49 protein-coding genes and 3 pseudogenes (2 of these 52 running past the window's edge) are annotated in these 56,801 nt (G+C 73.7%); 35 read left to right on the top strand and 17 right to left on the bottom strand.

Going from position 1 to position 56,801, the window contains the following annotated elements; genetic code table 11:
- On the bottom strand, positions 1 to 453 hold the 5' portion of the coding sequence (locus tag AB0947_RS10210) for a GNAT family N-acetyltransferase (RefSeq protein ID WP_366749853.1). The gene continues 93 nt to the left of window position 1, outside the view; the window shows 453 of its 546 coding nt (coding positions 1-453); it begins with the start codon at positions 451 to 453; its stop codon lies off the left edge, out of view.
- A 40-nt stretch (positions 454 to 493) separates the two neighbouring features.
- Between AB0947_RS10210 and thpR the strand changes: the two genes are divergently transcribed.
- Positions 494 to 1,066, top strand: coding sequence for an RNA 2',3'-cyclic phosphodiesterase (thpR, locus tag AB0947_RS10205; protein WP_366749852.1), 573 nt, complete (start codon positions 494 to 496; stop codon positions 1,064 to 1,066).
- Positions 1,067 to 1,290: 224 nt separating this feature from the next.
- On the opposite strand, the gene AB0947_RS10200 is transcribed toward thpR, so the two are convergent.
- The 3 genes from AB0947_RS10200 to AB0947_RS10190 all read right to left on the bottom strand — a co-directional run bounded on the left by AB0947_RS10200 (position 1,291) and on the right by AB0947_RS10190 (position 3,712).
- Positions 1,291 to 2,286 carry an aldo/keto reductase gene (locus tag AB0947_RS10200; protein WP_366749851.1) on the bottom strand — a complete coding sequence of 332 codons (996 nt, stop codon included), beginning with the start codon at positions 2,284 to 2,286 and terminating at the stop codon, positions 1,291 to 1,293.
- 56 nt (positions 2,287 to 2,342) lie between these two features.
- Complete coding sequence (locus AB0947_RS10195; protein WP_366749850.1) at positions 2,343 to 2,939, bottom strand: Uma2 family endonuclease; 597 nt, start codon at positions 2,937 to 2,939, stop codon at positions 2,343 to 2,345.
- Between the two features lie 98 nt (positions 2,940 to 3,037).
- Positions 3,038 to 3,712 carry a GDSL-type esterase/lipase family protein gene (locus AB0947_RS10190; protein ID WP_366749848.1) on the bottom strand — a complete coding sequence of 225 codons (675 nt, stop codon included), beginning with the start codon at positions 3,710 to 3,712 and terminating at the stop codon, positions 3,038 to 3,040.
- Between the two features lie 120 nt (positions 3,713 to 3,832).
- On the opposite strand from AB0947_RS10190, the gene AB0947_RS10185 reads away from it, so the two are divergent.
- Positions 3,833 to 4,810, top strand: a complete 978-nt coding sequence (locus tag AB0947_RS10185; RefSeq protein ID WP_366749847.1) for a WD40 repeat domain-containing protein — start codon at positions 3,833 to 3,835, stop codon at positions 4,808 to 4,810.
- 102 nt (positions 4,811 to 4,912) lie between these two features.
- On the opposite strand, the gene serC is transcribed toward AB0947_RS10185, so the two are convergent.
- Positions 4,913 to 6,031: a phosphoserine transaminase gene (serC, locus tag AB0947_RS10180; RefSeq protein WP_366749846.1), complete on the bottom strand. Its 1,119-nt coding sequence runs from the start codon at positions 6,029 to 6,031 to the stop codon at positions 4,913 to 4,915.
- A 384-nt stretch (positions 6,032 to 6,415) separates the two neighbouring features.
- Between serC and AB0947_RS10175 the strand changes: the two genes are divergently transcribed.
- The 16 genes and pseudogenes from AB0947_RS10175 to AB0947_RS10100 all read left to right on the top strand — a co-directional run bounded on the left by AB0947_RS10175 (position 6,416) and on the right by AB0947_RS10100 (position 28,271).
- A complete protein-coding gene (locus AB0947_RS10175) occupies positions 6,416 to 9,424 on the top strand; it encodes an FAD-binding and (Fe-S)-binding domain-containing protein (protein ID WP_366749956.1) in 3,009 nt (1,002 codons plus the stop codon).
- A pseudogene (locus AB0947_RS10170) lies at positions 9,421 to 10,195 on the top strand (metallophosphoesterase family protein). The gene AB0947_RS10175 and the pseudogene AB0947_RS10170 overlap by 4 nt, the downstream one beginning before the upstream one ends.
- A gap of 143 nt (positions 10,196 to 10,338) precedes the next feature.
- Complete coding sequence (locus AB0947_RS10165; RefSeq protein WP_366749845.1) at positions 10,339 to 11,472, top strand: peptidoglycan bridge formation glycyltransferase FemA/FemB family protein; 1,134 nt, start codon at positions 10,339 to 10,341, stop codon at positions 11,470 to 11,472.
- 167 nt (positions 11,473 to 11,639) lie between these two features.
- Positions 11,640 to 11,768 carry a hypothetical protein gene (locus tag AB0947_RS10160; protein WP_366749844.1) on the top strand — a complete coding sequence of 43 codons (129 nt, stop codon included), beginning with the start codon at positions 11,640 to 11,642 and terminating at the stop codon, positions 11,766 to 11,768.
- A gap of 86 nt (positions 11,769 to 11,854) precedes the next feature.
- On the top strand, positions 11,855 to 13,873 hold the full coding sequence (locus AB0947_RS10155) for an ABC transporter ATP-binding protein (RefSeq protein WP_366749843.1): 2,019 nt from the start codon (positions 11,855 to 11,857) through the stop codon (positions 13,871 to 13,873).
- A gap of 111 nt (positions 13,874 to 13,984) precedes the next feature.
- Positions 13,985 to 14,932 (top strand): EamA family transporter, encoded by a 948-nt coding sequence (locus tag AB0947_RS10150; RefSeq protein WP_366749842.1) that lies wholly within the window; start codon positions 13,985 to 13,987, stop codon positions 14,930 to 14,932.
- Between the two features lie 153 nt (positions 14,933 to 15,085).
- On the top strand, positions 15,086 to 16,798 hold the full coding sequence (locus AB0947_RS10145; protein WP_366749841.1) for an NAD-dependent malic enzyme: 1,713 nt from the start codon (positions 15,086 to 15,088) through the stop codon (positions 16,796 to 16,798).
- 126 nt (positions 16,799 to 16,924) lie between these two features.
- Complete coding sequence (locus tag AB0947_RS10140; protein WP_366749840.1) at positions 16,925 to 17,719, top strand: TIGR03084 family metal-binding protein; 795 nt, start codon at positions 16,925 to 16,927, stop codon at positions 17,717 to 17,719.
- A complete protein-coding gene (locus AB0947_RS10135) occupies positions 17,716 to 19,392 on the top strand; it encodes an acyclic terpene utilization AtuA family protein (RefSeq protein WP_366749839.1) in 1,677 nt (558 codons plus the stop codon). The genes AB0947_RS10140 and AB0947_RS10135 overlap by 4 nt, the downstream gene beginning before the upstream one ends.
- Positions 19,389 to 20,987 (top strand): carboxyl transferase domain-containing protein, encoded by a 1,599-nt coding sequence (locus AB0947_RS10130; RefSeq protein ID WP_366749837.1) that lies wholly within the window; start codon positions 19,389 to 19,391, stop codon positions 20,985 to 20,987. The genes AB0947_RS10135 and AB0947_RS10130 overlap by 4 nt, the downstream gene beginning before the upstream one ends.
- Positions 20,988 to 20,995: 8 nt before the next feature.
- Positions 20,996 to 22,837 carry a biotin carboxylase N-terminal domain-containing protein gene (locus AB0947_RS10125; RefSeq protein ID WP_366749835.1) on the top strand — a complete coding sequence of 614 codons (1,842 nt, stop codon included), beginning with the start codon at positions 20,996 to 20,998 and terminating at the stop codon, positions 22,835 to 22,837.
- Between the two features lie 54 nt (positions 22,838 to 22,891).
- Entirely contained in the window at positions 22,892 to 24,052 is a 1,161-nt protein-coding gene (locus AB0947_RS10120) for an acyl-CoA dehydrogenase family protein (protein WP_366749834.1), read from the top strand.
- 22 nt (positions 24,053 to 24,074) lie between these two features.
- Complete coding sequence (locus AB0947_RS10115; protein WP_366749833.1) at positions 24,075 to 25,643, top strand: 4-coumarate--CoA ligase family protein; 1,569 nt, start codon at positions 24,075 to 24,077, stop codon at positions 25,641 to 25,643.
- Entirely contained in the window at positions 25,640 to 26,386 is a 747-nt protein-coding gene (locus AB0947_RS10110) for an enoyl-CoA hydratase family protein (protein ID WP_366749832.1), read from the top strand. The genes AB0947_RS10115 and AB0947_RS10110 overlap by 4 nt, the downstream gene beginning before the upstream one ends.
- Complete coding sequence (locus AB0947_RS10105) at positions 26,374 to 26,979, top strand: TetR/AcrR family transcriptional regulator (protein ID WP_030642938.1); 606 nt, start codon at positions 26,374 to 26,376, stop codon at positions 26,977 to 26,979. Before AB0947_RS10110 ends, AB0947_RS10105 begins: the two co-directional genes overlap by 13 nt.
- A gap of 266 nt (positions 26,980 to 27,245) precedes the next feature.
- Positions 27,246 to 28,271 (top strand): 2-oxoglutarate and iron-dependent oxygenase domain-containing protein, encoded by a 1,026-nt coding sequence (locus tag AB0947_RS10100; protein WP_366749831.1) that lies wholly within the window; start codon positions 27,246 to 27,248, stop codon positions 28,269 to 28,271.
- 103 nt (positions 28,272 to 28,374) lie between these two features.
- On the opposite strand, the gene AB0947_RS10095 is transcribed toward AB0947_RS10100, so the two are convergent.
- On the bottom strand, positions 28,375 to 29,475 hold the full coding sequence (locus AB0947_RS10095; protein WP_366749830.1) for a citrate synthase 2: 1,101 nt from the start codon (positions 29,473 to 29,475) through the stop codon (positions 28,375 to 28,377).
- 176 nt (positions 29,476 to 29,651) lie between these two features.
- Between AB0947_RS10095 and pdxH the strand changes: the two genes are divergently transcribed.
- Positions 29,652 to 30,338, top strand: coding sequence for a pyridoxamine 5'-phosphate oxidase (gene pdxH, locus AB0947_RS10090; protein ID WP_366749829.1), 687 nt, complete (start codon positions 29,652 to 29,654; stop codon positions 30,336 to 30,338).
- A gap of 528 nt (positions 30,339 to 30,866) precedes the next feature.
- Positions 30,867 to 32,279 (top strand): PAS domain-containing protein, encoded by a 1,413-nt coding sequence (locus AB0947_RS10085; protein ID WP_366749828.1) that lies wholly within the window; start codon positions 30,867 to 30,869, stop codon positions 32,277 to 32,279.
- 16 nt (positions 32,280 to 32,295) lie between these two features.
- Here the strand turns inward: AB0947_RS10085 and AB0947_RS10080 are convergent, their stop codons facing one another.
- Positions 32,296 to 33,051 carry an SIS domain-containing protein gene (locus AB0947_RS10080; RefSeq protein ID WP_366749827.1) on the bottom strand — a complete coding sequence of 252 codons (756 nt, stop codon included), beginning with the start codon at positions 33,049 to 33,051 and terminating at the stop codon, positions 32,296 to 32,298.
- Positions 33,052 to 33,301: 250 nt separating this feature from the next.
- Here AB0947_RS10080 and AB0947_RS10075 point away from each other — a divergent pair, with 250 nt between their 5' ends.
- Together AB0947_RS10075 and AB0947_RS10070 are read left to right on the top strand one after the other, a co-directional pair.
- Entirely contained in the window at positions 33,302 to 33,994 is a 693-nt protein-coding gene (locus tag AB0947_RS10075) for a metal-dependent transcriptional regulator (RefSeq protein WP_014673345.1), read from the top strand.
- Positions 33,995 to 34,262: 268 nt separating this feature from the next.
- Complete coding sequence (locus tag AB0947_RS10070; protein WP_366749826.1) at positions 34,263 to 35,162, top strand: alpha/beta hydrolase; 900 nt, start codon at positions 34,263 to 34,265, stop codon at positions 35,160 to 35,162.
- Between the two features lie 111 nt (positions 35,163 to 35,273).
- On the opposite strand, the gene AB0947_RS10065 is transcribed toward AB0947_RS10070, so the two are convergent.
- Complete coding sequence (locus AB0947_RS10065; protein WP_366749825.1) at positions 35,274 to 35,939, bottom strand: bifunctional DNA primase/polymerase; 666 nt, start codon at positions 35,937 to 35,939, stop codon at positions 35,274 to 35,276.
- A gap of 282 nt (positions 35,940 to 36,221) precedes the next feature.
- Here AB0947_RS10065 and AB0947_RS10060 point away from each other — a divergent pair, with 282 nt between their 5' ends.
- Together AB0947_RS10060 and AB0947_RS10055 are read left to right on the top strand one after the other, a co-directional pair.
- Positions 36,222 to 37,607, top strand: a complete 1,386-nt coding sequence (locus AB0947_RS10060; RefSeq protein ID WP_366749824.1) for a transcriptional regulator — start codon at positions 36,222 to 36,224, stop codon at positions 37,605 to 37,607.
- A gap of 199 nt (positions 37,608 to 37,806) precedes the next feature.
- Positions 37,807 to 39,498 carry a hypothetical protein gene (locus tag AB0947_RS10055; RefSeq protein WP_366749823.1) on the top strand — a complete coding sequence of 564 codons (1,692 nt, stop codon included), beginning with the start codon at positions 37,807 to 37,809 and terminating at the stop codon, positions 39,496 to 39,498.
- 10 nt (positions 39,499 to 39,508) lie between these two features.
- Here AB0947_RS10055 and AB0947_RS10050 read toward each other — a convergent pair whose 3' ends face one another.
- On the bottom strand, positions 39,509 to 40,834 hold the full coding sequence (locus AB0947_RS10050; protein ID WP_366749822.1) for an ABC transporter substrate-binding protein: 1,326 nt from the start codon (positions 40,832 to 40,834) through the stop codon (positions 39,509 to 39,511).
- Positions 40,835 to 40,951: 117 nt separating this feature from the next.
- Between AB0947_RS10050 and AB0947_RS10045 the strand changes: the two genes are divergently transcribed.
- Positions 40,952 to 41,449, top strand: coding sequence for a hypothetical protein (locus AB0947_RS10045; RefSeq protein WP_041665290.1), 498 nt, complete (start codon positions 40,952 to 40,954; stop codon positions 41,447 to 41,449).
- A gap of 61 nt (positions 41,450 to 41,510) precedes the next feature.
- Positions 41,511 to 42,395 (top strand): formyltetrahydrofolate deformylase, encoded by an 885-nt coding sequence (purU, locus tag AB0947_RS10040; protein WP_366749821.1) that lies wholly within the window; start codon positions 41,511 to 41,513, stop codon positions 42,393 to 42,395.
- Between the two features lie 57 nt (positions 42,396 to 42,452).
- Here purU and AB0947_RS10035 read toward each other — a convergent pair whose 3' ends face one another.
- Positions 42,453 to 43,706 (bottom strand): maleylpyruvate isomerase N-terminal domain-containing protein, encoded by a 1,254-nt coding sequence (locus AB0947_RS10035; protein ID WP_366749955.1) that lies wholly within the window; start codon positions 43,704 to 43,706, stop codon positions 42,453 to 42,455.
- Positions 43,707 to 43,909: 203 nt separating this feature from the next.
- A complete protein-coding gene (locus AB0947_RS10030; RefSeq protein WP_366749820.1) occupies positions 43,910 to 44,467 on the bottom strand; it encodes a sigma-70 family RNA polymerase sigma factor in 558 nt (185 codons plus the stop codon).
- Between the two features lie 360 nt (positions 44,468 to 44,827).
- Between AB0947_RS10030 and AB0947_RS10025 the strand changes: the two genes are divergently transcribed.
- From AB0947_RS10025 to AB0947_RS10010, 4 genes and pseudogenes are all read left to right on the top strand, one after another.
- On the top strand, positions 44,828 to 45,202 hold the full coding sequence (locus AB0947_RS10025; protein WP_366749819.1) for an STAS domain-containing protein: 375 nt from the start codon (positions 44,828 to 44,830) through the stop codon (positions 45,200 to 45,202).
- Positions 45,203 to 45,381: 179 nt separating this feature from the next.
- On the top strand, positions 45,382 to 45,894 hold the full coding sequence (locus AB0947_RS10020) for an EF-hand domain-containing protein (RefSeq protein WP_366749818.1): 513 nt from the start codon (positions 45,382 to 45,384) through the stop codon (positions 45,892 to 45,894).
- Positions 45,895 to 46,026: 132 nt separating this feature from the next.
- Positions 46,027 to 46,211 (top strand): annotated as a pseudogene (locus tag AB0947_RS10015) (acyl-CoA dehydrogenase family protein); the annotation flags it as partial.
- 590 nt (positions 46,212 to 46,801) lie between these two features.
- On the top strand, positions 46,802 to 47,275 hold the full coding sequence (locus tag AB0947_RS10010) for an ATP-binding protein (RefSeq protein ID WP_366749954.1): 474 nt from the start codon (positions 46,802 to 46,804) through the stop codon (positions 47,273 to 47,275).
- A gap of 276 nt (positions 47,276 to 47,551) precedes the next feature.
- Here AB0947_RS10010 and AB0947_RS10005 read toward each other — a convergent pair.
- A pseudogene (locus AB0947_RS10005) lies at positions 47,552 to 47,662 on the bottom strand (cyclase family protein); the annotation flags it as partial.
- A gap of 150 nt (positions 47,663 to 47,812) precedes the next feature.
- Here AB0947_RS10005 and AB0947_RS10000 point away from each other — a divergent pair.
- A complete protein-coding gene (locus AB0947_RS10000; RefSeq protein ID WP_366749817.1) occupies positions 47,813 to 49,093 on the top strand; it encodes an MFS transporter in 1,281 nt (426 codons plus the stop codon).
- Here the strand turns inward: AB0947_RS10000 and AB0947_RS09995 are convergent.
- Complete coding sequence (locus AB0947_RS09995; protein ID WP_366749816.1) at positions 48,998 to 50,026, bottom strand: helix-turn-helix domain-containing protein; 1,029 nt, start codon at positions 50,024 to 50,026, stop codon at positions 48,998 to 49,000. The genes AB0947_RS10000 and AB0947_RS09995 overlap by 96 nt on opposite strands.
- 71 nt (positions 50,027 to 50,097) lie before the next feature.
- On the opposite strand from AB0947_RS09995, the gene AB0947_RS09990 reads away from it, so the two are divergent.
- Positions 50,098 to 51,405, top strand: coding sequence for an MFS transporter (locus tag AB0947_RS09990; protein WP_366749815.1), 1,308 nt, complete (start codon positions 50,098 to 50,100; stop codon positions 51,403 to 51,405).
- A 41-nt stretch (positions 51,406 to 51,446) separates the two neighbouring features.
- Here the strand turns inward: AB0947_RS09990 and AB0947_RS09985 are convergent, their stop codons facing one another.
- The 3 genes from AB0947_RS09985 to AB0947_RS09975 all read right to left on the bottom strand — a co-directional run bounded on the left by AB0947_RS09985 (position 51,447) and on the right by AB0947_RS09975 (position 54,302).
- Positions 51,447 to 52,625, bottom strand: coding sequence for an NAD(P)/FAD-dependent oxidoreductase (locus tag AB0947_RS09985; RefSeq protein ID WP_366749814.1), 1,179 nt, complete (start codon positions 52,623 to 52,625; stop codon positions 51,447 to 51,449).
- A 153-nt stretch (positions 52,626 to 52,778) separates the two neighbouring features.
- The gene (locus AB0947_RS09980; RefSeq protein WP_366749813.1) at positions 52,779 to 53,447 is read right to left on the bottom strand and encodes a pyridoxal 5'-phosphate synthase; all 669 of its coding nucleotides are present in this window, start codon (positions 53,445 to 53,447) and stop codon (positions 52,779 to 52,781) included.
- 237 nt (positions 53,448 to 53,684) lie between these two features.
- On the bottom strand, positions 53,685 to 54,302 hold the full coding sequence (locus AB0947_RS09975; protein WP_366749812.1) for a LysE family translocator: 618 nt from the start codon (positions 54,300 to 54,302) through the stop codon (positions 53,685 to 53,687).
- An 82-nt stretch (positions 54,303 to 54,384) separates the two neighbouring features.
- Between AB0947_RS09975 and AB0947_RS09970 the strand changes: the two genes are divergently transcribed.
- Positions 54,385 to 54,837, top strand: a complete 453-nt coding sequence (locus tag AB0947_RS09970) for an Lrp/AsnC family transcriptional regulator (protein ID WP_366749811.1) — start codon at positions 54,385 to 54,387, stop codon at positions 54,835 to 54,837.
- A gap of 84 nt (positions 54,838 to 54,921) precedes the next feature.
- On the opposite strand, the gene AB0947_RS09965 is transcribed toward AB0947_RS09970, so the two are convergent.
- Complete coding sequence (locus AB0947_RS09965) at positions 54,922 to 55,557, bottom strand: TetR family transcriptional regulator (protein WP_366749953.1); 636 nt, start codon at positions 55,555 to 55,557, stop codon at positions 54,922 to 54,924.
- Between the two features lie 134 nt (positions 55,558 to 55,691).
- On the opposite strand from AB0947_RS09965, the gene AB0947_RS09960 reads away from it, so the two are divergent.
- Positions 55,692 to 56,426 (top strand): VOC family protein, encoded by a 735-nt coding sequence (locus AB0947_RS09960; protein WP_366749810.1) that lies wholly within the window; start codon positions 55,692 to 55,694, stop codon positions 56,424 to 56,426.
- 178 nt (positions 56,427 to 56,604) lie between these two features.
- A protein-coding gene (locus AB0947_RS09955) for a PQQ-binding-like beta-propeller repeat protein (protein ID WP_366749809.1) crosses the window boundary here: on the top strand, positions 56,605 to 56,801 show its start. The gene runs 2,167 nt beyond the window's last position; only the first 197 of its 2,364 coding nucleotides appear in the window; it begins with the start codon at positions 56,605 to 56,607; the stop codon falls past the right edge of the window.

The raw sequence follows: 56,801 nt of genomic DNA, 5'->3' as shown, positions 1-56,801 counted from the left end.
GAATCCGTTGGCCTCGTAGTAGGCGACGAGCCGGCGGTCACCGCCCGCGTAGCAGTCCACCCGGAGCAGGCCCACACCGGCCCGCCGGGTCACCTCGGCGGCGTGCGCGAGCAGCGCGCTGCCCACGCCCCGCCCCTTGAAGCGGCGGTCGGAGGCGAGCCAGTGGATGTACCGCTCGGGCTCGCCGGGCGGCGGGAGGTGGGACAGGTAGGCGCCGGGTCCGTCGGTCAGGGTGAGCGTGGCGGCCGGAACGCCGTCCACCTCGGCGATGTACGTGGTGCCCGCGTCCAGGGCGCCCGCTACCGCCTCGACGGTCCTGGTGTGCTCCGACAGCGGCTCGGTGCCCCACTGGCCGGTCCGGCCCTGTGAGACGAGCCACTCCACACTGCTGTCGAGCATGCCCAGTATCGCGGGCAGGTCGTCCGGCCCGCCCTCTCGGATGGTGATCGTCATCGGCCCATCATGCCCGCCGGGGTCTGCGATCGTGAGAGCCATGAGACTCTTCGCCGCCGTACTGCCGCCCGGGGACGTCGTGGAGGAACTCGCCGCCGAGGTGGACCGGCTGAGGCGGCTGCCGGACGCCGGCCGGCTGCGCTGGACCGCCCGCCCCGGCTGGCACTTCACCCTCGCGTTCTACGGCGAGGTCGCCGACGATGTCGTACCCGCCCTGGCGGACCGCCTGGCCCGCGCGGCCCACCGTACGGACCCCTTCCCGCTCTCGCTCGCCGGCGGCGGCCAGTTCGGCCGGGGCCGGGCGCTGTGGACGGGCGCCCGGGGGGACGTGGAGGCGCTGCGGCTGCTGGCCGACCGGGCGGAGGCGGCGGCCCGCAAGGCCGGGGTGCCGATGGGGGAGCACCGGCGGTACAAGGCCCATCTGACGCTGGCCCGCAGCCGGGACGCGGTGGACGTGCGGCCGTATGTGACGGACCTCGCGGAGTTCGCCGGCGCGACCTGGACCGTGGCCGACCTGGCGCTGGTGCGCAGCCGGCTGCCGACGTCCGGGGTGCCTGGGGAGCAGCCGCGGTACGAGGTGGTCGAGCGGTGGGCGCTGGGCGGAGCCGGTTAGTCTCGGATGCGTGGACCCGAAAACCCGGAACCGGATCATGGCCGGTGCGCTTGTGTTGATGTTCGTGGTGGTGGCCTTGGCGTCGGCCGTCAGGTAGCGGGGCGCCCGGGCGCCCCGGGCGCGGGCACGGCGGCTGCTCAGGCGGCCGCGGGCCGTCCCCGGCCGGCCGCGCCCAGGCGGCGGGACCGCAGGTCGCATGCGGCCCCGCCACTCCTTGGGGGCGCCTACCAGGCGAACGCCTCCGGGGACGGGCCCGGGCCCGGGAAGATCTCGTCCAGGCCGGCCAGCAGGTCCTCGCCGAGCTCCAGCTCGACCGCCCGGAGGGCCGACTGGAGCTGTTCGGCGGTGCGCGGGCCGACGATCGGTCCCGTCACGCCGGGGCGGGTCAGCAACCAGGCCAGGGCCACCTCGCCGGGCTCCAGGCCGTGCTTGTCGAGCAGGTCCTCGTAGGCCTGGACCTGCGCGCGGGCCGCCGGGTCCTTGAGGGTGTCCGCGGTCCGGCCCGAGGCGCGGCGACCGCCCCGCACCTCCTTCTTGATGACCCCGCCCAGCAGACCGCCGTGCAGCGGCGACCAGGGGATCACCCCGAGGCCGTAGTCCTGCGCGGCCGGGATGACCTCCATCTCGGCGCGGCGCTCGGCCAGGTTGTACAGGCACTGCTCGCTGACCAGGCCGATGGTGCCGCCGCGCCGGGCGGCGGCCTCGTTGGCCTGGGCGATCTTGTAGCCGGGGAAGTTGCTGGAACCGACGTAGAGGATCTTGCCCTGCTGGACGAGGACGTCGATCGCCTGCCAGATCTCCTCGAACGGGGTGCTGCGGTCGATGTGGTGGAACTGGTAGAGGTCGATGTAGTCGGTCCGCAGCCGCTTCAGGCTGGCGTCCACCGCGCGCCGGATGTTCAGCGCGGAGAGCTTGTCGTGGTTGGGCCAGACGGTCGCGCCGTCCGCGTCCATGTTGCCGTACACCTTGGTGGCGATGACCGTCTTCTCGCGCCGGCCGCCGCCCTTGGCGAACCAGTTGCCGATGATGGACTCGGTCCGGCCCTTGTTCTCGCCCCAGCCGTACACGTTGGCCGTGTCGAAGAAGTTGATGCCCGCGTCCAGCGCCGCGTCCATGATCGCGTGACTGTCGGCTTCGTCGGTCTGCGGACCGAAGTTCATCGTCCCGAGGACGAGCCGGCTGACCTTGAGTCCCGTGCGTCCTAGCTGCGTGTACTCCATGGTCCACCAGCCAACGACTTCGAGTGCGCTCTATGCAAGGCCCTGCGGGAGCGGGGTCAGTCGCGGGGGAAGTCGGCGGTTCTGAGGGTGAGGCGTAGCGGGGTCGCCGTGAGGTCGACGTCGGTCCCGTAGTCGACGCGCAGCTCGCGGGCGTACTCGCCCTTCTTGGGCTCCGTGTACACATGGCACCTGCCCTGGTACGGGTCGGCGACGAGGTACACCGGGATCCCCGCGCGGGCGTACGCGGCCTTCTTGGGCCCGTAGTCGTTGTGGGCCGTCGCCTTCGCGACCACCTCGGCGACGAACTCCACGTCTTCGTGGCGCCGGCGCCCGTCGTCGTCCTTCGCCGCGCCTTCGCGGAACTTGGCGACGTCGGGGCAGAAGCCGTTCCCGTTGCCGGGGAAGTCGATGCGGACGTCCGGGAGCACGCGCGCCGAGCGCCTCCCGAAGCGGTCTTCGAGCGCCCAGAGGATCTCGCGGATGGTGTGCCAGTGGACGTCCCGCTGCGGCGTCATGAAGACATCGCCCCCCACGATCTCGACCTTGTAACCGTCGGGGACGGGCATCCGCTCCAGCCGCTCGAACCACTCGTCCAGGCGCCCGGTGCCGGCACCGGCCGTCGTGATCTCGCCCCTGTCTTCCAGGACGGTCATCGTGGTGCTCCTCCCCGGCCGCCCCCCGAGAAGAGTGCGGCCGCGCGGTACAACGACACGGGACCCGGCCGGGAAGCGCCGGAATCCGGTCGGGCCGATCAGGCCACGGACGCCCCGCCGACCCCCCACGCCTCCCGCATCGCCCCCGCGAACGCCTCCGCTATCAGGTGCTCCCCGCGCGCGTTGGGATGCGTGCCGTCGTAGGTGTCGGTGTGCACGTCGTACCCCTCGGGCGGCGAGGCGAGCAGGAGCGGCGAGCGCGGCTCGTCCAGGTCGGCCACCGCCTTGGCGAGCAGCACGTTGAACCGGTCGACCTGCTCGGCGAAGGGCGCGTCGGCCGCCGCCCGGATGTTCGGGATGACCGGCAGCAGCACCATCCGGATGCGCGGGTCCGCCGCCCGGGCGCCCGCCACGAAGGCCCGTACGTTCTCCGCCGTCTGCTCGGCGTTCGTGTAGAAGCCGAGGTCGATCAGGCCCAGGGAGACCAGGAGGACGCCGGGGCGGTGGACGCGCACCGCGTCGCCGATCAGCGGGGCCATGTGCAGCCAGCCCTCGCCCCAGCCCGCGAGGTGGGCGCGCGGGAAGGCGGGGTCGGCGTAGGCGAGGGACGTCGGGGCGTCGGCCTCCTTGTCGTACAGCGTCTCGCGCGGTCCGACGAAGGTGAACGGGCCGCCGTACGCCCCGCGCAGGTGCCGCCACAGCCGGTAACGCCATGTGTGTTCGCCCGCGCTCCCGATCGTCATGGAGTCGCCCACGGGCATGAACCTAAGCATCCGGTCATGATGGACGATCTCCCTGACGCACGGGACCGGTGGTCCCTGTGAGGCGGACCACGTCCCCGTCCACGGCGCCCGTGTGTCTCGAACCCCCGTGGGGAATGGCAGGCTTGGGGCATGCGTCGATCGTTCGCCGTCCTCGCCGGGTTGCTGCTCGCCGGTGCCTGCGCGCTGCCCGCCTCCGCCGACGGAACCGCCGACGGGGCGGGCGACCAGGGGTTCACCCTCAAGGACCCGCGGATCACCGAGTCCAGCGGGCTCGCCGCCTCCCGGCTGCACCCCGGCGTCTACTGGACGCACAACGACAGCGACGACGGGCCGTACCTCTACGCGGTGGACAGCGCGACCGGGAAGACCGTCGCCCGGATCACCCTGCGCGGGATCGGCTCACCGCGTGACGTCGAGGCCATCTCCATCGGGCCGCACAACGAGATCTACGTCGGTGACATCGGCGACAACTTCGGCGGCAGGTGGCCCTACGTGTGGATCTACCGGCTGCCCGAGCCGAAGAACCTGACGGACCAGACGGTCACGGCCACGCAGTACGTCGTGAAGTACTCCGACGGGCCGCGCGACGCCGAGTCGCTGCTGGTCCACCCGAAGACCGGGCGCGTCTACATCATCGACAAGAAGGAGGACGGCGGGCACCTGTACGAGGGCCCCGCCACCCTGTCCACCTCGGGCACGAACGTCTTCAAGCCCATCGCCGCCGTCGACCTGTGGGCCACCGACGCCGCCTTCTCCCCGGACGGCCGGGACCTCGCCGTGCGCGGCTACTTCGGCGGCATCCACTACCGCTGGAACGGCGGCCGCATCAAGCGCGAGGGGCGCCTGGACGTCCCGTTGCAGGGGCAGGGGGAGTCCGTGTCGTACTCCGTCGACGGCACCAAGCTGATGTACGGCAGCGAGGGCGCGAACAGCGCCGTCCAGGCCGTCGACGCGCCCGGCCGGCCCGACGCCGGGTCGTCCTCGGCGAAGGGGGGCTCCGGCACGTCCTCGGACGAGGGCGGCGGGGGCGGCCTGAAGGTCGGGGCCGTGATCGTCCTGGTCGGTGCGGCGGCCCTGTTCGGCCTGCGGCGGCTGCGGCGCGGCTGACCGGGGCGGCATCCGCCCGGCGGCGGCAAAGGGGCGCCGGAAGTGACGAAGGGGCGCCCGGTGGTGCCGGGCGCCCCTTCGGTGAGCCGTGTCCGGGGACGGTCAGAGCTTCTCGATCACGTAGTCGACGCACTTCGTCAGCGCCTCGACGTCCGCCGGGTCGATCGCCGGGAACATCGCGACGCGCAGCTGGTTGCGGCCGAGCTTGCGGTACGGCTCGGTGTCCACGATGCCGTTCGCGCGCAGCACCTTGGCGACGGCGGCGGCGTCGATCTCGTCGGAGAAGTCGATCGTGCCGATGACCTGCGAGCGCTTGGCCGGGTCCGAGACGAACGGGGTGGCGTACTTGGCCTCCTCCGCCCAGCCGTACAGCCGGGTCGAGGAGTCCTTCGTCCGGGCCGTGGACCAGGAGAGGCCGCCCTGGCCGTTGAGCCACTCCAGCTGCTCGTTCAGCAGGAAGAGGGTGGCGAGGGCCGGGGTGTTGTACGTCTGGTTCTTGCGCGAGTTGTCGATCGCGGTCGGCAGGCTGAAGAACTCCGGGACGTGCCGCCCGGACGCGTGGATCCGCTCGGCGCGCTCGATCGCGGCCGGGGAGAAGACACCGATCCACAGGCCGCCGTCGGAGGCGAAGGACTTCTGCGGGGCGAAGTAGTAGACGTCGGTCTCGGCGATGTCGACCGGGAGGCCGCCCGCGCCGGAGGTGGCGTCCACCAGGACGAGCGCGCCCTCGTCGGCGCCGGCCACGCGCTGGATCGGCATGGCCACACCGGTGGAGGTCTCGTTGTGGGTGAAGGCGTAGACGTCGACGCCGGCCTCGGCCCGCGGCTCCGGGTGGGTGCCGGGGTCGGAGGCGATGACGGTGGGCTCGGACAGCCAGGGCGCGAGCTTGGCCGCCTTGGCGAACTTGGAGGAGAACTCGCCGAAGTTCAGGTGCTGCGACTTGTTCTCGATCAGGCCGTGGGTGGCGATGTCCCAGAAGGCGGTGGAGCCGCCGTTGCCGAGGATCACCTCGTATCCCTCGGGGAGGGAGAACAGCTCGGAGATGCCCTCGCGGACCTTGCCGACCAGGTTCTTGACGGGAGCCTGACGGTGGGAGGTGCCGAGCAGGGAGGTTCCGGTGGCGGCGAGGGCGTCCAGCGCCTCGGTGCGCACCTTGGAGGGGCCGGCGCCGAAACGTCCGTCGGCGGGCTTGATGTCTGCGGGAATCTGGATGTCGGCCACGGCACGAGGTTAGCCCGTGGCGGAGAGCGAGGTGGAGAGGTGTCCGTCCGATGAGACGAGATCACCAGGACACGGACTTGTGAGGTTGTACGACGATACGTGCGGGCTTGTGGAAAACACGCGGTGACGGTGCGTGAGCGGATGCATCCTGGATGCATGACGGATCGAACGGGTGGTGCGGGGGCAGCGGGGGCGGCCGGGGCGGCGGGGAGCGGGTCCCGGGGTGCGTGGCGTGCCGGTGCTGGTGCCGCTGCTGTTGTCGGTGCCGGTGCCGGTGCCGGTGTCGGTGCCGGTGGCGACGGTGCCGCCGAGCTGGCCCGTGCGCTGCGCGGGGCCGTGCGCGGCGAGGTCGGGTTCGACGCCACCGCCCGGGCCCTGGTCACGATGGACGCGTCCAACTACCGGCGGGTGCCCCTCGGGGTCGTGGCCCCCAGGGACGCGGACGACGTGGCCGCCGCGCTGGAGGTGTGCCGGGCGCGCGGGGTGCCGGTGGTGGCGCGGGGCGGGGGCACGTCGATCGCCGGGCAGGCGACCGGCACCGGCGTGGTCCTGGACTTCACCCGGCACATGGCCGGCCTGCTGGAGCTGGACCCGGGCAGCCGCACGGCCGTCGTGCAGCCGGGGCTCGTGCTCGACCGGCTCCAGGAGGCCGCCGCACCGCACGGGCTGCGCTTCGGCCCCGACCCGTCCACGCACAGCAGGTGCACGCTCGGCGGGATGATCGGCAACAACTCCTGCGGTTCCCACTCGGTCGCCTGGGGCACGACCGCGGACAGCGTGCGGGAGCTGTCCGTGCTCACCGCGCGCGGGCAGCGGCTGCGGCTCGGGCCGGGCTGGGCGGGCGCCCCGGACGGGCTGCGGGAGCTGGCCGAGGGCGAACTGGCCCGGATGCGCACGGGTTTCCCGGACCTGCCCCGCCGCATCTCCGGGTACGCGATGGACGCGCTGCTGCCCGAGAAGGGCGCGGACGTCGCCCGCTCCTTCTGCGGCTCCGAGGGCACCCTGGGCATCCTCACCGAGGCCGTGGTCGGCCTGGTCGAGGCTCCGCGCGCGCGTGCCCTGGCCGTGCTGGCGTACGCCGACGAGAGCGCCGCCGCCGAGGCCGCCGCCGGCCTGCTGCCGCTGCGGCCGCTCACGGTGGAGGGCATGGCCGCCGACCTGGTACCGGCCGGCGCGGGCCTGCCGGCGGGAGGCGCCTGGCTGTTCGTGGAGACCGGCGGGCGGACGGCGGCGGAGGCACGCGCGCGGGCGCAGGAGATCGTGCGCGCCGCCGACGTCGTGTCGGCGCTGGTCGTCACCGACCCGGCGGACCAGCGGACCCTGTGGCGCATCCGCGAGGACGCGTCCGGCACGGCCACCCGGATGCCGGACGGCACGGAGGCCTGGCCCGGCTGGGAGGACTGCGCGGTGCCACCGGCCCGGCTCGGCGCCTACCTGCGCGACTTCCGCGCCCTCCTCGCCGCGCACGGCCTGCGGGGCACGCCGTACGGCCACTTCGGCGACGGCTGCATCCACGTCCGCGTCGACTTCGACCTGCTCACCGAGGCCGGTGTCGGCCGCTTCCGCCGCTTCTCCGAGGAACTGGCCGACCTGGTGGTGGCCCACGGCGGCTCCCTCTCCGGGGAGCACGGCGACGGCCAGGCCCGCGCGGAACTGCTGCCCCGCATGTACGGCGAGGAGACGGTCCGGCTCTTCGAGCGGGCCAAGGCCCTCTGGGACCCCGACGACCTGCTCAACCCCGGCATGCTGGTCCGCCCGGCCCCGCTCGACGCCAACCTCCGCTTCTCCGTCCTGCCGGGGCGCCCGGTCGACGTCGCCTTCGGCTACCCGGCGGACGGCGGCGACTTCGCCGCGGCCGTCCGCCGCTGCGTCGGCGTCGCCAAGTGCCGTACGACCACGGCGGCCGGGCCCGCCGTGATGTGCCCCTCCTTCCGGGTCACCGGCGAGGAGGAGCACTCCACACGCGGCCGGGCCCGGCTGCTGCACGAGATGCTCGCGGGCGAGCTGATCACCGACGGCTGGCGGTCTCCTGAGGTCCGGGACGCCCTGGACCTGTGCCTGTCCTGCAAGGGCTGCCGCTCTGACTGCCCGGTCGGCGTCGACATGGCCACCTACAAGGCGGAGTTCCTGCACCACCACTACGCCGGCCGCCGCCGCCCCGCCGCCCACCACACCCTGGGCCGGCTCCCGGAATGGCTCCGCTGGACCGCCCGCACACGAACGGCTCCCCTGCTCAACGCCCTGGCCCGGGTGCGCCCACTGGCCGCCCTCGGCAAACGGCTGGCCGGGATCACCCCGGAACGGCAGATCCCGCGACTGGCGACCCAGACGTTCACGGCATGGTGGCACGACCGGGCCCCCGCAGGGGCTGCCGCGGGGATGCCGGGCGCTGACCTGCGTGAGCCGGATGCCGGCGGCTTGCCTGAGGCGCGTGCGGGGGGCCTGCCGGCGTCGGGTGTGGGGGAGTCGCCTGCGCCGGGCGTGGGGGAGCTGTCTGCGCCGGGCGTGGGGGAGCTGCCGTCGCCGGGCGCTGAAGGTCTGCCCGCGCCGGGTGCTGGAGACGTGCCTGAGCTGGGCGCCGAGGGCGGCGGAAACCTGGTCGTCCTCTGGCCGGACACCTTCACGGAGTACCTCGCGCCGTCCGTCGGCCGGGCCGCCGTGCGGGTGCTGGAGGCCGCCGGGCTGCGCGTGGCCTTGCCGCCGACGCTGCTGCTGCGCCGGGGAGCGATCGCGGACGGCAGGACCAGGGCGGCGACCGCGCTGCTCGCGGCCCGCCGGGCCCGGGTCTGCTGCGGACTGACCTACCTCTCCACCGGCCAGCTGGACCGCGCCCGCGACGTCCTGCGCCGCACCCTGGACCTGATGGAACCGGTGCTGGAGGCCGGGGTCCCGGTCGTCGTCCTGGAACCGAGCTGCGCCGCCGCCCTGCGCACCGACCTTCCGGAGCTGCTGCCCGGCGACCCGCGCGCCGCCCGGCTGTCCGCCGCCGTCCGCACCTTCGCCGAGACCCTGGAACGGCACGCCCCGCACTGGACCCCGCCCGCCGTCGGCCGCCCGGTCGCCGGCCAGACCCACTGCCACCAGCACGCGGTGCTCGGCGACACCCCCGACCGCCGGCTGCGCGCCGCCGCCGGCCTCACCGGCGAGCTGAGCGGAGGCTGCTGCGGCCTGGCGGGCGACTTCGGCTTCGAAAAAGGCCACTTCGAGGTCTCCCGGGCCTGTGCGGAGGAACAGCTCCTGCCCTCGGTCCGGCAGTCCCCGCCCGGCACACTGATCATGGCGGACGGCTTCTCCTGCCGCACCCAGCTGGAACAGCTCGCCGGTGTCCGGGGCCGGCACCTGGCGGAGGTGCTGGCGGACGCGCTGGACTCCCCGGCGGGGGGTGCCGGGTGAACGAGGACGAGGAGTACACCCGCCTGGCGGTCCTCTCCGACATCCACGGCGTGCTGCCCGCCCTGGAGGCGGTACTGGCGGAGCCCGAGGTGGCCGCCGCCGAGCGGATCGTCCTCACCGGGGACATCACGGCGGGGCCCGCAGCCGGCCGAGGTACTGGACCTGCTGCGCGAGCAGGGCGACCGGGTGCTGTGGATCGGCGGCAACGCGGACCGGGAACTGGTGGAGTACCGGCGGGGCGAGCGCGCGGAGATCCCGGACCCCATCGGCCCGTACGCCGCCCGCGCGCTGCGCCCGGACCAGGTCGGCTTCCTGGCCGCCCTGCCGCGCACCCGCACCCTGCGCGTGCGCGGACTCGGCCCGGTCCTCTTCTGTCACGCCACCCCGCGCGACGACGAGGAACTGGTCCTGGTCGATTCGCGCCCGGCCCGCTGGGCGGAGGTCTTCGCCGGCCTGCCGCCCGGCATCGGCACGGTCGTCTGCGGCCACACCCACATGCCCTACGTCCGACTGGCCCACGGCCGCCTGGTGGTCAACCCCGGCAGCGTCGGGATGCCCTACGGCCGCCCCGGCGCCCACTGGTGCCTCCTCGGCCCCGGCACCGACCTGCGCGTGACGCCGTACGACATACCGGCGGCGGTGGCCCGGCTGACCCGGGAGTGCTCCAACCCGGACATCGCCGCGTGGGCCGACTACTTCCTGTACGCCCGGGCGACGGACACGGACGTGCTGGAAGCGTGGGGGCCGAAGGACGGACGGGACGCTTCGTAGGGTGAGCACACCGGCGATCTCCACGGACGCCGGCGGCACCGTCACCGACACGGCGGCACCGAAGCGGCCGCCGGCACCGTCCTCACCGTCGTCGTACCGGCCTCGCCCCAGGGACCGGCCCCGTGACCGAAGGAGCCCCGCCCATGTCGCTGACCCCCCGTCCCCTGACCCTCCGCCCCCTCACCCGTGCCGAGCACCTCGCCTTCGTGGCACAGCGTGCCTCGGTCAGCCATCTGCAGGTGCCGTCGTGGGGGGGCGTGAAACCGGACTGGCGGGCCGAGAGCCTGGGATGGTTCGAGGCGGACGGGCGGCTCGTGGGGGCCGGACTGGTGCTGCTGCGGCCCTTGCCCAGGCTGAAGCGGTATCTGGCCTACCTCCCCGAGGGGCCCGTCATCGACTGGGACGCGCCCGATCCGGAGCGCTGGCTGGAGCCGCTGCTGGCGCACCTCAAGGCCCGGGGCGCCTTCACGGTGAAGATGGGGCCGCCCGTGGTGACCCGGCGGTGGAGCCCGGAGGCGGTCAAGGCCGCGATCGCCGACCCCGGCACGCACCGGCTGGGCGACGTACCGGCGACGTCCTGCGGGCCGGGCCTCGCGCTTGCCGAGCGGCTGCGCCGCATGGGCTGGCGGCAGACCGCGCCCGGCGGGGAGGAGGGCTTCGCCGCCGGGCAGCCCCGGTACGTGTGCCAGGTCCCGCTCGCGGACCGGTCCCTGGAGGACGTCCACCGCGGGCTCAACCAGCAGTGGCGGCGCAACATCAAGAAGGCCGAGAAGGCGGGCGTGAAGATCGTCCGGGGCGGAGCGGAGGACCTGCCGGTCTTCTACGGCCTCTACGCCGAGACCGCCGAACGGGACCGCTTCATCCCACGCCCCCTGCCGTACTTCCAGCGCATGTGGACCGCGCTCACCGCGGAGCACCCCGACCGGATGCGGCTCTACCTCGCCCACCACGACGGGGACGTCCTCGCCGCGGCCACCATGCTGATCGTCGGCGGGCACGTCTGGTACTCCTACGGCGCCTCCACCAGCCGCAAGCGCGAGGTGCAGCCCAACAACGCCCTGCAGTGGCGGATGATGTGCGACGCCCACGAACTCGGCGCGCACGTCTACGACTTCCGGGGCATCACGGACACCCTGGAGGAGTCCGACCACCTGCTCGGCCTGCTGCGCTTCAAGGTGGGCGCGGGCGGTGAGGCCGTCGAGTACGTGGGGGAGTGGGACTTCCCGCTGAACCGGCTGCTGCACAAGGCGTTCGACGTCTATCTGGCCCGCCGCTGAGGCCGCTCTCAGGTTCTCCGCCGAACTCCCAGCTTTTCCCAGGGGATTCACAGCGCCCCTTTGCCATTTTTGCCGTCCGGCGGCCCGGGAGGCGTGTAACTTCTTCGGTGTCGGGTTCCGGACGCGGAATTCAGCACCACAGGAAAAGCGCGACATTAGGAGTCGGAATGAGCTTCAAGAAGCTTTCCCCGCTGCCCCCCAAGTCCAAGACGAAGCAGCTCCCGCCGCCGCAGCCGAAGCCCAAGAAGCGCGCGCACCAGCCGCTTCCCAAGCCGCCGGCCGGCCGGGACCAGTGATCGGACGCTGAGCCGGAAGGGGTCGACGGTGCACCGTCGACCCCTTTTCCTCTTCCTCTGGGAAGGTGATTCGGAAAGGATTTCTGATGGCTGACGAGGGTGAAGAATTCGAGTACGGAACACCCGCTATTCCCGCCCGTACCGCGTTCCGCCGTTTCTGGCCGCTGACCAAGGGGCTCAGAAAATGGCTGCTGGCCGTCTGGCTGTGCACGGTGCTCGCCGCGCTCGCGGAGACCGAGGCCATCCTGCTGTTCGGTGATCTCACCGACCACGCCCTCCAGCGGGGCTCGCTCGCCGCGTTCTGGAGCCCGGCCGCGCAGTGGCTGGGGATCGCGGTGGCCGGCGCGCTCGTCGCGTACGCGGGCAACTCGCTGGCCGCGTGGGCCACCGAGCGCTTCGTGATGCGGCTGCGCGAGCACGTCTTCGACCACGTGCAGCAACTGCCCCCGCACTTCTTCCAGCGGCACCGCCAGGGCGATCTGCTCTCCCGGCTGACCAGCGACGTCGAGGCGATCGAGATGATGGTCGTGTCCGGCCTGGTCGGCGCCGCCTCGGCGGCCTTCTCCGCCCTCTTCTACGCCGCCGCCGCGTTCTGGCTGCGCTGGGACCTGGCCGCGGCCACCTTCGTCCTGGCCCCGCTGTTCTGGCTGGCCGCCCGCCGCTTCTCCGGCTCCATCAAGGACGTCTCCCGCGAGGGCCGGGTCGCCGACGGCGCGATCACCTCCGTGGTGGAGGAGTCCCTCGGCACCATCGTGCTCACCCAGGCGTACGACCGCCGGGACGCCGAGCGCCGCCGGCTGCGCGAGGAGGCGAACGCCTGGTTCCGCGCTTCCGTCCGCTCCACCCGTCTGAACGAGGCCTACGAGCAGCTGGTCCAGGTCATCGAGACGGTGTGCGTGCTCGCCGTCATCGGCATCGGAGCCTGGGAGATCTCCACCGGCCGCATGACCCTCGGGCAGCTGCTGGCCTTCGCCGCCTTCCTCGGTTACCTCTACCCGCCCGTCCGCGGCCTCGCCCAGCTCGGCCTCACGGTCACCGCGGCCACCGCCGGCGCCGAACGCCTCATCGAGATCCTGGACGTGCGCCCCTCGGTGGCGGACCCCCGCCACCACGCGCGGGTGGGCCGCCCGGACGGCACGGTGGAGGTGCGGGACGTCTCCTTCCGCTACCCCGGCGCACAGACGGCCGCCCTCGACGGCCTCTCCTTCCGTGTCAGCCCCGGCGAGCTGGTGATCGTCACCGGCCCGAGCGGAGCGGGCAAGTCCACGGTGTCCAAGCTGCTGCTGCGCTTCTACGACCCGGACCGCGGGGACGTGCTCCTGGACGGCGTGCCCGTGCGGGACTTCCCGCTGGCCCGGCTGCGCGAGTACGTCACCCTGCTTCCGCAGGAGACCCTGGTGCTGCACGACACGGTGCGCGCCAACATCGCCTGCGGCCGGCCCGGCGCCAGCGACCAGGCGATCGAGCAGGCGGCGAAGGCGGCCGACGCCCACGACTTCATCCTGCGGCTGCCCGACGGCTACGACACCCGGGTCGACCCCCACTCGGCCCGGCTCTCCGGCGGCCAGCTCCAGCGCCTGGCCATCGCCCGCGCCATCCTGCGCGACGCGCCCGTCCTGGTCCTGGACGAACCGACCACCGGGCTCGACGCGCTGGCCGCCCGCCGCGTCGTCGAACCCCTGCGCCGGCTGATGGCAGGCCGGACGACCATCATGATCACGCACGACCTGAACCTCGCCCCCGACGCGGACCGCATCCTCGTCGTGGACCGGGGCCGCATCGTGGAGAGCGGCCGCCACGGCGAACTCCTCGCCCGGGGCGGCGCCTACGCCCGGCTGCACCGCTCGCAGAACAACGCGGTGCTGGACACGGAGGAGCTGCGCATGCCGCTGTGGGAGGAGCAGCGGACACCGGCGCCGCCACACACGCCCGAGTACGGCGGACAGGGGTACGGGAACGGGTACGCGTACGGGAACGGGTACGCCCACGAGTACGCGTACAGGCAGGAGGCGTACGCCCAGGCACCCCCGGCGGCCTGCGCCCCGAGGGCGTCCGCCCCGACGGCCCCGGTGTTCCGCGACCAGGAGGCGTGGCCGGGCGGCTGATCCCAGCATCCGGGACAGTCCCGTCAAGGGTTCACGCCCCTGTCGAAGTCCATTACCCTGGACCTGGTAGTACATCGAGATGCACGAATCCGACCAAGCCCAGGACCGCTCGTGACCGCCCCGCTCAGCACCACCACGCCGACCCCGACCACCTCGGGCGACGGCGCGCATCCGGCCGCCCCGCGCGGCCCGCTCGGCTCACTCGGACCCGTGGGGCTGGTGCTGGCCGGCGGGATCTCGGTCCAGTTCGGCGGCGCGCTGGCCGTCACGCTGATGCCCAGGGCCGGTGCCCTGGGCGTCGTCACCCTGCGCCTGCTCGCGGCGGCCGTCGTCCTCCTGCTCGTCTGCCGGCCCCGGCTGCGCGGGCACTCCCGGGCCGACTGGGGCACGGTCGTCGTCTTCGGCGTCACCATGGGCGCGATGAACGGCCTGTTCTACGAAGCGGTCGCCCGTATCCCGCTGGGCCCGGCGGTCACCCTCGAAGTCCTCGGCCCCCTGGCCCTGTCCGTCGTGGCCTCCCGCCGCGCGATCAACGCCCTGTGGGCCGGCCTGGCCCTCGCCGGCGTCTTCCTGCTCGGCGGCGGAGGCTTCGGCAAGCTGGACCCCACAGGTGTCGGCTTCGCCCTGGGTGCAGGCACCATGTGGGCTGCCTACATAGTCTTCAGCGCCCGTACGGGCCGACGCTTCCCGCAGGCGGACGGCCTGGCGCTGGCCATGGCGGTCGCGGCCCTCCTCTTCCTTCCCTTGGGCATCGCCGACGCCGGCAGCCGGCTCCTGAACCCCACCACCGTCGCCCTCGGCTCGGCGGTGGCCCTGCTCTCCTCGGTCCTGCCCTACACCCTCGAACTGCTGGCCCTGCGCCGGCTGCCGGCCCCGACCTTCGCCATCCTCATGAGCCTGGAACCGGCCATCGCGGCCACGGCCGGCTTCCTGATCCTCGGCCAGTCCCTCACCCCCACCGAGGCCGCGGCGATCAGCCTGGTCATCGCGGCGACGATCGGCGCGGTACGCACCCAGACCTCCCGGACGAAGGCCGGCCTGCGGGCGCCGGAAGCGTAGGGAGCGTCTTACCGGTCACTGATCGGAAGGACGCCTCCCAGGCCCGCCCGTCCCCACGGGACCCCCTCCCCGCTCACCCTGCGCGTCCCGCCCCTCTCCCGCACACTCCTGTGTGTGGCCTGAAGGGGCGCAGCCGGACGGAAGGCGGATCTCGTGACCGACGCTCGTGACACCCACCCCAGCCCGCTGAAGGTGACCGCCCGGGGCCGGGCCGTTCTCGCCGATCCCCGGATCAACCGCGGCACCGCCTTCACCGAGGAGGAGCGCCGCGCCCTCGACCTCGTCGGGCTGGTCCCACCCCGTGTGCTCACCCAGGACGAGCAGGCCGAACGCGCCTACGGCCAGTTCCGGGACCAGCCGGGCGACCTGGCCAGGAGCGTCAACCTGACCGCGCTGCACGACCGCAACGAGGTGCTGTTCTACCGGCTCGTCGGCGACCACCTCGAAGAGATGCTGCCCGTCGTCTACACCCCCACGGTGGGCACGGCGATCCGCCGGTACAGCACGGAGTACCGGCGCCCGCGCGGTGTCTACCTCTCCGTGGACGCCCCCGACGACATCGAACGCTCCCTGCGCGCGCACGGCCTGGGCGCCGACGACGTCGACCTGATCGTGGCCACCGACGGCGAGGGCATCCTCGGCATCGGCGACTGGGGCGTCGGCGGCATCGACATCGCCGTCGGCAAGCTCGCCGTCTACACGGCCGCCGCCGGCATCGACCCGCGCCGCACCCTGCCCGTCATGCTCGACGTCGGCACCAACCGCCGGGAACTCCTCGACAACCCCCTCTACCTCGGCAACCGCCACCCGCGCGCCGACCGCGACACCTACGACGCCTTCATCGACGCCTACGTCACCACCGCGACCCGGCTCTTCCCGCACGCCCTGCTGCACTGGGAGGACTTCGGCACCGCCAACGCCCGCCGCATCCTCGACCGCTACCGCGACCAGGTCTGCACCTTCAACGACGACATCCAGGGCACCGGCGCCGTCAACCTCGCCGCCGTCCTGTCCGGCGTCCGCGCCACCGGCACGCCCCTGCCCGAGCACCGGATCGTCGTCTTCGGCGCCGGTACCGCCGGCATCGGCGTCGCCGACCAGTTGCGCGACGCCCTGATCGCCGAGGGCCTGTCCGCCGAGCAGGCCACCGCCCGCTTCTGGTGCGTGGACCGGTACGGCCTGCTCACCACCGACCAGGGCGACCGGTTGCGGGACTTCCAGAAGCCGTACGCCCGCCCCGCCGACGAGGTCGACGACTGGCGCCGGGACGAGGACCTGCCCGGCGTCCCGCTGGACGAGGTGGTCCGCCGGGCCCGCCCGACCATCCTGATCGGCACCTCCGGCCAGGGCGGCTCCTTCACCCGGGAGATCGTCCGCGAGATGGCCCGGCACACCGAGCGCCCGATCATCCTGCCCATGTCCAACCCGACCGACCTCGCCGAGGCCACCCCCGCCGACCTGCTCGACTGGACCGACGGCAAGGCCCTGGTGGCCACCGGCAGCCCCTTCGCCCCGGTGGAGCGGGACGGCACGACGTACGAGATCGGCCAGGCCAACAACGCGCTGGTCTTCCCCGGCCTCGGCCTCGGTGTGATCGTCGCCCGCGCCTCCCGGGTCACCGACCGCATGCTCCGCGCGGCGGCCGACGCGGTGGCCCGCCGGACCGGTGACACGGAGGTCGCCCGTTCCGACGCGCCGGTCCTGCCACCGATCCGGGACCTGCGCGCCACCTCGGAGGCGGTCGCCGTGGCCGTGGCCCGCGTGGCGGTGGAGGAGGGTGTCGCCCGGAACGGCCTCTACGACTGCGAGGCGGCGGTCCGGGCCGCCCGGTGGGAGCCGGTGTACCCGCCGGTGGAAGCGGTGTGACCCCGGGTCCGGGCGGAGCGGGCCGAGCCGTCCGGACCCTTTGTCTCCCCGTGCCGGGGTCCTGCCGGCCATCAATTCATGCAAGCGTGCTTGATTGTTTCTGCTCCCGCTGCCATGCTCCCCCTCATGGCCGACCCGACGCCCGTCATTGACGACCTGCGTGCCGAGAGCGGTGAACTCGACCGGCTCGTAGCAGAGTTGAGCCCCGAGCAGTGGGCCCTGCCCACCCCGGCAGCCGGCTGGACCGTCGCCCACCAGATCGCGCACCTCGCCTGGACCGACCGCTCGGCCCTGCTGGCCGTCACCGACGCCGACGCCTTCCGGGCGCTGGTCGACAAGGCGCTCGCCGCACCCGACGCGTTCGTGGGCGAGGGGGCGGAGGAGGGCGCCGTACTCCCGCCCGGCGACCTGCTGGCGGCCTGGCGCGGCGGACGCACCGCCCTCGACCGGGCCCTGCGCGACGCACCGGCCGGTGCCCGTTTCCCCTGGTACGGCCCGCCCATGTCGGCCGCCTCCATGGCCACCGCCCGACTGATGGAGACCTGGGCCCACGGGCTGGACATCGCCGACGCGCTGGGTGTGGTGCGCCCACCCACCGACCGGCTCCGGCATGTGGCCCGGCTCGGCGTGCGCACCCGTGACTTCGCCTTCGGAGTGCACGGACTGACCCCGCCGGCCGAGGAGTTCCGGGTGGAACTGACCGCGCCCTCCGGCCAGGTGTGGGCGTACGGCGACGAGCGCGCCGCCCAGCGCGTCACCGGTCCCGCCCTCGACTTCTGCCTCCTGGTCACCCAGCGCGCCCACCGGGACGACCTCGCGCTGACGGCCGCAGGCCCGGACGCCGACCGCTGGCTCGGCATCGCCCAGGCCTTCGCGGGCCCGCCCGGCACCGGCCGCCCGCCGAAGGGGGCCGGCCGGTGAACCCGCTGCGCGTCGGCAACTTCTCCGGCTTCTACGGTGACCGCGCGGACGCCCTGCGCGAGATGCTCACCGGCGGCGAGGTCGACGTCCTCACCGGTGACTACCTCGCCGAACTCACCATGCTCATCCTCGGCCGCGACCGGCTGAAGGACCCGGCCGCCGGCTACGCCCGCACCTTCCTGCGCCAGCTGGAGGACTGCCTGGGCCTCGCCCGCGAACGCGGCGTGCGGATCGTCACCAACGCCGGCGGCCTCAACCCCGCCGGACTGGCCGGCCGGATACGGGAGCTGGCGGACCGGCTCGGCATCCCGGCGCGGGTCGCGCACGTCGAGGGCGACGACCTGACCGCCGCCCACCCGGGCGCCCTCGCCGCCCACGCCTACCTCGGCGGCTTCGGCATCGCCGCGTGCCTGCGGGCCGGCGCCGACGTGGTGGTCACCGGCCGGGTGACCGACGCCGCGCTCGTCACCGGCCCCGCCGCCGCCCACTTCGGCTGGGGGCCGGCGGACCACGACCGCCTCGCCGGCGCCGTCGTCGCCGGTCACGTGCTGGAGTGCGGGACCCAGGCCACGGGCGGCAACTACGCGTTCTTCGGCGAGGGGGACGTACGGCGTCCCGGCTTCCCGCTCGCCGAGGTGCACGCCGACGGCACCAGCGTGATCACCAAGCACCCGGGCACCGGCGGCTTCGTGGACGTGGGCACGGTCACCGCGCAACTGCTGTACGAGACCGGCGGCGCCCGCTACGCCGGACCCGACGTCACCGCCCGGCTGGACACCGTACGGCTGAGCCAGGACGGACCGGACCGGGTGCGGATCGAGGGGGTGCGCGGGGAGCCGCCGCCGCCCACCCTCAAGGCCGGGGTCAACCGGCTCGGCGGCTTCCGCAACGAGGTCGTCTTCGTCCTGACCGGACTCGACATCGAGGCCAAGGCGGCCCTGGTGCGGGAGCAACTCGCCGGCGCGCTCGCCAAGTCGCCGCCACGGGACGTCCGCTGGGAACTGGTGCGCACCGACCGGGCCGACGCGGACACCGAGGAGACGGCCAGCGCGCTGCTGCGGCTCGTCGTCCGGGACCCGGACCAGCGGGTCGTGGGGCGGGCGCTCAGCGGGGCCGCCGTGGAACTGGCCCTCGCCAGCTACCCGGGCTTCCATGTGCTCGCCCCACCCGGAAAGGGCTCCCCCTATGGGGTGTTCGAGGATGTGTACGTACCCCATGGGGACGTCGACCACAGGGCCGTCCTCCACGACGGACGCCGTGTCCCCGTGCCGCCGCCCCAGGACACCCGGCCCCTCGGCGCCGTGCCGCCCCCGCCCCTCCCGCAGCCCCTCCCGCCCGGCCCGGTCCGCCGGGCGCCCCTCGGCCTGGTCGCCGGGGCACGCAGCGGGGACAAGGGCGGGAACGCCAACGTGGGGGTGTGGGCGCGGTCGGACGAGGCCTGGCGGTGGCTCGCCCGCACCCTGACCACCGACGCCTTCCGGCAGTTGCTGCCCGAGACCCGCGACCTGCCCGTCACCCGGCACCTGCTGCCGAACCTGCGCGCGCTCAACTTCGTCGTCGAGGGCATCCTCGGCGCCGGAGTCGCCGCCCAGGCCCGCTTCGACCCGCAGGCCAAGGCCCTCGGCGAATGGCTGCGCTCCCGCCACCTGGACATCCCGGAGACTCTGCTGTGACGGTTCTGCGGACCACTGTCGACCCCACCGGCCCCGACCACCAGGCCCACCGCGCGGCCATGCTCGCCAAGCTCGCCGAGCTGGAGGCCGAGCACGCCAAGGCGCTCGCGGGCGGCGGTGAGAAATACGTCCAGCGGCACCGCTCGCGCGGCAAGCTGCTGCCCCGCGAGCGCATCGAGCTGCTGCTGGACCCCGACACCCCGTTCCTGGAGCTGTCCCCGCTGGCCGCCTGGGGCAGCGAGTACCCCGTCGGCGCGTCCCTCGTCACCGGGATCGGCGTGGTCGAGGGCGTGGAGTGCCTGATCACCGCCAACGACCCGACCGTGCGCGGCGGCGCCAGCAACCCGTGGAGCCTGAAGAAGGCCCTCCGCGCGAACGACATCGCGCTCGCCAACCGGCTGCCCTGCATCAGCCTGGTGGAGTCGGGCGGCGCCGATCTGCCGTCCCAGAAGGAGATCTTCATCCCCGGCGGCGCCATCTTCCGCGACCTCACCCGGCTCTCCGCCGCCGGCATCCCGACCATCGCCGTCGTCTTCGGCAACTCCACCGCCGGCGGTGCCTACATCCCCGGCATGTCCGACCACGTGATCATGGTCAAGGAGCGCGCGAAGGTGTTCCTCGGCGGGCCGCCGCTCGTGAAGATGGCCACCGGCGAGGAGAGCGACGACGAATCGCTGGGCGGCGCCGAGATGCACGCGCGCGTGTCCGGCCTCGCCGACCACTTCGCCCTGGACGAGCCGGACGCGCTGCGCCAGGCCCGCCGGGTCGTGGCCCGCCTCAACCACCGCAAGGCGTACCCGGACCCCGGCCCGGCCGAGCCGCCCAGGTACGACCCGGAGGAGCTGCTGGGCATCGTCCCCGGGGACCTGAAGATCCCGTTCGACCCGCGCGAGGTCATCGCCCGCGTCGTGGACGGCTCCGACTTCGACGAGTTCAAGCCGCTGTACGGCACCAGCCTGGTCACCGGCTGGGCGGCCCTGCACGGCTACCCGGTCGGCATCCTGGCCAACGCCCGGGGCGTCCTCTTCAGCGCCGAGTCGCAGAAGGCCGCCCAGTTCATCCAGCTCGCCAACCAGCGCGACATCCCGCTGCTGTTCCTGCACAACACCACCGGCTACATGGTCGGCAGGGAGTACGAGCAGGGCGGGATCATCAAGCACGGCGCGATGATGATCAACGCGGTCAGCAACAGCAGGGTCCCGCACCTGTCGGTCCTCATGGGCGCGTCGTACGGCGCCGGGCACTACGGCATGTGCGGCCGGGCCTACGACCCCCGCTTCCTGTTCGCCTGGCCCAGCGCCAAGTCCGCCGTGATGGGCCCGCAGCAGCTCGCCGGCGTGCTGTCGATCGTCGCCCGGCAGTCGGCGGCGGCCAAGGGGCAGCCGTACGACGAGGACGCGGACGCGGCCCTGCGCGCCATGGTGGAGCAGCAGATCGAGTCCGAGTCGCTGCCCATGTTCCTGTCCGGGCGGCTGTACGACGACGGCGTCATCGACCCGCGCGACACCCGCACCGTCCTCGGCCTGTGCCTCTCCGCCCTGCACACCGCGCCCTACGAGGGCGCGCGCGGCGGCTTCGGCGTCTTCCGGATGTGAGGGATCCCGTGATTTCCAGTGTGCTCGTCGCCAACCGGGGCGAGATCGCCTGCCGTGTCTTCCGCACCTGCCGCGCGTCGGGAATCCGGACGGTCGCGGTCCATTCCGACGCCGACGAGAACGCGCTCCACGCGCGCGTGGCCGACACGGCGGTACGGCTGCCGGGCGCGGCGCCCGCCGAGACGTACCTGCGCGGCGACCTGATCGTGAAGGCGGCCCTGGCGTCCGGCGCCGATGCCGTGCACCCCGGCTACGGCTTCCTCTCCGAGAACCCGGGCTTCGCCCGCGCCGTCCTCGACGCCGGCCTGGTCTGGATCGGCCCGCCCCCGGAGGCCATCGAGGCCATGGCGTCCAAGACCCGCGCCAAACGCCTGCTGGGCGTCGAGCCCCTCCAGGAGGTGACCGAGGCCGACCTGCCCGTCCTGGTGAAGGCGGCGGCCGGCGGCGGAGGGCGCGGCATGCGGATCGTGCGCCGCCTGGACGAGTTGCGGGCCGCGCTGGAGGGCGCGCGCGCCGAGGCCGCGAGCGCCTTCGGCGACGGCGAGGTCTTCGTGGAGCCGTACCTCGAACACGGCCGCCACGTGGAGGTGCAGATCCTCGCCGACACCCACGGCACCGTCTGGGCGCTCGGCACCCGCGACTGCTCCCTCCAGCGCCGCCACCAGAAGGTCGTGGAGGAAGCCCCGGCGCCCGGACTCCCCACGGCGCTCAGGGAGGAGCTGCGCACGCTGGCCGTACGCGCCGCCCGCGCCGTCTCCTACACCGGGGCGGGCACCGTCGAGTTCCTGGTCGCCGACGGCCGCGCCCACTTCCTGGAGATGAACACCCGCCTCCAGGTCGAACACCCCGTCACCGAGGCGGTCTTCGGCCTCGACCTGGTCGCGGAACAGATCCGGATCGCCGAGGGCCACGCCCTCGGCACCGAGCCCCCACATGCGCGCGGCCACGCCGTCGAGGCCCGCCTCTACGCCGAGGACCCGGCCCGTGACTGGGCCCCCCAGACCGGCACCCTGCACCGGCTCGCCGTACCGGAAGGCGTCCGCCTGGACACCGGGTACACCGACGGCGACACCATCGGCGTCCACTACGACCCGATGCTCGCCAAGGTCGTCGCCCACGCCCCCACGCGCGCGGAGGCGGTCCGCAGGCTCGCGGGCGCGCTGGAGTCCGCCGTGGTCCACGGCCCGGTCACCAACCGCGACCTGCTCGTACGCTCCCTGCGCCACCCGGAGTTCACGAGCGGACGCATGGACACCGGCTTCTACGACCGCCACCTCGACGCCCTCACCGAACCCGCCCGCGACCCCCACGCACCCCTGGCCGCCGCCCTCGCCGACGCCCACGGCCGCTCGCGCTTCGGCGGCTGGCGCAACGTCCCCTCCCAGCCGCAGGTGAAGCGGTACGAGATGGACGGCGAGGAGCACGAGGTCCGGTACCGGCACACCCGGGAGGGCCTGGCCGCCGACGGGGTCCGGGTCGTGCACGCCGACGCGCATCTGGTGGTGCTCGAAGCGGATGGCGTACGCCGCAGGTTCCAGGTGTCCCGGTACGGCGACCAGGTCCACGTCGACACCGTCCGCCTCACCGCCCTGCCCCGCTTCCCCGACCCGACGGCCCAGCTCGCGCCGGGGTCCCTGGTGGCCCCGATGCCGGGCACGGTGGTCAGGATCGCCGAGGGCCTGACCGAAGGGGCAACGGTTCGGGCGGGCCAGGGCCTCATTTGGTTGGAGGCGATGAAGATGCAGCACCAGATCTCGGCCCCGGCGGCGGGGACGCTCAGCACGCTGAACGCCGAGCCCGGGCAGCAGGTGGAGCCCGGCACGGTGCTGGCGGTGGTGCAGCCGACCTGAGGGCGCGGGGACCCGCGCGACCAGCCACCCACGACCCGCACGCGGAGGAACCGCATGACCACCCTCGTCGAATCCGAAGAACACAAGGCCCTCCGCTCGGCGGTGGCCGCCCTCGGCAAGCGCTACGGCCGCGACTACCTCACCCGCACCGTCGCCGAGGGCAGGCCCCCGGCCGAACTGTGGAGCGAGGCGGGAAAGCTCGGCTACCTCGGCGTCAACCTCCCGGAGGAGTACGGCGGTGGAGGCGGCGGCATAGCGGAACTCTCCATCGTGCTCGAAGAACTGGGCGCCGCGGGCTCCCCCCTGCTGATGCTGGTCGTCTCACCGGCGATCTGCGGCACGGTGATCGCCCGCTTCGGCACGGAGGAGCAGAAACGGCACTGGCTCCCCGGGCTCGCCGCAGGGAGCCGCCTGATGGCCTTCGGCATCACCGAGCCCGACGCCGGCTCCAACAGCCACCGCATCACCACCACGGCCCGCAGGGACGGCGCCGACTGGCTGCTCACCGGCCGCAAGGTGTTCATCTCCGGGGTCGACATGGCCGACGCCGTGCTGATCGTCGGCCGCACCGAGGACGCCCGCACCGGACGCCTCAAGCCCTGCCTGTTCATCGTCCCGACGGACGCGGAGGGCTTCCGGAAGCACCCGATCGACATGGAACTCAAGGCCGCCGAGAAGCAGTTCGAGCTGGTCCTCGACGACGTACGGCTGCCCGCCGGCGCGCTGGTGGGCGATGAGGACGCGGGGCTCCTCCAGCTCTTCGCGGGGCTCAACCCCGAGCGGATCATGACCGCCGCGTTCGCCATCGGCATGGGCCGGTACGCACTCGCCAAGGCCGTCGCGTACGCCCGCGAGCGGACGGTCTGGAAGGCCCCCATCGGCGCCCACCAGGCCATCGCGCACCCCCTGGCGCAGGCGCACATCGACCTGGAGCTGGCCCGGCTGATGATGCAGAAGGCGGCCCGTCTCTACGACGCCGGCGACGACATCGGCGCGGGCGAGGCCGCGAACATGGCCAAGTACGCGGCGGGCGAGGCCTGCGTGCGGGCCGTGGACCAAGCCGTGCACACCCTCGGCGGCAACGGGCTCACGCGCGAGTTCGGGCTCGCCTCGCTGATAACGGCCGCGCGCGTGTCTCGTATCGCCCCGGTGAGCCGGGAGATGATTCTCAACTACGTCTCCCACCAGACCCTGGGCCTGCCCAAGTCGTACTAGGCGCCCTGTGCGAGGAGGAACCGTGTTCCGCAGCGAGTACGCAGACGTTCCGCCCGTAGAACTCCCCATCCACGACGCCGTCCTGGGCCAGGCCGCCGACTTCGGCGACCAGCCGGCCCTCATCGACGGCACGGACGGCACCACCCTCACGTACGAGCAGGTGGACCGATTCCACCGGCGCCTGGCCGCCGCCCTCGCCGAGACGGGCGTCCGCAAGGGCGACGTCCTCGCCCTGCACAGCCCCAACACGGTCGCGTTCCCGACCGCCTTCTACGCGGCCACGCGCGCGGGCGCCGCCGTCACCACCGTGCACCCGCTGGCCACCGCCGAGGAGTTCGCGAAGCAGCTCGGCGACAGCGCGGCCCGCTGGATCGTCACCGTCTCCCCGCTGCTGGAGACCGCCCGCCGGGCCGCCGAACTCGCGGGCGGCATCCGGGAGATCCTCGTCTGCGACAGCGCGCCCGGCCACCGCTCGCTGATCGACCTGCTCGCCACCACCGCCCCCGAGCCGGATACCGGGATCGACCCGGCCGAGGACATCGCAGCGCTGCCGTACTCCTCCGGCACCACCGGCACCCCCAAGGGGGTCATGCTCACCCACCGGCAGATCGCCACCAACCTCGCCCAGCTCGAGCCCGCCGTCCCGGCCGGACCCGGCGACCGCATCCTCGCCGTCCTGCCGTTCTTCCACATCTACGGCCTCACCGCCCTGATGAACGCGCCCCTGCGCAAGGGCGCCACGGTCGTCGTCCTGCCGCGCTTCGAGCTGGAGACGTTCCTCGCCGCGATCGAGAAGCACCGCATCACCGGCCTGTACGTGGCCCCGCCGATCGTCCTCGCCCTCGCCAAGCACCCGGCGGTCAGCCGCTACGACCTCTCCTCGCTGCGGTACGTGATCAGCGCCGCCGCCCCGCTGGACGCCCGGCTCGCCGTAGCCTGCGCCGAGCGCCTGGGCCTGCCCCCGATCGGCCAGGCGTACGGCATGACGGAACTGTCCCCCGGCACCCATGTCGTCCCCCTGGACCGGCTGCGCGAGGCCCCCGCCGGCACGGTCGGCAGGCTCATCGCCGGCACCGAGATGCGGATCGTCTCCCTGGACGACCCCGGCAAGGACCTGGGCACCGGCGAGTCCGGCGAGATCCTGATCCGGGGCCCCCAGGTGATGAAGGGCTACCTCGGCCGGCCCGACGCCACCGCCGCGCTGATCGACGCCGACGGCTGGCTGCACACCGGGGACGTCGGCCACGTCGACGCCGGCGGCTGGCTGTTCGTGGTCGACCGGGTGAAGGAACTGATCAAGTACAAGGGCTTCCAGGTGGCCCCCGCCGAACTGGAGGCGCTCCTGCTCACCCACCCGGAGATCGCCGACGCGGCCGTCATCGGCGCGTACGACGCCGACGGCAACGAGGTCCCGCACGCCTTCGTGGTCCGCCGGCCCACCGCCGACGGCCTGACCGAGAACGACGTCCTGCTGTACGTCGCCGAACGCGTCGCCCCGTACAAACGCGTCCGCCGGATCACCTTCGTCGACACCGTCCCCCGCGCCGCCTCCGGCAAGATCCTGCGCCGGCAGCTCAGGGAGCACACGTGACGCACCCGACCGCACGCATCGGCCGCACGCGCGCGCGTGCCGTCGACACCCTCAGCCTGGACTCCACGGGCACCCGCAACGCCCTGTCCGCCGCACTCGTCACGGAACTCGCCGGGGCCCTGGCCGACTGCGGCGAGGACCCGGACGTACGGGCCGTGGTCCTCACCCACACCGGTACGACGTTCTGCGCCGGCGCCGACCTGCGCGACCCGCCCGACCCCGACGCCCTGGTGGCCCTGCTCCGGCAGATCGTGGAGCTGCCCAAACCCGTCGTCGCCCGGGTCACCGGCCACGTCCGCGCCGGCGGCCTCGGCCTGCTCGCCGCCTGTGACATCGCCGCCGCCTCCACCGACGCCACCTTCGCCTTCACCGAGGTGCGCATCGGCGTCGCCCCCGCCGTGATCTCCCTGCCGGTGATCCCGCGCACCGCCCCCCGCGCCCTGGCCCGCTACTACCTCACCGGCGAACGCCTCGGCCCGGCCGAGGCCGTGCGCCTGGGCCTGCTGACGGTGGCGGCGGACGACGTCGACGACGCCCTGGTCCCCGTCCTCGACGGTCTGCGCCGCTCCTCCCCGCAGGCCCTGGCCGAGACGAAACGGCTGCTCACGGCTAGGGTGCTGGAGACATTCGACCGGGACGCGGCCGAGCTGACCGCGCTCTCGGCCCGGCTGTTCTCCTCCCCCCAGGCCCGGGAGGGGATGACGGCCTTCCTGGAAAGACGTGATGCGGCATGGGTGGTGTGAGAACGACGGAACGGGAGCGCGTGCCCAAGCAGGACCGCAGCCGCGCCACGCGGCAGCGGCTCCTGGAGGCCGCCGTGGCCTGCCTCGCCGAGCGCGGCTGGGCGGGCTCCACGGTCGCCGTCGTGGCCGAGCGGGCCGGTGTCTCCCGGGGCGCCGCCCAGCACCACTTCCCGACCAGGGAGGACCTGTTCACCGCCGCCGTCGAGTACGTCTCCGAGGAACGCTCCCTCGCCCTGCGGGCCCTGTTCCCGGACGGCGCCGCCGACCGCCGGGCCGTCGTGTCCGCCCTGGTCGACCTCTACACCGGCCCCCTGTTCCGGGCCGCCCTGCACCTGTGGGTCGCCGCCTCCGACGAGGAACAGCTGCGCCCGCGCGTGACCGAGCTGGAGGCCCGCGTCGGCCGCGAGACCCACCGCATCGCCGTCGACCTCCTGCGCGCCGACGAGTCCCGCCCCGGCGTCCGCGAGACCGTCCAGGGCCTGCTGGACATGGCCCGGGGCCTGGGCCTCGCCAACCTCCTCACCGACGACACCGCCCGCCGCGAACGGGTCGTCGCCCAGTGGGCGGCGCTGCTGGAGGAGGCGCTGGGCTGAGGGCGGGCCCGGCCGGTGCGGGAGCCGGCTGGCGCGGGGCCCGGGATCGTGCCGAGGAGGCCATCAGGGGGGCGCGTTACCCTTGGCGCATGCTTCCGATGCTCGTTCGCCGCCGCCACGTGGACTACGTGCGCGTCACGAGCATGGGCTGTCGGCGCCTCTCCGCCTGACCAGCCCCCTTCTTCTCTTCCTCCCTTTTTCCGGCACCCGGGGGCCGCCACCACCCCCGGCGGTCACCCGTGCCCCGTACACCCCGCGGACGCATCATGACCACGCACACAGTGACGTCGTACGACCAGCTCCCGATCATCGACCTGTCGGCCGCCGACGGCGACCCGCAGGCCCGCGCCCTGCTCCACGCCCAGCTGCACAGCGCCGCCCACGACGTCGGCTTCTTCCAGCTCGTCGGCCACGGAGTGACCCACGCCGAGACCGACGCGCTGCTCACCGCCATGCGCGCCTTCTTCGCCCTCCCCGAGGCCGACCGGCTCGCCCTGGACAACGTCGGCTCCCCGCACTTCCGGGGCTACACCCGCACCGGCGACGAGCGCACCGGCGGCGCCCGCGACTGGCGCGACCAGCTCGACATCGGCGCCGAACGCCCCGCCCGTGTCCCCGGTCCCGGCGAGCCGCCGTACTGGTGGCTCCAGGGCCCCAACCAGTGGCCGGCCGCCCTGCCCGGACTCCGCACGGCCGCCCTCGCCTGGATCGACAAGCTGAGCGGGGTCGCCCACCGGCTCCTGCGGGAGCTGCTGACCGCCATCGGCGCCCCGGCCGACTTCTACGACCCGGTCTTCGGCGACCACGCCCACCCGCACCTCAAGCTCGTCCGCTACCCCGGCAGCGCGGACGACGGCACCGGCCAGGGCGTCGGCGCCCACAAGGACTACGGCTTCCTGACCCTGCTCCTCCAGGACACGGTCGGCGGTCTCCAGGTGCAGCGCGAGGACGGCCGCTTCCACGACGTCCCGCCCATCGAGGGCGCGTTCGTCGTCAACCTCGGCGAACTCCTGGAGGTCGCCACCAACGGCTACCTGCTGGCCACCAACCACCGGGTCGTCAGCCCGCCCGGCGCCACCGAGCGCTTCTCGGTCCCGTTCTTCTACAACCCCCGCCTGGACGCGCGGATCGAGCCGCTCCCCTTCCCGCACGCGTCCAAGGCCCCCGGCATCACGACGGACCCGACGAACCCGCTGTACGCCGAGTACGGCTACAACGAGCTCAAGGGCAAGCTCAGGGCCCACCCGCTGGTGGCGCAGCGGCACCACGGGAACCTGCTGACCCCGGCGTGATCGGCTCCCTGGGGCGCGCGGCCGCATCGATGCGCGGCTCCGCCGTGCGGGCGGACCGAGCCGCAACGGGCCCGCAGCCGCCCGCGCGCCCCAGGAGCCCCGCTCAGCGGGCGATGTCCGCGTACCCCTCGATGTCCTGGGGCCGGCGCGGCCCCGGCCCCACATACCGAGCAGAAGGCCGCACGAGCCGTCCCGTCCGCTTCTGCTCGAGGATGTGCGCCGACCACCCGGCCGTACGGGCGCACGTGAACATCGACGTGAACATGTGCGCCGGCACCTCGGCGAAGTCCAGCATGATCGCCGCCCAGAACTCCACGTTGGTGGCGAGCACCCGGTCCGGCCGCCGGTTGTGCAGCTCCTCCAGCGCGGCCTTCTCCAGCGCCTCGGCGATCTCGAACCGCGGCGCCCCCAGCTCCCGCGCCGTACGCCGCAGCACCCGGGCCCGGGGGTCCTCGGCCCGGTACACCCGGTGCCCGAACCCCATCAGGCGCTCGCCCCGGTCGAGCGCCTGCTTGACGTACGCCTCCGCGTCACCCGTGCGCTCGATCTCCTCGATCATCCCGAGCACGCGCGAGGGCGCGCCGCCGTGCAGCGGCCCGGACATGGCGCCCACCGCGCCGGACAGCGCGGCGGCGACGTCCGCGCCGGTGGAGGCGATGACCCGGGCGGTGAAGGTGGACGCGTTCATGCCGTGCTCGGCGGCGGAGGTCCAGTAGGCGTCCACGGCCGCCACGTGCTTGGGGTCCGGCTCGCCCCGCCACCGGATCATGAACCGCTCCACGACCGAGTTCGCCTGGTCGATCTCCCGCTGCGGCACCATCGGCAGCCCCTGGCCGCGCGCGGACTGGGCGACGTACGACAGGGCCATGACGGCGGCCCGCGCCAGGTCCTCCCGGGCCTGCCCCTCGTCGATGTCGAGCAGCGGCCGCAGCCCCCACACGGGGGCGAGCATGGCGAGCGCCGACTGGACGTCCACGCGGATGTCGCCGGAGTGCACGGGGATCGGGAACGGCTCGGCGGGCGGCAGCCCGGGGTTGAAGGCGCCGTCCACCAGCAGACCCCACACGTTCCCGAAGGAGACGTGGCCGACCAGGTCCTCGATGTCGACGCCCCGGTAGCGCAGGGCGCCGCCCTCCTTGTCCGGTTCGGCGATCTCCGTCTCGAACGCGACGACACCTTCGAGTCCGGGTACGAAATCGGACATCAGGCGGCTCCTCGTGATGTGCGGGCGGCGGTCACCCCGGTGATGCCCCGATCTGCCGGTGGTCACCCGTGGTCAACCCAACCGCAAAGGGAGCAGCACGATAACCCCCGGTGCCATAGTTGGGGAGACCACGCGACACTGAGTGCCATACCCGTTCGATACGGCAGGATGACCGCGTGACCGACCGCGACCCGCTCCTGGACCCCGTCCTCGATCCCGCCGCCATGCGCAAGCAGTACCGGGCCGACGGCCTCGCCGAACAGGATCTCGCCACCCATCCGATGGACCAGTTCACCCGGTGGTTCGAGGACGCCGCCCGCGCGGCCCTGCACGGCACGCTCTACGAGCCCAACGCGATGGTCGTCTCCACGGCGGACGCCGAGGGCCGCCCCAGCTCGCGCACGGTGCTGATGAAGCAGTACGACACCGAGGGCTTCGTCTTCTTCACCAACTACGACTCCCGCAAGGGCCGTGACCTGACGGAGAACCCGCACGTCGCGCTGCTCTTCCCCTGGCACCCGCTGGCCCGCCAGGTGATCGTCACCGGCACCGCCCGGCGCACCGGCCGCGACGAGACCGCCGCCTACTTCCGCACCCGCCCGCACGGCTCCCGGCTGGGCGCCTGGGCCAGCGCCCAGTCCTCGGTGATCGCCTCCCGCGCGGAGCTGGACACGGCCTACGCCGCGCTCGAGGCCCGTTACCCGGAGGACGAACAGGTCCCGGTCCCCCCGCACTGGGGCGGTTTCCGCGTCACTCCGGAGACGATCGAGTTCTGGCAGGGCCGCGAGAACCGCCTCCACGACCGCCTGCGCTACGTCGCCCGGCCGGACGGCACCTGGAAGGTCGAACGCCTCAGCCCCTGACCGGGGCCCGGTGGACACGGGCGGGAACGCAGACGACCCGCGGGCTGGGTTCCTCAAGGAGGAGCCGGCCGGACGTACCGGCAGCCCGCGGGTCGGGTGACTGCTTGGGATTGGGCCGGCTGCACGCAGCGTTCGCGTGCCGGTCCGGCACCGCACATGGTGTGGGACGGGCCGCTAGCCCGCAGCCACCTCACGCGTCCGGTTGTCATACATCTGCCGAACCACCTCCCTTCTCGTGTAACCGACACCCTAAGAAACCGCCGCGACGGGCTCAACTGTTTTTTTCACGCGCCACCCGCAACCTGGGCGAGGTGCTCGTCGGATGTTCGGCCGTGCGTCCGCCGGCGGGGGGAGCGGAGGGTGGCGCGACGAGTGGGTGGACCTGCGGCTCTCACCGAGCGGCCCGCGGCATTGATCCCCGCAATCTTGCGGGAACAGGGTGTGGGGTGTGTCACGTTCCAGTTGAATGAGGGGCAGTGAGCGAACCGAGCGCCGTGCGTGCGCGGACGCAGTCTCCAGGGGGTCGAGGTGAGTGCTTCGCGGCGGAGTGGGACCACTGACGAGCTGGGGCCGGACGAGCCCGGCGAGTCCGGCGGCTCCGACCTGCTCGCCGCGCTGCTCGACGGCATGGACGCGGCGCTGTGCGCCTTCGACGCCGACGGGGTCGTGACCCACTGGAACCGGGAGGCCGAGCGGATCCTCGGCTGGACGGCCGCCGAGGCCGTCGGGCGGCGGGGGTTCGCCGGCTGGGCGGTGCGCAGCGCCGACGCCGAGGAGGTGCAGGCCCGGCTGCTGTCGGCGATGCGGGCGCCGGGCCGGCAGGTGCACGAGTTCGCGCTGGTCACCAAGGGCGGCGGGCGCGTGCTCGTGCGGACGCAGTCGGCCGCCGTGCGCGGACCCGACGGCGAGCCCGCGGGGGTGTACTGCGCGTTCAGCGAGGTGCACGCCCAGATCGACCTGGAGCGGTCCATCGCGCTGAGCGAGGCGCTGTTCCAGGACGCGTCCTGGGGGGTCGTCCTGGTCGACGCCGACCTGCGGCCCGCCGTGGTGAACGCGCACGCGGCGCGGGCGCTGGGAGTGGGTCGCACGTCCGTGCTGGGACGTCCGCTGGGCGAGCTGCTCGCGCAGGGCGTGGAGGAGCTGGAGGCCGCGCTGACCCACGTCCTCGCCGAGGGCGCGCCGCCGGCCCCCGCCGAGATGTGGGTGACCGTCCGCGCCCCGGCGGGCGAGAAGCGGCGCTGCTGGCGCAGCGCGTTCCTGCGGCTGTCCTCGCCGCTCGCCGAGGAGCCGGTGCCGCTCGGCGTGGGATGGCTGTTCGAGGACGTCACCGAGGCCAAGCAGGGGGAGCAGGAGGCGGCCCTGCTGCGGTTCCGGACGAACCAGCTGCACCGGGCCGCCCGTGCGGCGGCCGAGTGCGAGGACCCGGCGGAGGCGGCCACCGTCCACCTGGACTTCGCCCTCGCCGGCTTCGCCGACCACGCCCTCGTCGACCGGGTGGCGGACCGCCCGCGCGCGCAGGACGCCGACGGCACCGGTCCGGTCCGGCTGGTACGGCTCGCGGCCACGCCCGCCGGGGCACCGGGCCCGAGCCTGTTCACGGGCGCGGCCGGGCTTCCGCTGCGCTACCCGCAGGGCCACCCGGCGCTGAAGTGCGTGGAGCGCGGCGGCACCGTGCGCGCGGACGCCGGACCGGTCTCCGAGCAGCGGGCGCGGGAGTGGGCGGAGCAGCGCCAGTGGCCCGGCGACGCGGTGCACGCCCTGTGCGCGGTGCTGCGCAGCCGGGGCCGGACGCTGGGCGTCGTGACGTTCCTGCGCGGGTCCGGCCGCAGCCGCTTCGAGCGCTCCGACACGGCGTACGCGGAGGACGTGGCCGTCCGGATCGCGGCGGCACTGGACCTGGCGGAGACACTGCGCGACCGACCGGAGGAACGCGCCCCCTGACGGCCGCGGGGCGCGGTCAGTGCCGGTAGAAGATCCGGTCGCCGTACTCCGTCATCACCCGGGTGTTCCAGTCGTGTCCGCCGTCGACGTTGCCGGAGCGCAGCAGCGGGGGTTCGACGCCGCGGTCGGCGAGGGTGGCGGCGGTGGTCGCCATGACGGCCTGCATCAGGGCGCTGGTGACGACCGTGGACGCGGGGGCGAAGGGCGCCGGGATGGTGTCGAGGGTGAGTTCCGCGTCCCCGACGGCGATCTTCGAGTCGAGGACGACGTCGCAGTGGTCCTTGAGGAAGGTGCCGGAGGAGTGCCGGGACGTCGTCTGCGAGGCGTACGCCACCGAGGTGACGCCGATGACCTTCACGCCGCGGGAGCGGGCGGTGAGGGCCATCTCCACGGGCAGCGCGTTGCGGCCGGACAGGGAGACGATCACGAGGGCGTCACCGGTGCGGAGCGGCGAGGTCCCGAGGACGGCGCTCGCGAGGCCGTCGACGCGTTCCAGGGCGGAGCCGAGGGTGGCCGGGGTGACGTCGACGCCGACGACGCCGGGGACGGCGAGCAGGTTCATCAGGGCCAGGCCGCCGGCGCGGTAGACGACGTCCTGGGCGGCCAGGGAGGAGTGCCCGGCGCCGAAGGCGAACAGGCGGCCACCGGCCGCGACGGTGTCGGCGAGCAGGGTGCCGGCCGCGGTGATCGCCCCGGCCTCCTCGTCGCGGACCCGGTGCAGCAGGCCGATGGCGGCGTCGAAGAACAGGTCGGCAGGCGTGCCGTCGCTCATGCGGTGCCCCTTCGCAGCGTCTGTGTCGCGGATCACCGTGCGGTCTGGACCAGGGCGGTGTCAATACGGCCGGGCGGGAGCTTCAGGACGGGAGCGCGGGCCCCGCCCGCACCCGGCCCCGGGACCGCCCCGCAGCCCGACTCGGCCCCCGTTTCGCCGGTGCCGCCCGCTTGTCAGTGGGATCCGGCAGAATTGGTGCCAGGGCCAGCGCACGCGGCCGGCTGCCGGCAGAGGTAATCGAGGGGCACGTATGTCCGGACTGATCGACACCACGGAGATGTATCTCCGCACCATCCTCGAACTCGAAGAGGAAGGCGTCGTCCCCATGCGCGCCCGCATCGCGGAGCGGCTGGACCAGAGCGGGCCGACGGTGAGCCAGACGGTCGCGCGCATGGAGCGCGACGGACTGGTCTCCGTGGCCAGCGACCGGCACCTGGAGCTGACGGACGAGGGCCGCCGGCTGGCGACCCGCGTGATGCGCAAGCACCGCCTGGCCGAGTGTCTGCTCGTCGACGTGATCGGCCTGGAGTGGGAGCAGGTGCACGCGGAGGCGTGCCGCTGGGAGCACGTGATGAGCGAGGCCGTCGAGCGCCGTGTGCTGGAGCTGCTGAGGCACCCCACGGAGTCGCCGTACGGCAACCCCATCCCGGGCCTGGAGGAGCTGGGCGAGAAGGACGGCGCGGACCCGTTCCTGGACGAGAGCATGGTGTCGCTGGCCGACCTGGACCCGGGCTCGGACGGCAAGACGGTCGTCGTCCGCCGCATCGGCGAGCCGATCCAGACGGACGCCCAGCTGATGTACACGCTGCGGCGGGCGGGTGTGCAGCCCGGTTCGGTGGTGAGCGTGACGGAGTCGCCCGGCGGCGTGCTGGTGGGCAGCGGCGGCGAGGCGGCCGAGCTGGAGGCGGACACCGCCTCCCACGTGTTCGTCGCCAAGCGCTGACACGGAGAGGGCCCCGGCGCTTGCGCGCCGGGGCCTGTCCTCCCCTGTGCTGACCCGGAGCCCCGAGCTCTCAGGGTCATCCCCTCGGACCGGCTTTTCCCCGAGCGGTCCGCCTCCCGCCAGAAGACATCCCCTCGACTGAGGCGATCATGCCCTGAGGGTTGTCACTCAAATGAGGGGTGTTGTCTGCGGAGACGCAATTTTCGAATAGGTATTCGATAGCCTGAAACAGCTGGACGAGCACGGCGGAGCTGGGGGGCCAGGTCAGATGGCACGGCGTATCGATGTGACGGGAGCGGGCGGGGTGCGCCTGGCCGCCTGGGAGTTCGCCGACCCTCCGAAACCGGAGGCGGACGCGGACGCCGAGGGGGAAGTGGACCCGAGCGCTCCGGGCGTGCTCTTACTCCACGGTCTGATGGGCCGCGCCTCCCACTGGGCGCCCACCGCCCGCTGGCTCGCCGGCCGCCACCGCGCCGTGGCCCTCGACCAGCGCGGCCACGGCCGGAGTGAGAAGCCCCCGCGCGCCGCGTACACCCGGGAGGCCTACGTCGAGGACGCGGAGGCCGCCGTGGAGCAGCTCGGCCTCGCCCCCGTCCTCCTCGTCGGCCACGCCATGGGCGCCCTGACCGCCTGGCAGCTCGCCGCCAAGCGCCCCGATCTGGTGCGTGGCCTGATCATCTGCGACATGCGGGCCTCCGCCCTCGGCGGGGCCTCGCAGCGCGAGTGGGCCGACTGGTTCCGGTCCTGGCCCGTCCCCTTCGCCAGCCTGGCCGACGTCCGCAAGTGGTTCGGCGAGGACGACCCCTGGGTGGAGCGCCCGAACCCCGCGCGCGGGTCCTTCTACGCCGAGGTGATGCACGAGTGCGAGGACGGCTGGCGGCCCGTCTTCGACCCCGAACAGATGCTCAGCTCCCGCGAGACGTGGGTCCACGACGCCCACTGGGAGGAGCTGGCCCAGGTCCGGTGCCCGACGCTGGTGGTGCGCGGCGTGGACGGCGAGCTGGGGCGGGCGGAGGCCCAGGAGATGGTGCGGGTGCTGCCACGCGGACAGTACGCGGAGGTCCCGGACGCGGGGCACCTGGCCCACTATGACCTGCCGGTGGCTTGGCGGGCCGCCGTCTCGCCGTTCCTCGACGGCTTGCCCGGGGCTGAGCGGCTGAGCGCCTGAGCGCCTGCCGGGTCCGTGTGTCATCGGCGGGTGCGGGCGGGTGGTGCGACCGGCCACGACGAACCGTTGGCCGCCATGTCACCGCACCCGGCAGACGAGTGGGCGAACCGCCTAACGATCCCTCCCGCACGCATAGGCCAACGGCGAGATCAACTCCTCCGCGTCCGGCAGCCACCGGTTCGCCGGCGTCGGCCGGCGGGCCCACTGCACGGCCCCCCGGGACCCGAACCGCGTGGGCGGCGCCGCCACGTACGCGCCCTCGCCCAGGACCGTCAGGTCCAGGGACGCCGGCGACCAGCCGAGCTTCCGTACCAGCTCCGGCACCTTCGCGGGCGCACCGGGCAGGACGAAGAACTGCATGCGCCGGTCCGGGGTCAGCGTGACCGGTCCGAGCGTCAGATGCATCCGCTCCATACGGGCGAGCGCCAGGAACCCCGCGCTCTCCGGGACGGACAGCGCGTCGAAGGTCCGGCCGGTCGGCAGCAGGATCGCCGCCGTCGGCTGCTTCTGCCACATCCGGCGCACGACGGTCGCACTGCCGGTCGCCTGGGTCGCCCAGTCGGGGCGCGCGGGGTGCGCACCCGGCGCAGGGCAGGAGGCGTCGTCGCACGAGCAGCGCTGCCTGCCGTCGACGGCTTCCAGCCAGGTGCCCGGGACCACGTCCCAGTGCCGCTCCTCGGCGTAGCGTACGGCGGTCTCCAGCAGCGATTCCCTGCGCTGCTGCGGGATGTGACCGGCCATCTGAGTGTTCTGGGCGCCCGCGATCGTCTCTTCCACGTTCCACTCAACTCCCGCGCCCACCTGGAGTTACGGCCGTACCGCGCGCGGGGGAGGAGCACCGGCCCGGCAGCCGGGCGCATGGGTGCATGGCCGGGGGCGCGCGGGAGGGGGCGGGGCGTGAGATGGGTAGCCAGGGAGGGGGGCGACCGCTTTTACCCCGGCAAACCGCACATGTCACGCATTGACGGTATGTCAGCTGGGCAGTGATCTTCCGGCCGGAACTTTGTGCTCCGGAGGATCACAACACGCCTCAGGGGATCGCGACACAGGGGGTAGCACATGGCCGCAAGGCCTCTCGTGGCCAGGCAGCCGAACGAACGGCTGCAGGCGCTCATCCAGGAAGCGGGGTGCTCGAACGCCGGGCTGGCCCGGCGGGTCAACATGTGCGGCGCCGAGCACGGCCTCGACCTGCGCTACGACAAGACGTCCGTGGCCCGCTGGCTGCGCGGCCAGCAGCCGCGCGGCCGGGCCCCGGCGATCATCGCCGAGGCGCTCGGGCGCAAGCTCGGCCGTACGGTCACGATCGACGAGATCGGCATGGCCAACGGCAAGAACCTCGCCTCGGGAGTCGGCCTCCAGTTCTCGCCGACGGTACTGGGAGCCATCGAGCAGGTCTGCGAGCTGTGGCGCAGCGACGTGGGGCGCCGGGACTTCCTGTCCGGCTCCTCCGTCGCCGCCTCCGCGCTCGTCGAGCCGAGCCGCGACTGGCTGATCTCGGCGCCGGACCCGCAGGTGGCCCGGCAGGCGGGCCCGCGCGTGGGCCAGGCCGACGTGGCGGCCGTACGGTCCATGACCCGGGCGCTGGTGGACCTCGACCACCAGTACGGCAGCGGACACGTGCGCCCGGTCGTCGTGCACTACCTCAACAGCGTCGTCTCCGGACTGCTCGCGGGCTCCTACCGGGAGACGGTCGGCCGGGAACTCTTCGCCGCCGTCGCCCGGTTGACGGAGCTGGCCGGGTACATGGCCGTCGACACCGGGCAACCGGGCCTCGCCCAGCGGTACTACATCCAGTCGCTGCGTCTCGCGCAGGCCGCGGGGGACCGCGGATACGGCGGTTACGTGCTCGCCGCGTCCATGAGCCACCTCGCCGCGCAGCTCGGGAACCCGCGGGAGATCGCCCAGTTGGCGCGGGCGGCGCAGGAGGGGACGCGCGGGCAGGTCACCCCGCGTGTGGAGGCGATGTTCCACGCCGCCGAGGCGCGCGGGCACGCCCTGCTCGGGGACGCGCGCGCGGCACAGGCGGCGGGCGGACGGGCGATCACGGCGATGGAAGGGGCGGACGACGCCGCCGGGGACGACCCGGCGTGGATCGCGCACTTCGACGAGGCCTATCTGGCCGACGAGTTGGCCCACTGCCATCGCGACCTCGGGCAGGCCGACCAGGCCGCGCGGTACGCCGAGCAGGCGCTGGCCGGGCACCCGGAGTCCCGGGCCCGCCGGCGCGCCATCGGTTACGTGCTGCTCGCCACGGCCCAGGTGCAGCAGCGCGAGATCGAGCAGGCCTGCACCACGGGCATGAAGGCGGTGGAACTGCTGGAGACGCTCCGCTCCAACCGGGGCGCCGAGTACCTGGACGACCTCCAGCAGCGGCTGGAGCCCTTCCGGGAGGAGGCGGTGGTACGCGAGTTCGGGGCGCGGCTCGACCTCCAGCAGGCCGCGTGAACACCGGCCCCGCCGGCGCGTGGAAGAACGGGAAACGGCACCCGGGCGCGCGCCGGGTGCCGTGAACGGCGCTTCGCGGTGTGTGGTGTTACCGCCGTCACAGGGAGGAGGTCGCGAACGGCGCTGCGTGGCACGGGGCTCGGGGGAGCCGGTAGCGTGAGCCGACGATTCACAAGGTCCCCCATTTGTAGGAGTCCCGGTGACGCAGAGTGGACAGGGCGAGGAGCCCTCGGCGCGGACCGCGCGCGAAGGCATCGTGCTGCCCTCCGACGGAGGAGAGCCCCTGCTGCCGGGCATGACCGGGACGCCCGCACCCGCCCACCCGGCCGGCGGGCAGGCCTGGGGCGGTTCCTGGGGCCCCGAGCAGCAGGCGCCCCAGTCGGATGAGGGCTGGCCCCCGGCGGCCGGGCAGTGGGACGCCCCCGGCGGCCCCGGCCGGCAGCGGCCCCCGGCGGCCGCGAACCCCGGCCCGCTGCCCCCGGAGGGAGCCCCGGCCCCGTCGTACGGCGGCCCGGCCCAGGGGTACGGCGGCCCGGCGGGTTCCTACGGCGGTCAGGAGCCGCAGTACGGCGGCGGCCAGGCCGCCGCCGGTGCCTACGGCGCGCCCCAGCAGCCCGCCTACGGCGCGCCCGACCCGTACCAGCAGCACGCGCAGCAGCAGCCGTACCCGGGGCAGTCCGTGCCGGGACAGGCTCCCGCCGCGCCGCAGCCGTCCGCCTACCCGGCCGCGGGTGCCCCGCTGCCCCCGAGCGCGGACGGCGCGACCCAGTACCTGCCGCCGGTTCCCGCCGGCCCCGCCGCGCCCGGCGACGAGGGCGCCACCCAGTACATACCGCCCGTGCAGGCCGACGGCGCCACCCAGTACATACCGCCGGTCCCCGCCGGGGGCGGCGTCCACGAGGCGGCCACCCAGTACATGCCGCCGGTCACGCCCGGCGCGCTGCCGCCGGAGTCGGCCGGCGAGGAGACCCGCTACCTCGGCCAGGCGCCCCGGCAGGCGGCACCCGCGCCCTCGGACGCGGAGGCCACGCAGTACATCCCGCCGTACGCCGCCCAGGCCCAGGCGCAGGGCGCGGACCGGCAGCCGCCCGCCGAGTTCGACAACCTCTTCCGCGGTCCCGGGGGCGGCGACAGCCCGGCCGGGTCCACCCAGCAGCTGCCGCGGGTGCAGCAGCCGGACGCCCATCCCGGCCCGGCGCAGTCGTCGTACCGCCCGGCGCAGCCCTCGTACGACGCGGGTCCGGGCGACGACGGGCGGCGCCGGGGCCGGTCGCGGGTGCCGCTGATCGCCGCGGTCGGCGTCGGCATCGTCGTGCTCGGCGTCGGCGCCGGGGCGCTGCTCAGCGGCGGGGGCGGCAAGGACCAGGGCGGGGACGACAAGACGGTCGCCGCCACCTCTCCGGCCACCCAGGACTCCGCGTCGCCCGCCGCCGACCCCGCCCGGCAGCAGGCCGTCGAGCTGGACAAGCTGCTGGCGGACAGCGGCAGCAGCCGGGCCGCGGTGATCCAGGCGGTGGCGGACGTCAAGCGGTGCGACAACCTCGACCAGGCCGCGTCCAGCCTGCGGGACGCGGCCCGGCAGCGCGGCCGGCTGGTCACGCGGCTCGGCGGGCTGTCCGTGGACAAGCTGCCCGGCAACGCCGACCTGACGGCCGCGCTGACCAAGGCGTGGCAGGCGTCCGCCGCGGCCGACAGCCACTACGCGGCCTGGGCGGACCAGGCCAAGGGGCACAAGGTCTGCCGCAAGGGGCACGCCCGCACCACCGGCGAGACGCAGGCCGGCAACCGGGAGAGCGGCACCGCCAGCGCGCAGAAGACGAAGGCGGCGGCGCTGTGGAACGCGATCGCGGGCAAGTACGGCCTCACCCAGCGCCAGCCGACCCAGTTGTGACCGCCGGCCGTCACGGCACGTCGGCGTGCTCCAGGGTCGCGGTCATGTCGGCGATCCCGTGGGCGCCGCCGATGCCCTTGCGGGCGGCGACCAGCTTGCCGCCCTGCACGACCTGGAGGGTGACGTCGGCGTTGACCAGCCGCGGGAAGCCGACGGCGGCCAGCTTGCTCTCGTAGGGCCAGTGCAGGGTGGGGGTGAGGCCGCCGGTGGAGACCCGCAGGCCGTCGTTGAGGGTGCGCCGCACGGTGTCGGCGCTCACCTCGCCCTCGCCGATCCTCTCCAGGACGGCCTTGAGGACGGTGTAGGCGATCCACGTGGTCTGCACACCGGCGTCCGCGGGGTCGATGCGGTTGTCGCCGAAGGCCTCCTCGTTGATCACCTTCTTCATCGGGTCCCAGCGGGGGTCGGAGGCGACCGGGTACCAGCCGGTGATGTACGCGCCCTCGTACGGGCTCGACGCCCCGCCGGTCGAGTCGATCACGGTCTGGTCGACGCTGCCCAGCACGGTCGCCGTACGCACGGCCGGGAAGTTCGCGCGGGCCCGCCGGAAGGAGTCCATGAAGGTGTCCGTGCGGTCTCCGAGCGCGGGCACCACACAGCCCTTCCGCGGGGCGCCCTTGGTCGCGTAGCGCAGCGCCTGCTCGGCCTGGCCGCCGTACTCGGTGGCGTCGTCGGCGGCGAGCCGGTCGCCGGCCTCCGCGTGCCCGCCCGCCTTGAGACCGGCGTCGAGCATCGCGGGCAGCTGGTCCCCGGCGATGCTGTCCGGGCGGACCAGGGCAACGTTCCCGCAGCCCTCCGCGAGCGCCCTGCCGAGGCCGGCCAGGAGGGCGGGCTGGCCACCGTTGACCGGGTAGGACATGGCGCCGGTGAACTCGTCGTTGGTGACGCCGTAGCCGCCGATGTAGGGGATGCCGGCGCCCTCCAGCGGGGCGAGGTAGGAGTCGCCGAACTGGCTGTAGGAGCCGACGACCGCGACCACGTCCTCGGTCGCCGCGCGCCGGGCGCACTTCGCGGCGCCCACGCCGTCGTTGTGGTCGTTGCAGGTCAGCACCTCGAGCCTGCGGCCGTTGATACCCCCGTGGGAGTTGATCCACTTGGCGTAGGCGCGGGCCATCGCGGGCATGCCGGGCTTGTTGGTCGCGTCGGTGTCCTGCGGCGCCCAGGTCATCACCTTGACGGGGTCGTCCCCGGAGCCCCCCGTGGCACCGGGGATGACCCCGCACGCGGCGGTGAGGGACGCACAGAGGGCCACCGCGCCCGCCGCGAGGGCGGTGGCTCTGACGGGGCGGGGAAGGACGGGAGGAGGAGTACTGCGCGTGCGTCGCCTGCCGGTCATGCACCCGCACGATTCCCTCACAGCACCAACCCTGGAGTGACCGTCGGTCGACGAGGGGTGACGCGGAGGTGAATTACGGGGGCCGGTGAGGCTCTCGCGGCGGGGAACGTACGATCGATGACCGTGCAAGGTTCGGAGAACTCTTCCCGTCGCGGCCGTCGCTCCTCCACCATGGGCGGCATGCCCTTGAACGACATGCCGTGGTGGCGCTGGCGCAGCAATGTCCGTTCGGCGCTGCACATGCTCTCCGACCCGGTGTTCCAGCGGGAGGTCTGGCTGGCCGGCGTGGACGGCTACGGCGACGTCACGGACGCCGTGTACCGGCTGGTGGAGGACACCTGGCTGGACAGCTGGTCGGCCGAGAAGTACGTCGGCACCATATTCCGGGACTCGCAGGAGGCGGCGCTCGTCGACACCGCCGTGCTGCGGGTGCTGCGGATCATGCACCAGGTCGGCCCGGACGCGCCGGTCGCCGCCTACCTGGACCACTCCGGCTGGCCGGACGCGGTGCGGGCGGCCCGGGACGCGCACGTGCGGATGTCGGTGAGCGACGGGGAGGACCCGGACACACCGCCGAAGAGCCTGGACGTGCTGCGGATCCTGACGAGGTCCTGACGGGGTCCGCGTGGCGGACGGCCGCCCCACGGCGGGCGGCCGGTGTGGGACCCTGTGGTGCATGACCGATCAGTCCGCCCCTTCCGCCGCCGCACCGGCCGACCAGTACGTCCTCACGCTCTCCTGCCCGGACAAAAAGGGCATCGTGCACGCCGTGTCCAGCTACCTGTTCATGACCGGCTGCAACATCGAGGACAGCCAGCAGTTCGGCGACCACGACACGGGACTGTTCTTCATGCGGGTCCACTTCTCGGCCGAGGCGCCGGTGACGGTGGACAAGCTGCGGGCGAGCTTCGCCGCGATCGGTGACTCCTTCCACATGGACTGGCAGATCCACCGGGCCGACCAGAAGATGCGCATCCTGCTGATGGTCAGCAAGTTCGGGCACTGCCTGAACGACCTGCTGTTCCGGGCCCGGATCGGCGCGCTGCCGGTGGAGATCGTGGGTGTGGTGTCCAATCACACCGACTTCGAGGAGCTGGTGGGGTCCTACAACATCCCCTTCCACCACATCCCGGTGACCAAGGACACCAAGTCGGAGGGCGAGGCGAGGCTGCTGGAGATCGTCCGCGAGGAGAAGGTCGAGCTGGTCGTCCTCGCCCGCTACATGCAGGTGCTCTCCGACGACCTGTGCAAGCAGCTCAGCGGCCGGATCATCAACATCCACCACTCCTTCCTGCCGAGCTTCAAGGGCGCGAAGCCGTACCACCAGGCGCATGCGCGGGGCGTGAAGCTGATCGGCGCGACGGCGCACTACGTCACCGCGGACCTGGACGAGGGGCCGATCATCGAGCAGGAGGTCGAGCGGGTCGGGCACGGCGTGACGCCGGACCAGCTGGTGGCTATCGGCCGGGACGTGGAGTGCCAGGCGCTGGCGCGGGCCGTGAAGTGGCACGCGGAGCGGAGGATCCTGCTCAACGGGCGCCGGACGGTGGTGTTCGCCTAGCCGCAGCCGCAGCCGCAGCCGCAGCCGCAGCTCGCCCGGTCCTGCACGGTCCCGCCCCTACATCCGGCTCAGCGACGCGACCGCGAACAGCACGTCCCTGATCGCCTCCCGGTCACCGACCTGACCCGCCGCCGCCTCGGCCGGAGGCACGTGCCCCGCCGCCAGCTTGCAGAACTCCACGCCGTCCAGAGCCACGTGGGCCACCTCGAAGTCGGCGGAGCCCACCGCCGCCGGTGAGTCGAGGGGGATCAGCCACTCGCCGCCGGCCGCACCCTCGATCTCCAGACGCAGGCTGCGGCCGGGCGCGCCGGCCGGGACCAGGTGCGGGGTCCGGCGGCCCGGCGCGGACAGTCCGGCCCGGCGGCGCGCGGCGAGCGCCGTCGGCAGCAGACGGGCCGCGAGGTCGATCATCCGGTTGAGGTGCCGCGGCGCGGGCGGGGCGTACGGATAGTCCACCGCCTCGGCGATGTCCTCGGCGTGCACCCAGCACTCGAAGGCGCGGTCCAGCATCGCGTCGTGCAGCGGCAGCGCGAAGTCGCCGTACGGCACCGTGAGCCCGCCCGCGTGGCCGCCGGTGAACGACACGGTGCGCACCAGGCTGTGGCTCTGCTCCCGCCACGGCCCCCGCACCGAGCGCGTCGGCGGGAAGTGCGAGGCCCGCCAGAACGCCTCCGTGCGGCCCGCCGGACCCACGGCGTCCTTGTCGGCCTCGGCGACCTCGGCCAGCGGGTCCTCCAGGCCGAGCGCCGTCGCGATCAGCCCGTCCACCGACAGCAGGTGCGCGATCACCCCGGCGACGGTCGTCCGACGGCTCGTCGACTCGTCGGCCTCGAACCAGCGCAGCCGCACCGGCGCGTGCCACTCCGCGTCCCCGAAGTCCTGGAGCAGCGCGTCCAGCCGCGCCGTTTCCGCGTCGTACGGCGCGGCCCAGTCGGGCACCGGGATGCGCGGCGGCCGGCGGTTCAGGCAGGCGGCCAGGACGCGGGTGCGCAGCGCCGGGTTCAGGTCCAGGCTCTCCGGCTGGTGCAGCAGGCCGACGGCCTCGCGCAGCCGGCGGGCCTCGTCGGCGCAGGCACCGCAGTCGCCCAAGTGCTCCTCGACGGCCGCCGTCTCCGCGGCCGAGCAGGCGGCCAGCGCCCAGGCGCCGAGCAGCGACTTCAGGACGTCGTGCGACAGGTCGAGCGGCACGGGTTCGAGGTCTCCCGGATCGGCGGGGTCGGGCAGCGGGAGCCCGCTGTCCTCCACGGACGCGCGGGGCGTGGGTATCCGCGGTGTCCGGGCGGGCCCGGACCCGCCGGCACCGCGCGGCACGCCCCCCGAGCCGCCGCCGCGCCCGCCGGAACCCCCGGCACCGGTACCGCGCCCGTCGTCCCCGGCCCCGCGCCCGCCCAAGTCGACGTCCTTCCAGGGCCGTTGCGCGCGTGCGTCACCGCCGTGGCCCTCTTCTCCCCCGCGGCCGGCGTGCTCGCCGTACTCGCCGTACCCGTCGTGCGCCCCGGAGCCGCCCGTCCCCTTCACACCGCACCCCGGTATCCCGGCGGTGTGCCGGCGTCGTGGGCGGTGGACAGGAGCTGGAGGCCGAGGCGGAGCCGGCGGCGGGCCTCGTCCTCGGTGACGCCGAGGTCGGCCGCGGTCTGGCGGTAGTCGCGGCGCTGGAAGTAGGCCAGGTCGAGAGCGGCGCGCAGCGGGGCCGGCATGGAGTGCACGATGTAGTCGGCGCGTGCGGCGACCGAGGCGCGGCGGACCTCGCTCTCCAGTTCCTCGCGCCGGGGCTGCTCCAGCTCCTCCCGGTCGCGCAGCCGCTGGACGGCGACCCGGTGGGTGACGGCGGCGATCCAGGAGCGCAGGGGGCCCTGCTGGGGGTCGTAGGTCTCGGGGTGTTCCCAGACGTGGGCGAAGACCTCGCGGGTGACGGCGTCGGCGTCCTGTTCCTCGGTGAGGACACGGTGGGCGAGGCTGTGCACGAGAGAGGCGAAGCGGTCGTACACCTCGCCGAGGGCGGCCGCCTCACCGCGCGCGAGCCGCTGCTGCATCTTGCGGTCCCAGCGGGGCGGTACGTCCTTCCTGGCCATGCGGTCCCCTCCCCTCGCCCTGTCCGGCCCGTCCAGCCTGTCGGTCCTGCCCTCTCGAATGTAGTCGGCACGCCTGACGGTGCACGCCCCTTTGTGTCAATGTGCGCCCCCGGAAGGGCCGCAGGTGATAGTGCCCCCTTCACACATCCTTCACACAAGATGCGTGCACCTCTGATCGAACAGGATCGATAGTGACCGAAACAAGCCCCTAGTCGATCGACTGCCGTTTGCCCCGTCACGTTTCAGGGAACGGCCGCTGGGCAGCTGCGCGACAAGAAACGTAGGAACTGCTTCCGTTTCCGGGCGGTTCCGGGCGGTTCCGGGCGGTTCCGGGAGATCCGGCGAGCGGAGGGCAGGGCCGTGGCATTCAGCGTGACCGGCGTCGAGCAGGGCGAGTGGGCCGTCCTCCGGGTGTCCGGGGAACTGGACCTGATGACCTCGCCGGTGCTGCGCCAGCGGGTGCACGACATCGTCGCCGACGGACACCACAGCCTCGTCGTCGACCTCTCCGACGTGTTCTTCTGCGACTCCAGCGGGGTCGGCGTCCTCGTCGCCGCCCGCCGGCTGATCCGCTCCTGCCAGGGCCGGCTGCGGCTGATCCTGCCGGACCGGGGGGCCGAGGACGGCTCGCACGTCAACCGCGTGCTCGGCGCGCTCGGCGTGCGCCGCCTCTTCGACGTCCGCGCCGACCTCGACTCCGCGACCACGGACGAGGCCGGGCCGCTCTCCGCCTGAGCGGCCGTCACGGCATCGCGACAGGGCCACACTGTTGTCGCAGAATTCCCCCGGTCTTGGCACAACCGCCGGTTTCCCGCCGTCCGCCGGCCACCCACGTCGTACGCTCCCTGCCAGGTCACCCCCGCCCACGGGCAGGACCACCCGTACGACCCCCACGTAAGGCGGCCCGAACAGACATGGTCAGCACCGAGTACGAGCGCAGGATCGCCGCCCGGTTCGCCACCTTCGACCAGGACGGCAACGGCTACATCGACCGGGAGGACTTCAACGCGGCGGCCAAGGCGCTGCTCGCCGAGTTCGCCGTACCCGCCCGCTCCGACAAGGGGCAGGCGCTGTACGCCGGGGCCGAGGCGTTCTGGCAGGGCATGGCCGGCATCGCCGACCGCGACGGCGACCAGCGCATCAGCCGCGCGGAGTTCGTCAACGGCGCGGTCAAGCGGCTGCGCGACAACCCCGACCGCTTCGCCGAGATCGCCCGCCCCTTCCTGCACGCGGCCCTGGCGGTGGCCGACACGGACGCCGACGGCCGGATCGGTGCCGCCGACACCGCGCGCGTGCTGCGCGTCTTCCGCGTCCCGGAGGAGACCGCCCGCCAGGCCGCCGCCGCCCTCGATACCGACGGTGACGGCAGGATCGGCGAGGCGGAGGTCGTCCCGGCGTTCGCACGCTACTTCACGGTCCCCGAGTAGCGGGGGCCCCGCGGCGCGGTCCGGGCGCGGTCCACCGGACCGCTCTCACCCGAACCGCTTCCGCAGCCGGTGCCCGCCGGCGTCAGGTCCTGTGTGCCCGGCGGCAGTTCGGCCACCGCCGCGTCGGTCGAGGCCGAGCAGCCGGGCACCGCCGGGCGGGTGTGCGAACCCGCCGTGCAACACGCCCGGACCCGGGAACAGTTCGGACGGCCCAGCGGCGCCTTCCCGGGCCGTCCCGCAGCGGTGCGCGGACCTGCCGGCGCGGACCGGAGACCGCACGCGCCGCCGTCTGCGCCGCCGCCGTCACGGCCGGTCCCGCCGGCCTGGGAACTGCTCGCCGCCGTGCCGGCGCCCCCAGCCGCCGGTGGCGTCCCGGGCCGCCGCACCCGGGAAGTCATGGCCAACGATGTCGCGCATCGTGGCCTGTCGGCGTCACGGAGCGTTGATACCGGGTTGTGTCCTTCGCGGGACTCGTCACGGTCCGGAGTCGGGTGTCCGCTCGGGTACCTTGTGTGAGATGCGAGTGGCTGCGCGGACGAGCCGGGCCGGCGGTGCCCCTGGGGCGGTGCCGGGTCGCGCGGTGCGCGCCGCAGTTCGCGGGGCGGTCAGGCCCGTTGTCCCCGTCTGTTCGACTCCCCGGCACGAGCGTCGCACAGTATGCCCCAGGCGTACTCCTTCGCGCGGGAATATGCCCGAAGCGCTTGTTGGGGTGACTGTACGTCAACCATGCTGTCTCGCAAGGGAGTCACGGTCCGTGACCCTTGCTCTGGCCGTTGTTCTGGCCATGCAGAAAATGGCTAGGATCGTGGCCCTCGTGATCGCCGCCGCGGCTGGGACCGCGGAGCGTGGTCGGCGTGGGGTCATGGATCCGCCGGTTCGGATGGTGTGAGCGGTGCAGGTGCTTCAAGTGCAGCTGGAGATCCGGCCCGACCCCGCGGAGGTGGGGCGGGCGAGGAAGTGGGCCCGCTCGCGGCTCGCGGGATCGGGCATAACGGCCGACGAGCCGCTGGCCGAGACACTGATCCTGCTCGTCTCCGAGCTGGTGACCAACGCCGTGGTGCACACCGGCCGTCCGGCCGTGCTGCGGCTCTGCCTGCCGGCTCCGGCGGCCGAGGAGTGCGCGTCGGCCACGGTGCGGGTCGAGGTGGCCGACCGCAGCTCTCGCGCGCCCGTGCCGCGCTGCGCCGACGACGACGCCACCGGCGGCCGGGGCCTGGCCCTCGTGGACTGTCTCGCCGACCGCTGGGGCTGGAGCCCCGAGGACGCCGGCAAGAGCATCTGGTGCGAACTGGACCGCTGTTCCCAGCCCCGGCAGAGCGCCGCGCTGGCGTGCGGGGGCGGACTGTCCGCGTACGAGGATCTCACCTTCGAGGCGGTGTAGCGGCCCGGAGCGGCGGTGCGCCGGTCCGGTGCACCCGTGCGCGGGTGCCGTGAGCGGGCTGCCGCAACACGGCCCCGTACCGGCGTTGACGTTCCCCGGGTGCCTGATCAGGCTGGGGTGGGTCGATCCGCCGCGAGGGGACGGCGAGGGCCCGAGGCGCGGTCCTCGCCGAGTGCGGGTCGCGTCGGACGGCGGCGCGTGCGCGTGACGGTGGGGGAGGCACGCGCCGCCGACCGCGGTCGCGCCGCCGCCGCCGTCGTCGTCGTCGTCGTTTCCCAGGATCGCCACCGGGGCCACCGGTGTCCCCGTCGCGCCCGCGAACGGCTCGGGCACCGCCGACAGCAGGACCGCGCACCGGTCCGTTTCTCCACAGGCTGTGGACAACTTTCCGGGATTCCGGAGCGGGACATCGCGCTGTACGTGAGCGGTGCTGACGTCCCGATTCCTGATTACCCGTCAGGGGGTGGCGGCCGGCGTTGTCCACAGGCTCGGGAAAAGGGGGCGGCGGTTGTCGGTGGCGGCCCCTACCGTCGAGGCATGAGCTACCGCGACATCGTCTCCCGGCGGGTCCTGACCTGGGCCCCGGTGGCCGTCGGCGCCCGCATGCCGGTGGCCATGGCCCCGCTGGCCCTGGTCTTCCTGGTCCGCGAGCGCCCCGGCGGCTACTCCCTGGGCGCCGCCCTCGCCGCCGCCTACGTCATCGGCGAGATCACCGGCGCCCCCGTGCTCGGCATGCGCCTGGCCCCCCGGCGGGCCCGCCCGCACCTGGCCGCCGGGCTCCTCGCGGGTGCCGCCGGATTCGCGGGCCTCGGCGCGTTCCCCGGCGCGCCCACCGCGGCACTCATGGCCTTCGCGTTCCTCGCCGGGGCCGGGCCCGCCGCCGCGCCCGGCGGGCTGCGCACCCTGCTCACCTCCCTGGTGCCGGCGCACGCGGCGCCCCAGGCGCTGTCCGCCGAGTCCGTGCTCACGTTCGGCGTCTGGGCCGTCTCCCCGGCCACCGTCACGGGGCTCGCCCTCGGCGCCGACCCCCGCCTCCCGCCGCTGCTCGCCGCCGCCCTGATGGCGTCGTCCGCCGCGGGCCTGTGGTCGCTCCCGGCCGGCTGGGCGGCGGACGGACCCGACGGTCCCGCCGAGCGGAACGCCCGGGACGGCGCGGGAGCGTCGAAGTCACGCCTGCTGGCCCGGGCCTGGCCGGTGTACGTCACGGGCGCGGCCAGCCTCTCCCTGCTGGCCCTCGCCGAACTCGTCCTGCCCGCCCTGCTCGAACAGCGCGGCATCGGCGTGGGCTGGGCGGGCCCGCTGCTCACGGTGATGGCGGCGGCCTCCGCCGTCGGCGCCTTCCTGTACGGCCTGCGGTCCTGGCCGGGGCTCCTGCGCACCCGCAGCGCGGTCCTGATGACCGGCATGTCGGCCGCGGTCGCCGTGGTCGCCCTGATACCCGGCACGCCGGGCATCGCGGCGGCGCTGGCCGTGGCCGGGCTGCTCCAGTCCGGCGCGATGCTCACCCGGAACCTGTCCCTGCGCGAGGTGCTCCCGCCGCACCTCCTGGCCGCCGGCTACTCGGTCATGTACGCCGCTGTGGGCGCCGGTTACGCGGCGACCGGTTCGCTCGCCGGCGCCCTGCTGCCGCACACCGCGCCCTCCACGGCGATCCTGGCCGGAGTGGTCCTCACCCTGCTGCTGACGGCGGTCGGCTGGTGGGGGGAGAGACGGGCCGGCCGGTCAGCGCCGGGTGCCGGCGACGCCCTGCCGCTCGGCGCCGCCGGTGCGGAAGGCACGCCGGTAGGCGGTGGGCGTGACCCCGAGGGCGGACTGTAGGTGCTGGCGCATCGACTGGGCCGTGTTGAAGCCCGATTCCCGGGCCACCTGGTCCATCGACAGGTCCGTGGACTCCAGCAGGTGCCGGGCCCGCTCCACGCGCTGCTGGGTGAGCCACTGGCCGGGGCTGATGCCGACCTCCTCCCGGAAGCGGCGGGTGAAGGTGCGTACCGACATGGCCTCCTGCTCGGCCAGGTCCCGCAGCTGGATCGGCTCGTGCAGCCGGCCCAGGGCCCAGGCGCGGGCCGCGGTCGTCGTGGCGACCTGCGGGTCGGGGACCGGGCGGTGGATGTACTGGGCCTGTCCGCCGTCGCGGTGGGGCGGTACGACCGTGCGGCGGGCCACGTCGTTGGCGACGGCCGTGCCGAAGTCCCGGCGGACCATGTGCAGGCACAGGTCGATCCCGGCGGCGACCCCGGCGGAGGTCAGCACGTCCCCGTCGTCGACGAACAGCACGTCCGCGTCCACCTTGACCTTCGGGAACATCCGCTGGAAGCGCTCGGCGTCGGCCCAGTGCGTGGTCGCCGGGCGCCCGTCGAGGTAACCGGCGGCGGCGAGGACGTAGACGCCGGTGCAGATGGAGGCCAGGCGTGTGCCGGGGCGGATGCGGGCGAGGGCGGCGGCCAGTTCGCCGGTGAGCCGGCCCTCGTCGTAGAGCGGGCCGAGTTCGTAGGACGCCGGGACGATCACCGTGTCGGCCGTCGCCAGCGTCTCCGGGCCGTGCGCGACCTGCACGGCGAAGTCGGCGTCCGTCTCGACCGGGCCGGGCGGCCGGGCCGAGCAGGTCACGACCTCGTACAGGTGCCGCCCCCGGGCGTCCCGGGGGCGGCCGAAGATCCGGTGCGGGATGCCCAGCTCGAAGGGCAGCAGGCCGTCCAGGGCGAGGACGACGACCCGGTGCGGCCGGAATTCCCCCGCGACTGCGCTCGTCATGGCCCGATCATAGCGAAGGCTGTCCATCGGGCCACTCGATAGACGGACACGCGCACGGGAGGGTGGGGGACGTGACTCAGACAACCTCCGCCGCCGCTCCCGTCCAGGTCCCGCCGGCCCGGCGCGGCCGCGTGCACCGTGCCTGGTTCGTCGCCGCCGTCACGTTCGTCACGATCACCGGCGCGGCGGCCTTCCGATCCCTGCCCGGCCTGCTCATCGACCCGCTGCACCAGGAGTTCGGCTGGTCACGCGGCACGATCGGCGCCGCCGTCTCCGTCAACCTCGCGCTCTACGGCCTCACCGCCCCCTTCGCCGCCGCGCTGATGGACCGTTTCGGCATCCGCCGGGTGGTGGCCGCGGCGCTGACCGTGATCGCCCTCGGCTCCGGCCTGACCGTGTGGATGACGGCGGCCTGGCAGCTGCTGCTGTGCTGGGGCCTGCTGGTGGGGCTCGGCACCGGCTCCATGGCGCTGGCCTTCGCGGCGACGGTCACCAACCGCTGGTTCACCCAGCGGCGCGGTCTGGTCACCGGCATCCTCACCGCAGCCTCGGCCTCCGGCCAGCTGGTCTTCCTGCCGCTGCTGTCCTGGATAGTCGAGCGCCACGGCTGGCGGCCCGCCGCGGTCACGGTCGCCCTGGCCGCGTTCGCCGTCGTCCCGTTCGTCTGGCTCCTGCTGCGCGACCACCCGGCCGACGTGGGCGTCGCGCCGTACGGGGCGCGGGAGTTCGTGCCCAAGCCGGCACCCGTCACCGGCGCCGCTCGCCGCACGCTCGGCGTGCTGTCCTCCTGCGTCCGGACGGGCACCTTCTGGCTGCTCGCCGGCACCTTCGCGATCTGCGGTGCCTCCACCAACGGCCTGGTCCAGACGCACTTCGTGCCCGCCGAGCACGACCACGGCATGCCCGTGACGACGGCGGCCTCGCTGCTCGCGGTGATCGGCGTGTTCGACGTCGCCGGCACGATCGCCTCCGGCTGGTTCACCGACCGCTTCGAACCGCGCCGCCTGCTCGCCGTCTACTACGCCCTGCGCGGCCTGTCCCTGCTGTTCCTGCCGATGCTGCTGGGCCCCGCCGTCCACCCGCCGATGCTCTTCTTCATCGTCTTCTACGGCCTCGACTGGGTCGCCACCGTCCCGCCCACCCTGGCCCTGTGCCGCGAGCAGTTCGGCGAGGACAGCGCCATCGTCTTCGGCTGGGTGCTCGCCTCCCACCAGGTCGGCGCGGCCGTCGTCGCCTACCTCGGCGGAGTCGCCCGGGACGTCTTCGGCTCCTACGACGTCGTCTGGTACGCCTCCGGCACGCTGTGCGCGGCGGCGGCCCTGATGGCGCTGGTCATCCGGCGCACCACACCGGCGGCCCGGACGCTCGCCCTGTCCTGACCCCGCCACCGGACCCACACCGCGCGCAGTTCCCCGCGCGGCTAGGACAGCCGCTTCGCGACCGCCTTCGCGATCCGTCCCGCGTCGATCGCCAGCTCACGGAGCATCCCGCTGAGGGGATTGGTGAACCCGGTGAAGTACAGGCCGGGCGCCTGTGCGGGCGTACGGCCGCCGTGCACCACCGGTCTGCCGCGCCCGTCCAGCACCCCGAGGTGCCCGACCAGTCCCTCCAGCGCCCGCACGTACCCGGTCGCCGCGATCACCGCGTCGGGCGAGATCAGGCTGCCGTCGGCGAGGACCACCTTGCCGTCCTCGAACGCCTCCACGGCCGGCACGATCTCCACCTTGCCCGTGCGCACGGCGTCGATCAGGCCGACGTCCTGGACCGGGATCGCGCCCTGCTTCGCCCTGCTGTACAGGCCGGTGTCCGGGCGCGGCAGCCCGTGCGCGGTCAGGTCCGGGGTGCTGAGCCGCCCCACCGGCCCGGCGAGCCGGTCCACGAGCCACACCGGCAGCCGCCGGACGAGCACGCCCGAGTACTGGGAGGCCCAGCCGAGCGTGGAGCGGCGCAGGATGTGCGGCGCCGTGCGCACCGCGAGCCGCACCCGCGCGGCCCCGCCCTCCACCAGGTCCACGGCGATCTCCGCGCCCGTGTTGCCGACGCCGACGACGAGCACGTCACGGCCCCGGTACGGTCCGGCGTCGCGGTACCCGGCCGCGTGCAGGAACTCGCCGCCGTACGACTCCCGGCCCGGCCAGTCGGGGATGCGCGGGGTGTGGTTGAAGCCGGTGGCGACGACCACCGCGCTGCCGGTCAGCTCCCGGCCGCCGGAGGCGTGCAGCAGCCACCCGGTGCCGTCCCCGCTCCGCTCGACGCGGTGCACCTCCACCCCGGTGACGATCTCCAGCCGGTGGTGCTCGGCGTACTTCTCCAGGTAGCGCACCACGTCGTCCCGGGAGACCCAGCGGCCGAACCTGCGGGGGATGACGAGGCCGGGCAACGAGGACAGCCGCCGGGTGGTGTGCAGGTGCAGCCGGTCGTAGTGCCGGCGCCAGGAGGCGCCCACGCGGTCGGACTTCTCCAGGACCACCGCCCGTACGCCCCGGGCCCGCAGCGCGTACGCGGCGGCGAGACCCCCGGGACCCGCGCCGATCACATACACCGGGCGGTCGGCGGGGGTCGGCGACGGGGGGACGGAGGAGGGACGGGAGACGGCCATGAGCGGGAGCGTAATCACACACCCGGTTGATGGGTCTCGGTCAAGACCGGAATTGGTTGCGGATTGATCACGGGTGACCGCCACCGCCGCCTGCTCCAGGCCGTACGGGGGACTCACCGGCGGGCGCGGCGCCGGGCGGGCTCGCGCTCGGCCTCACGGCCACAGCAGCGACCTGCTCCAGCCGAACCCGGTGCTGCGGTACTCCAGGCGCACGTGCCGCCGTTCCGCGTCCCCCTGGAAGAACTCCACCGTATCCGGGTGCAGCCGGTACAGGGTCCAGGTCGGCGACGGCTCGGCCGGGTTCTCCCGGGCCCGCTGCCAGGCCGCGTCCGAGGCCCGCCGCAGCTCCTCCACGGAGGACAGCTCCTCGCTCTGCCGACCGGTCAGCGCGGCGGCCAGCGCGCCCGTGGACCGCGCGTGCAGATCGGCCTGGCCCTCCTCGGCCGGCGCCGGCGTCACCGGCCCGCGCACCCGCACCTGGCGGCCGAGCGCCGGCCAGTAGAAGGCGAGGGCGGCGTACGGCCGGGCGCTCAGCGCGCGGCCCTTGCGGCTCGTGGCGTGGGTGGCGAAGGACCAGCCGTCCGCGTCGGCGCCGTGCAGCATCACGATCCGCACGTCCGGCCTGCCCTCCTCGTCCGCGGTCGCCAGCGACATGGTGTGCGGCTCCGGCTGCCCCGCCGCGACGGCCTCCGCGAACCAGTTCGTGAACAGGGTCAGCGGGGTGGGCGGGGCGGTGTCCGGGTCGAAGGGCCGCAACTCGGTCACCTGGGCGTCCCAGACCCGCAGCGACCGGAGCAGCTCGTGAAGATCGTGCTGTGCCATGGGGCGAGTATCGCCCGGCCGGGCCCGGCCCGCGGCCCCGGGCGGCACGGGCCCGCGGCCTCACTCTCCCGTCCCGGCACCACGGTTGGTGAGCTGGACGGTACGGCCCGGCTGCTCACGGGGACGGAGCGGGACACCGTCCGGCGGGCGCTGCCGGAGTCCCGGCCGCCGTACGCCGTGTGCCACGCGAGCACGGAGCGGAGAGGTCCGGCTGTTCCGGCTCACCGGACGGCACGGCTAGAGCGTCGCCAGCCGTTCCGCCAGCAGCAGCGCGCCGATGCCCAGCATCGCCGCGCCGGACGTGCGGGTCACCGCCCGGGCCGCCGCCGGGCGGGCCCCGAGGAGGGTGCGGGCGAGGGTGCCGACGGCGAGGTAGACGGCCGCGCAGCACGCCATGTGGAGGACGCCGAGGACCGCCGTCTGCGCGGGGACGGGGAGGTGGGCGCCCCGCAGGGTGAGGAACTGGGGGAGCACGGAGAGGTAGAGCAGCAGGCCCTTGGGGTTCAGGCCGCTGATCGTCGCGCCGCGCAGGAACAGCCGGCCGTCGGGCGTCGCCGTGGTGTCGGCGTCCGGGACCGCCGGGCGGCGCAGGACGCCCCAGCCCAGCCACAGCAGGTAGCCCGCGCCGGCCACCGTCAGGGCCGTCAGCAGCCGGGGCGAGCCCGCCACCAGCACCGCCAGGCCCGCCGTCGCCAGGGCGGTGTGCAGGGCGTAGCCGCAGACCAGGCCCGCCACCGCGCGCGGGACCCGGCCGCCGCGCAGGGCGGTCGCGATGACGTACGCCCAGTCGGCGCCCGGTACGCACACCAGCAGCAGGTCCACGACGAGGAAGGAGAAGAGCAGCCCTGAGTCCATACCGGGGACATTAGGCGCGAAAGTCCCGAAAGTGTTCCCGAAATTTGCCCATGATCGCGTACTCTGCGCAAATATCTTCTTCATGGACGACGTGGACCGGAAAATCCTTGCCGAGCTGCAACAGGACGGGCGGCTGACCGTGACCGAGCTGGCCGCCCGGGTGCGGCTCAGCGTCTCGCCCTGCCACCGGCGGCTGCGCGAGCTGGAGCGGTCCGGTGCCATCCAGGGCTACCGCGCGATGGTGGACCCGGCCTCGCTCGGCCTGAACTTCGAGGCGCTGGTCTTCGTGTCCATGCGCCAGGAGGACCGGGACACGGTCGCCGGGTTCGAGCGGGCGGTCGGTGAGCTGGAGCATGTGCTGGACGCCCAGCGGCTGTTCGGCGAGCCGGACTACCTGCTGCGGGTGGCCACCGCCGACCTGGCCGCCTTCCAGCGGCTCTACGACGAGCGGCTGGCGACGCTGCCGGGGGTGCAGCGGCTGACGTCGACGCTCGTGATGAAGCACGTGGTACGGGACCGGCCGCTGCCGGCATAGACGACAGGCGGTGGCTCACCGTGTGAACCACCGCCTGCCAGACAGGACATGGACCCTGGCAACGGGTGCGTGACTTACCGTGACTTACCTGGAGGGCTTCCTGCCCGTCACGCCCAGGTGCACCAACAGCGCGAGATTGGGCTTGAGTTCGGCCGGCTTCACGCCCCCGGACGAGAAGCCCTTCTGGTGGGACGCCACCGCCGCGAGCATCGCGACCAGCGAACCGGCCACCGCGGCCGGGTTCACGTCCTTGTCGACCCGGCCCTTGGCCTGGAGCTCCGCGATGGAGTCCGCGAGGGAGTTGTTGACCGAGTTCAGGATCTTCATGCGGATCTTGTAGAATCGTTTGTCCCCCTCGGCCGCGCCGAGGTCGACCACCCGCAGGATCGCGTCGTGCTCGCGCCAGAACTCCAGGAACCCGTCCACGAGTTCCTGGGCCGTCTGCCAGCCCGACTTGCCGGTCCAGGTGCGCCCTTCGAGGAGTTCGGTCAGTCCGGCGCCCTCGGCCGCCATCTGTTCGGCGATCTCCAGGACGGCACCTTCGACGTCCGGGAAGTACTGGTAGAAGGTCGCGGGCGACGTGCCCGCCTTCCGGGCGACATCGATGACCTTGACGTCCCGGTACGGGGAGGAGCTGAGCATCTCGCTGAGGCAGTCGAGCAGCTTCTGCCGGGTCGCCTGCCCACGCCGGCCGGCCACGCGGCCGTCGACGGTACGCACTTGTCCTGTCATGTCGTCAGCTTACCGAGGGGTGATGGGAGCGCGATTCGGCCGACTGCAAATGGGGTGCAGGGGGGAAACGGGGATGGTGTGCCTGGTCTGCGCGGTGCGCGCGGCCCGGTTACTTTGACGACATGGCCGAAAACAGGGCATCCGCGAACGAAGCCGCATACGGGGAGGGCGTCCCCTGCTGGGTGGACGCCCAGCTGCCCGACGTCGAGGCGGGCAAGCGGTTCTACGGTGATCTTTTCGGGTGGACCTTCGAGGAGGCGCACGGCTCCTCGGTGTGGGCCCTGCTGGACGGCGACCCCGTCGCCTCGCTGGCCCCCAAGACGGACGGCCGGATGCCGACGGTCTGGACCGTCTCCTTCGCCACCTCGGACGCCGGGGCCCTCGGCCGGCGGATCACGGCGGCCGGCGGGCAGGTGGTCACGGCCCCGTTCCCGGTGGGCGACCTGGGCGTCGCCGCCCTGGCCGCCGACCCCGAGGGCGCGGTCTTCGGCCTGTGGCAGCCCGGCACCCATCGCGGCTTCGGGCGGCGGCGCGAGCCGAACACCTTCGTCTGGGCCGAGCTGTACACCCGGGACACCGCCGCGGCCAACACCTTCTACGGCGGTCTCTTCCACGACGCCCTGTTCGGCACCGACGCCGAGCCCGACTTCGGCCGCGCGGAGGTCACCGACGTCTTCCCGGCCGAGATGCCCCCGCACTTCCTGGTCCACTTCCGGGTCGCGGAGCTGGCGGACGCCCTCGCGGCGGTGCACCGGCTCGGCGGGCGGGTGCAGGCGCCGCCCTTCGGGACGTCGTACGGAGTGGTGGCCGTCGTCACCGACAATCAAGGGGCGTCGTTCGCACTGCTCCAGCGCTGAATCATCCGCTTTGAGGTGCTTCGGTGTGAGACACCCTGATTGTCGCCGGGTTCGCAACCAGCCGCCCGGCCAGGAAGAATCAGGGTGCGTGCCGCCATGGCGGTGCGGTGGTGAGACGCTGCACTTCGGCCGCGTACATATGGAAAGTGGCGCGGCTCGTACGGGGAGGTGGCAGGCAGTGGTGGATCAGCTGACACAGCACGATCCGCGGCGGATCGGGCCGTTCGAGGTGCTGGGGCGGCTGGGCGCCGGCGGCATGGGGCTGGTCTATCTCGCGCGCTCGGCGTCCGGCCGGCGCGTGGCGATCAAGACGGTGCGCACCGAGCTGGCCGAGGACCAGCTCTTCCGCGTCCGCTTCACCCGCGAGGTGGAGGC

This window comes from Streptomyces sp. NPDC047841, from assembly GCF_040704085.1.
In the GTDB taxonomy this organism is placed as follows: domain Bacteria; phylum Actinomycetota; class Actinomycetes; order Streptomycetales; family Streptomycetaceae; genus Streptomyces; species Streptomyces argyrophylli.
This window is presented reverse-complemented; position numbering and strand designations above follow the sequence as displayed.

Excerpts from the sequence above, each read along its gene's own strand:
- thpR (WP_366749852.1), top strand. The coding sequence starts at position 494 with ATGAGACTCTTCGCCGCCGTACTGCCGCCCGGGGACGTCGTGGAGGAA.
- AB0947_RS10200 (WP_366749851.1), bottom strand. The coding sequence starts at position 2,286 with ATGGAGTACACGCAGCTAGGACGCACGGGACTCAAGGTCAGCCGGCTC.
- AB0947_RS10195 (WP_366749850.1), bottom strand. The coding sequence starts at position 2,939 with ATGACCGTCCTGGAAGACAGGGGCGAGATCACGACGGCCGGTGCCGGC.
- AB0947_RS10190 (WP_366749848.1), bottom strand. The coding sequence starts at position 3,712 with ATGCTTAGGTTCATGCCCGTGGGCGACTCCATGACGATCGGGAGCGCG.
- AB0947_RS10185 (WP_366749847.1), top strand. The coding sequence starts at position 3,833 with ATGCGTCGATCGTTCGCCGTCCTCGCCGGGTTGCTGCTCGCCGGTGCC.
- AB0947_RS10175 (WP_366749956.1), top strand. The coding sequence starts at position 6,416 with ATGGACGCGTCCAACTACCGGCGGGTGCCCCTCGGGGTCGTGGCCCCC.
- AB0947_RS10165 (WP_366749845.1), top strand. The coding sequence starts at position 10,339 with ATGTCGCTGACCCCCCGTCCCCTGACCCTCCGCCCCCTCACCCGTGCC.
- AB0947_RS10160 (WP_366749844.1), top strand. The coding sequence starts at position 11,640 with ATGAGCTTCAAGAAGCTTTCCCCGCTGCCCCCCAAGTCCAAGACGAAG.
- AB0947_RS10155 (WP_366749843.1), top strand. The coding sequence starts at position 11,855 with ATGGCTGACGAGGGTGAAGAATTCGAGTACGGAACACCCGCTATTCCC.
- AB0947_RS10140 (WP_366749840.1), top strand. The coding sequence starts at position 16,925 with ATGGCCGACCCGACGCCCGTCATTGACGACCTGCGTGCCGAGAGCGGT.
- AB0947_RS10120 (WP_366749834.1), top strand. The coding sequence starts at position 22,892 with ATGACCACCCTCGTCGAATCCGAAGAACACAAGGCCCTCCGCTCGGCG.
- AB0947_RS10105 (WP_030642938.1), top strand. The coding sequence starts at position 26,374 with ATGGGTGGTGTGAGAACGACGGAACGGGAGCGCGTGCCCAAGCAGGAC.
- AB0947_RS10100 (WP_366749831.1), top strand. The coding sequence starts at position 27,246 with ATGACCACGCACACAGTGACGTCGTACGACCAGCTCCCGATCATCGAC.
- AB0947_RS10095 (WP_366749830.1), bottom strand. The coding sequence starts at position 29,475 with ATGTCCGATTTCGTACCCGGACTCGAAGGTGTCGTCGCGTTCGAGACG.
- AB0947_RS10080 (WP_366749827.1), bottom strand. The coding sequence starts at position 33,051 with ATGAGCGACGGCACGCCTGCCGACCTGTTCTTCGACGCCGCCATCGGC.
- AB0947_RS10075 (WP_014673345.1), top strand. The coding sequence starts at position 33,302 with ATGTCCGGACTGATCGACACCACGGAGATGTATCTCCGCACCATCCTC.
- AB0947_RS10070 (WP_366749826.1), top strand. The coding sequence starts at position 34,263 with ATGGCACGGCGTATCGATGTGACGGGAGCGGGCGGGGTGCGCCTGGCC.
- AB0947_RS10060 (WP_366749824.1), top strand. The coding sequence starts at position 36,222 with ATGGCCGCAAGGCCTCTCGTGGCCAGGCAGCCGAACGAACGGCTGCAG.
- AB0947_RS10050 (WP_366749822.1), bottom strand. The coding sequence starts at position 40,834 with ATGACCGGCAGGCGACGCACGCGCAGTACTCCTCCTCCCGTCCTTCCC.
- AB0947_RS10045 (WP_041665290.1), top strand. The coding sequence starts at position 40,952 with ATGACCGTGCAAGGTTCGGAGAACTCTTCCCGTCGCGGCCGTCGCTCC.
- purU (WP_366749821.1), top strand. The coding sequence starts at position 41,511 with ATGACCGATCAGTCCGCCCCTTCCGCCGCCGCACCGGCCGACCAGTAC.
- AB0947_RS10030 (WP_366749820.1), bottom strand. The coding sequence starts at position 44,467 with ATGGCCAGGAAGGACGTACCGCCCCGCTGGGACCGCAAGATGCAGCAG.
- AB0947_RS10020 (WP_366749818.1), top strand. The coding sequence starts at position 45,382 with ATGGTCAGCACCGAGTACGAGCGCAGGATCGCCGCCCGGTTCGCCACC.
- AB0947_RS10000 (WP_366749817.1), top strand. The coding sequence starts at position 47,813 with ATGAGCTACCGCGACATCGTCTCCCGGCGGGTCCTGACCTGGGCCCCG.
- AB0947_RS09995 (WP_366749816.1), bottom strand. The coding sequence starts at position 50,026 with ATGACGAGCGCAGTCGCGGGGGAATTCCGGCCGCACCGGGTCGTCGTC.
- AB0947_RS09985 (WP_366749814.1), bottom strand. The coding sequence starts at position 52,625 with ATGGCCGTCTCCCGTCCCTCCTCCGTCCCCCCGTCGCCGACCCCCGCC.
- AB0947_RS09980 (WP_366749813.1), bottom strand. The coding sequence starts at position 53,447 with ATGGCACAGCACGATCTTCACGAGCTGCTCCGGTCGCTGCGGGTCTGG.
- AB0947_RS09975 (WP_366749812.1), bottom strand. The coding sequence starts at position 54,302 with ATGGACTCAGGGCTGCTCTTCTCCTTCCTCGTCGTGGACCTGCTGCTG.
- AB0947_RS09970 (WP_366749811.1), top strand. The coding sequence starts at position 54,385 with ATGGACGACGTGGACCGGAAAATCCTTGCCGAGCTGCAACAGGACGGG.
- AB0947_RS09960 (WP_366749810.1), top strand. The coding sequence starts at position 55,692 with ATGGCCGAAAACAGGGCATCCGCGAACGAAGCCGCATACGGGGAGGGC.